Genomic DNA, 57671 nt, shown 5'->3' on the forward strand with positions numbered 1-57671 from the left:
GGCACTGGCGGAGCGCAGGAACGTTTCTCCTGATCAGGTGCGGGAGGAGGCGGTGGGGGCGCCGCGCAGCTCGGAGGGGGTGGCGATGCGGCGCACGCGCCCGGCGGTGGCGGTGTGGCGCTGGCAGATCGCCATGTCCGGTGCCCCTTCCGGCAGCCGCAGCGCGCACGCCTCTCGGGTGGGGCGGCGTCCGTCGGCGCGCGGGGCGCGGTGGTAGGCGCCGTGGAGTGCTTCGCAGGTCTGCCAGACGCGGATGCGAGCGGCGTGGAGGTGGTCTGCCTCGGCCGGTGCGCTGGGCCGGGTGGTGCCGGTGTGGGTGTCGAGCAGCGCGAACAGCGCGATGCAGTGGGCGTGCAGGGCGTCCAACTCGGCGCGGGAGACGGGCTCCTGCTCGGGCAGGGCGGTGTGGTGGTGGACGTCGAGGCCGGCGGTGGCGAACCGCAGCAGGCGGTGCTCGCCGGTCGGCGGGTGGTGCACGGCGGGGCCTTCCGTCAGGTGCGCGCGAGCGGCAGGGCGGCCTGGGTGAAGCCCTCGGCCTGCTGCCAGCGCAGGAGCCGCGGGTCCAGGCCGGTGCCGGCGGCGGCGGTTTCGATCGAGGCGCAGGCCCGGCGCAGCGCTTCGGGGGTGTCGGCGGAGACGACCACCAGGCCGGTCAGGTCGACATCGGCGTGGCCGGCGATCAGTTCGCGTTCGTGCTGCTTGGCGTCCGCGTACTCCATCGAGTCGGCCTCGGAGTCGACCTGGCCCTTGCGCACGCGCTCGGCGGCGTCCGCGATGATGCTGGCCTTGGTGCGCTGCACGGCCTTGAGCGCTGCTTCCAGGGCCTGGGGGCCGTAGGTCAGGGAGAGCGTGCGGCGCGCGCCACCTGCGAAAATGAGCGGGTGGAGGAAGCCGTGGGCGACCTCCGAGCGGGGCCACTGCTCGATCCAGTAGATCGCGTGGCAGGCCGTGTCGGTGGTCAGCCGGGCGGGCTCCTCGACGACCACGACCGGACCGGCGGCGGCCGGGTCGGCAGTGGGCTGGCCGGTCTCGGACCACTGCTCGAGGTGGGCGAGGGCCTTCGGGTCGTACGCGCTGCGGATCACGGCGGCGAACTCCCCGGTGGTCAGCCAACCGCCAGGGTTCAGACCGGCGTTGCGCAGCGACTGCTCGAAGCCTGGGACCAGCTGGGCGAGCACCGCGAAGGCGCCGACCAGGCCGCCGCCGGCCTCCCCGATCAGGCGGCGGGCCGCCTTGAGGTCGAGGCTCACCGCGATGTAGCACTCGTGAGGCGCTGCGGTCGGGCCGGAGGCGGCGAGCAGTTCCTCGTAGACGGGGCCGGCGACCTTCGCGTCGGGCCGGCCGTGCTCGACCCAGTAGCGCTGCAGGGCATCACCGCTGTCGGGGACGGTGCGCTCGATGACCTGCACGGTGGTGATGTAGCCGGTGCGGGCGAGCGAGGCCAGGCACCGGCCCCACGCGGAGACGTTGGCAGCCTGGGTCGGAGGGTCGAGCAGAGCGAACGCTCGGCTGGAGACACGGATGGCGGCGGTGAGGGTGTTCTTCTGCGGGTCGTGGACCGCGCCGAGCGTGCCGCCCGGGGCGGTGACGGCGCGAAGGCTCGCCGCGGCGCCGGGCAGGTGGAGGAGACCGTCGCGGCGGGGCCGGGTGGCGGGACGGGCGAGCCAGACGAGCTGGCCCTTGGCACGACGCAGGTAGTAACGGAGGACGATAGGGGACCAATCGGCGATGGAGCGGCTGTGGACACGGACGAGGACGAGGGCGGCGGCCAGAGCCCAGACAGGGGTGGCCAGGGCGGCGCCGGCCAGCCCGGTGGCGACCATCGTCGCCAGGAGCAGGGCGCCGGCCGTGCCGACGACGGTGAGCTGGGCGACACTGAGCCCGAGCAGCACGCCGCGGCGGGACCGGCTGGGGAACCGGACGGTCGGCAGGGGGAGGTCGGAGGCCGACAGGGGCGACTCTTTCGGTGAGGGCGGGAGGCCAGCCGGGGCTCGGGCGAGGGGTAGCCCCGGCCGGCGGCGGTCAGGAGGTGGGCGGGGCGGAGGAGCCGACGGCGGCGCCCGGTGCGGAGGCAGGCCCCGCTGCGGCAGAGGGAAACGTTTCTGCTGCCCCGGCCGAGGAGGGAGAGCCGGTGGAACGCGCGGCGCCGAGGACGACCTGCGGCGCACCGGACCCGCCCGCGGCGGTGGCGGCAGTAACTGCACTGCTCGCCTTGGTGGTTGATCCCTCGCCGGGTGCTCCGGGCTGCTGGTCGGAGGTCGGGGTCCGGGAGATCAGGGGCTGTCCCTGGTCGCCGCCGTTGCTGTTGCGGCTGCCGCGCCGGGTAATCAGGGCCTGGTCGATCGCGTCGCCGCCCCCTCCGGAGGAGGTGCCGGGGAACCGGAACGTGCTCGGCGTCGACGGGGCCGAGCCGGAGCCGGAGCCGGAGTCGGAGGTGTTACCGCCGGCCGGGCTGTCCTGGCCCGGAACCTGGGCCGGGCCCTGCGGGGCGCCTCCGCCCATCGCTGCGCCGCCGCCCATCGCCGCGCCGCCTGCGCTGCCGGTTGCTGCGGTGGCGGCCATCCGGCCGCCCTTCTTCGCGGCGGCGGCGCCGGCCTGAAGGCCGGCTGCGGTCGAGCGGTGCAGGTCGTGGGACTGTCCGCCGTCGCCGGCCCAGTGCACGAACTTGTAGATCGCCATCGGGCTGAGCAGCACCAGCATCATGACGACGAGGCCGGCGATGATGTCCGACAGTGCCTGCACGCCGTCCTTGGTGTTGCTCTCGCCGAGGGCGGAGACACCGACCAGCATGATCACCGTCATGATGAGCTTGCTGAAGACCACCGTCGCGGTGGCCTCGATCCACTTGCGCCGCCAGTCGCGTGTGGGTTCCCAGGAGCCGCCGGCCGCCGCGAACGGCGCGAGCACGACGAGCACGAGGATGGTCACCTTGCGCAGGACCATCGCGCCCCAGTAGAGGATCGCTCCGGCGGCGCAGCCGAGTGCGACCAGCGCGGGGATCGCCCAGCCGAGCGGTGACGTGGTACTGATCATCGACACCCGGACGATCCGCCTGACGGCGTCGTCCATGTTCGTGTTGGCGATCTGGAACAGCCCGCGGGAGAGAGTGTCCACGATGGCGACGGCGACGCCGGTGAAGGTGATCGCAGTCATCGCGAACAGCGTCGCTGAGACGGTGCCGGTGACGGCCTGGCCGAGTGCCTGGCCGTCGCGGCGATAGGCCGCCCTGATCAACTGGAAGATGAAGGTCATCACCAGCATGGTCAAAGCAATCGGCAAGATCGTGGCGTAGTTGGTGCGGAACCACTCGGCCGACAGGTCGATGCTGGTGGTCTTGTCGACGGCGCGCGAGGCGAGGTCGACGGCGCTCTTCGCCAAGTCGCCGGCGGACTTGGCGATCCACTTGCCGATGGAGTCGGTGACCGAGTCGCTGACGCCGCCGACGATGACATCGCAGAGCAGGCCGGAGCCGGGGAGATCACAAAAGCCGATGGGCGATCAGCTCCTCTGGTTGGGACCGATGGGTGAGGTCAGGGGTAGACGGTGGGGGCGATGGAGGCCAGCGCGCAGTCATGGCTCGGCCGGCACTGCACGGCCAGGGTGAGGGAGCGGTCCTCGGCGCCGGCGCCGCCGTCGCGCCAGCTGACGGTCTGCTTGCCGGTGACGGTGACCGCGTAGATATAGGCGATGGTCAGCTGCGTCGGATCCTTGCCGATGGCCTGCTGCCACGCGGTGGGAAGGTGCGCCTCGGCCACCTCGCCGACGGCGAACTGGCCGTTGTCGCGCATCCGGTCCCACAGGGTCGGGTCCGGGACCTGCGCGGCGAGAGTGTCCGGGTCGGCGTACTGGCTCTCATCGGTCAGCCACCCGCGCAGGCCGGCGAGCTGCTGGGGCTGGGTAGCGGTGCGGGTGTCGTAGCTCCACAGGGCCGCGGCGAACGCCTTCGCGAACGCGATCGGGTCGCTGGTGTGCGGCGGAGCGGCGACGACGGGGGCCGTGCCGATCGTCGGCCCGGCGGACGGGGTGTTGCTGGTGCGCGGTGATGGCGGAGAAGAAGGCGCCGAAACAGCAGGAGCAGAAGGGGAGTTGGCGGCGCTCGGGGTGCGGTGGTCGCCGCCCGCCAGCCGGGCGATGAGCCCGGCCAGCAGAGCGACGACCACGAGCACGCCCAGGCCGATCAGCAGTCGGCGCAGCAGCGCGGACTGCCCGGTGAACGGCGAGGACGAGGACTTGAGCATCAGTGGACGTTCGTCCCGACTGCGCTGAAGAAGCTGACGATGCCGTTGGCGGCGCCGAGCAGGAGGGCGCAGCCCGCGGCTACCAGGGCGCCTTGCTTGCCCTTCTGCTCGCTGCCGTGCGAACCCGTGTGGTGGCCCCAGGCCCAGACGATGCCGGACACGCACAGCGCGCCGACCACCGCGATGATCGCGAAGAGGTTGATCGAGCCGACCGTGGACTTGAGGACGTCCAGTCCGGGAAGGCCGCCCTGGCTGGGAGTGATGCCGGGGTCAAAGGCCAGCTGGACCTTGGTGGCGGAATCGGCGAGGTAGGTGAGCAATCACACTCCACGGCTAGAGGGGTGGGGGAGGGGGCGCGGTCCGGCCGCGCGAGGGAGGGGTAGAATGCGCGAAGTGCGCTGAGATCGACGGAAGTTGCCGTCAGGTGGCGACGCGGCGGGCGGCGACGATGCCCGCCTTCCAGGAGTCGAGCGTGGAGATCTTGACCACGTCGCCCGTCTTCGGCGCGTGCACCACGAGGCCCTGGCCGATGAACATGCCCACGTGCTCCGGGCCCTGCGGCCCGGGCTCGATGAACAGCAGGTCGCCGGGGCGCAAGGCGTCCACCGACACGGCGGTGCCCTCGCTGACCTGCGTGTAGGTCGTGCGCGTCAGCGTCACGCCGCCGGCCTTGTAAGACTGCTGCATCAACGAGCTGCAGTCACACCTGGCCATGGGGTCCGGGCCGTGCGCCGCAGTGCAGCTGCCGCCCCACTGGTACGGCGTCCCGAGCTGGCCGAGCGCGAACTTGATCGCGCTCTGCACGGCGGGCGGGGCGTCGGTGGGGATCTGGTAGCCGGCGGGCAGGACGCCGGGCGGGATCGTCCCCCAGTCCGTCCCCGTACCCGCACCGGTTCCGCACCCACCCGAAGCTGGCGACGGTGCGGGGGTCGCGGTCGGAGACGGGGAACCGCCCGAACTCGAACCCCCATTCAGGGACTGGGAGATGGCCTGCTGAAGAGCGGTCGCCAGGTTCTCCCATTTCGCGTACGCGTCCGGATAGCCAGACTTCTGGACCGCCTGCGCGGCCATGGTCAGAGGCAGCTGCTGCCAACCGGCCACGCCCAAAAGGGCCTTGTAGAAACTGGTGGAGGCGTACACGGGGTCCTGGATCTGCGCGGGCGTGCCCCAGCCCTGCGACGGGCGCTGCTGGAAGAGGCCGAGCGAATCGCGGTCCCCGGAGCTCAGGTTGCTAAGTCCGGACTCCTGCAGCGCAGTTGCCAGCGCGATGGTCTGGCCGCGAGCGGGGACTTGCATCGCGATGCCGGTGGCCACGATCGTCCTGGCGTTGGGGATCTGGACACTCGGGGAGTCCAGGCCGGTAACCGAAGCGAATGGTCCTGCAAGCCCGTTCAGAATCTGCTTGACCTGAGCGGCCACGGCGGCCGTGTCCACAGGCTGTGGGCCGGGCCCGGACGTGCACGTGTTGTTGCTGTTGGCCTTGGTGGCTTCGTCGTTGGCGGCCACGGCCAACGCGGGGAACGCTACGGCGAACGGCGTGAGCAGGAGCCCGGCCGCGCCGAGGCCGACCACCTTCTTCAGGCTCATCGCGTCTCCAGAGCGCCACCTCCCGCCGGAGCGGCGGCGGAGGCGTCCGGAGGCCGGGAGCTGGGAATCGGCGTCCGTACGGTGAGGGAGCGGATGATGAGGTCTCCTGTCGGATCATGCGACCGGGCGCGGGGTGAGGGGCCCGCCCTCCGGCGGACGGGCGGGCCGACGAGAGCGGCAGCAAGCCGCGCTCGTAATCTCGAAAAGGGCATGGCTGTCCCCTGGAACGGATAGATGGAATTCGCTTGAGATCGCCGAAGGTACCGAATCGAAGGCTCGCGACCTAAAAAGCGGCGAACGCTCCGCACGGGGATATCCCGGCGACCGGCCCGCAGGACGTTAGCCCCTCTTCGGCTCGCGACCTAAAAAGAACGATGGCCGCTGGGTCGAGCGAGGTGAGCGTCCCGATTGGGCGCCCCACAGTAGGCGAGGTGCGGCTCGCAACCTAAAACGAAGATCGGCGGACCGACGGTCTTTCCCTGGGGCACGGGAAACGATAGGCAGGACGCGGCTCGCAACCTAAAACGATCTTCGCCGGCGGCCAGAGTTGGCCTTTTTAGGTCGCGAGCCGCGCGTGAGCTAGGTTCCTCCTCGCCGCCGGATCCCGCAGTCCAAGGGTCCGCTCCACCCGCTCGACTGCGGCCGAAAAGCCCAGGTCGGATGCGATGCTCCGGCTGCGTTCCCCTTCCCCGACCAGGAGGACAGCCCGCCCCTTGCCCTACGAAATCCACCGAGGCGACGCCCTCACCCGGCTCGCCGCGATCCCCTCGAACTCCGTCGACTGCGTCATCACCGACCCGCCCTACAATTCGGGTGGGCGTACCACGCAGGAAAGGACCGGGCGGACGGCCCGCGCGAAGTACACCTCCGCTGACGCCGCCCACACCCTCGCCGATTTCCCCGGCGAGAACAAGGACCAGAGGAGTTACACGTACTGGCTGAGCCAGCTCCTCGCCGAGTCCTATCGGGCCACTAAGAACGGTGGCGTCGCGCTCGTTTTCACGGATTGGCGCCAACTGGCTGCCACTAGCGATGCCCTGCAGGCCGGCGGCTGGATCTGGCGCGGCGCGCTCGCCTGGTACAAGCCCGCTGCGCGACCGCAAAAGGGTAGGTTCACGCAGAATTGTGAATTCGTCCTGTGGGGCAGCAAGGGCCCGATCGACGGCGACGCCCACCCCGTCTACCTGCCCGGCCTGTACACCGCCTCGCAGCCCCGCAGTGGCCGAGTCCATATCACCCAGAAGCCGGTCTCGGTGATGCGGGAGCTCGTCAAGATCTGTCGCCCGGACGGCACCGTCCTGGACTTCTGCGCGGGCTCCGGTTCGACGGGCGTGGCGGCTCTGCTGGAGGGCCGGCGCTTCATCGGCGTAGAGGTGACTTCGCACTACGCCGAGATCGCCGAGCGCCGCCTCGCCGAAGCCGAGCAGCAGTTCGCTTCGGGCGCGCTCGACCCCGAGGCAGCGGCCTCGGATCCGGACGAAGCCTGATGGCCCGGGCCGGACCGCCGCCCCGCGGCCGGTCCGGCCCACGCGCAGGAGGAGCAACCCTGAGTACTCCTTCTGCCGAGACCGAACCCGAAGGTCGCACTGCAGCCAGAACCGCCGAGGCTCCGGGAAAGGCCGCCGTGCGGCCCCCGGAGCAGGCGCCCGGCCGCTCGCGGCGGCACAACCGCTTGCCGCCAAGGACGCCTTCGCCAGCCCACTGCCCCGGACGGCCGCACTGAGTCGTCCCCCGAAGCGAGAACGCCATCGACACCTACCCCTTGGACGACTTCGACCCGTTCGCCCTGGACGGCCTCGACCCGGCCACTCCGGAGGCGGCGCACGCCGTGTACACGCTCGACTTCCTGCTCGACAACCCGGCCCTGCGGCTGCAACACACCCCGGCGAGTGGCTCCCCGAGGCAGAGTTACTACCTGTTCCAGGACGGGGTCTGCATCGGCCCGGACCTGCCTGCCCCGCAGTTCGTCGCCGCCCACGTCCAGCGCGATCCGATCACCGCTACCTACACCACCGACTACGAGAGCCTGCCGATGATCGCGCTCGCGGAGCGCTGGCTCATCGAACGTGGCGCAGACCCGGACGCCGTCACCTACACCGGGGGCCTGTACGCCCGCCCCGCCAGCCCGGCCACCCGACAGGTCGAGGAACGACTGCGCACACCAGGACGCTACGAGGTCCTCGCCCACTTCACCTACGGCTGGGAACCCTCTCCCTCATGGGTGCTCGCACTGGACCATCACGACTCCGATCCGGACCTGCCTTATCGTGTCTTCCACCAGCACGTCGACGAGGCCATCACCCTTGCCATCGAAACGTTCTGGGCCCGCGGATCCGACGCCACCGACATCGCGCCCGGCCCCGCCTGGTACTCCCTGACCGAGCACGCCTTCGCCACCCTGAAGGAAGTCCAGGAATGGACCCGCACCATCGACGCAGCCTGGGTCGGCCGCGATCCCGGCTACGGCTACGAGGAATCGTTCACCTTCCGCCCCATCCCCACCCACGCCATCTTCGTGCCCAGCGTCGGCTCGCGCGCGCAGGCGGCAGCGACCCGTACACGGGCGGGCGCCACTGCGGACCGCACTGCCCCTGAGCGGACGTCAGCGCCGGCACCGCTGGGGCCTCACCGGGACACCGCTCCCCGACGCTGAACCAGACCCCGCGGACCACCGGGCCACTGCACTCGGCTCCCACCCCGCCCTACCCACTGCACGAGGCCCATGCGCGACGACACCCAGATCGACGTTGCCCCCCCCCGCTACCTGGCCGGCGCCGGAGGCGAACCCGGCGATGCCCTCAACCTGCTCATCAAGAAGCAGAACTGGCCTCACCACACCGACCCCGAGAACGCCAGCCTGTTTCATCTCCAGCCCCTGCCACCGCCTGCGCGTCGCCTTCATCGGCGACTACCTGGACCCGTGGCAACTCGTCGCCAGCAGCGAGCCGATGGGTGCCCCGGACTGGATGGCGCGGTTCGACGGCCGTACCCCGGTCGAGATCGTCGGCGCCTTCCTGGAAACCATCGCCGGAGACCTTGAGGAATACCCGGAGCAGGTGTTCAACCGCCGCAGCTACCTCGTCAAGGACGCCACCCGGCTGGTCGAACAGGCGGGATGGAAACGCGAGTTCACGGCCAACGTGATCCCTCTCACCGCTCCGGACGGCCTCGCCGGACTCGAGGTCCAGCGCGTACCGACGGGCCTGGCCAAGGAGTTCGAGCCCTGCGACGAGACCGTCATGCTCTGGGCCGGTCCGAAGGGCACCCCCGCGTACTGGGAAGCCCACTTCACCAGGGGCACCCCGCTCCACGTGATCGCCGCGGCAACCCGGCCCATGATCACACCCGCGCCGGTCCGGCGGCACCGCGCGGACCTCGCACCGGAAGTCCTGCCTCACTTCACCGGTGCCCGAGGCGAGCACCGGGCCAGTTCGCGCGCCCAAGCTGCGCGTACGGCCTCCCCGGCCGCCCAGGCGGCTGGCGGCGCCGTCGTCGCACCGGCCGCGGCGGTGACCCACGAGCCAGCTGTCTCCCGGCCCGTCCGGTGACCCGCTCCGGACCCGCCAGCCGTACGAGCCTCCCCGCACGGCCGGATGGACGGCAACCGCTCGGCCAGACCCAACGCCGCACCGCCACCAAGGAGACGACATCGTCGATCACGCCGCCATACTGACGACCCTGGCGCCGTTGCCGGACGGCATCACGACCGGTCGTCAACAGCTCGCGCCCCGCGCGGACGTCCTCATCACCGCTGCGCTGGAGCCAGGCGGCATCCGCAGCGACACGTACCGCGGGATTCGCGTCCAGGTGGTGCTGCGCAGCAGCGGAGTGCAACTGGGCTCCAACCTCTTCGACTTCGACGAGCATGCGACGGTGCCCCGGCTGGGATTCGTGCACACCGTGCGCGCTCTGGCCGACATCGACCGCGACGGCGAGCTGAACCCCGAACCGCTCAGGCACGCCGTCGCCCGGTACATCGAGGTGTTCACCGACTCCCCAGCGGCACCAGCTCCCGCCGAGAGCCGAACGGAATCGCGCGTACGCGGTGTTCAGCGCGGCGCTGCCCAGCCTCCGGCGGCGCCCACTGGCCCGTCGACCACCCCCGCGGCCCTGCGGGCAGCCGCAGCGCGCGGCCGGTAGAGGCTGCCGACGGCCGCAGAAAGCACCCCGTCACGTACCTACCTGGAGCACCGATCACCACCCAGCAGAACAACACGGAACCACCCGAGGCCGCGCTGCCCTGGCCGACCGACCGGAGCCGCCGTTGACCACCAACCCCTACTGGGTCAAGAAGGCCAACGACCAGCCGCGGTTGCAGCTGAGCATCACCCCGGCGCTGTACGCCGGCCCCGTCCTGGACAGCGAGCAGGCGATCCGCCCGCTCGTCGACGCCGGCGCCGTACGCCTCGACGACGGCCGCGGCAACCAGTTCATCGTTTCCCACGACGGTCGGATCCGGCTCGGCTTCGAGCCCCAGAACGGGACCGACGCAATGTGGAAGGTCGCCGTGCACGACACTCCGTTCGAGCCGCCGCAGTGGACCGTATGCCTCACCGACCACACGCCCATCGAGATCGTCGAGGCCATCACCACCGACCTAGCCTCCAAGCTGCGCGCCGGCGCCCGGTTGCACGGGTCGGCCGCCGACAGCGAGTGGCGCAGCCTCTTCCAGCCCCCGGAGTGGATCACCACCTGGGACGCCTGGGCGCAGCAGGAGACGGTGGTCTCGGTGCACGCTCCGCAGGACCGGATCGTCGTCGACCCCGGCGGCGGGGCGGGCGACTGGGAGGAAGCCGGCCAGGACGGGTTCTGGACCGTCACCATCGGCGACGAGTACGAGGGCTGGTGCGCGGCAGCCAGCACCTCCACCCCGGACCGGATCCTGCACGCCATCGCCGGTGCGATGCTCGGTTCAGCCACCCGTGACGTCGGTGAACTGAGCGACCTGACGATCGGTGCCGCGGTCATCGGTGCTGCCGAGATGGCCGAACTGCCCTCCAGTCCAACCCCGCTGGACATCCAGCGAGCCCGGGCAGCTCGCACCCGCAGCCCGCTGCCCATCTCACCCGGCGGTGGGAGCGCGCCACCGGCTGCTCCACGGGCAACACCACCTACCCCGAACCACGACGGTCACCGCCGCTGACAGCCTGAGGAGCACCATCGACCCCGACAACACGACCGTCCGAGTCCTTCCCCGACGCCTGGCAGGCCCTGGCGCGTCGAAGACCGTCTGGACGAACCTGACCAAGCGGGGCTGGTGTCCGGTGGACTGGCACCAGTCCGGCGCCGGCCTGGCCAGCCCGTCGTACGACATCCTCCTGGTCGCGGCCGAGCACGACGGCGACACCGCTTGGCAGATCAGCCATCATCCGCTCCTGACCGCACCGCCAACGTGGACGGCCACGTTCACCAGCGGCACACCGGCAGAAATCATCACCGACACCCTCGTCCACCTCACCACCCAGCTCCAGCGCGACCGGCTCGCCGCCGTCGCCGGCCCCACCGACCTGCGCAGCATCTTCGACGCCGTCGAACGCGCCGGCTGGGACACCGTCCTCCTCGGCGACCAGGTCCACGCCGAGAGCCCCGAGCCGGCCGTCGAGTGCATCGACCTGTGGCACCGCGTCGACGGCTCCTGGTACTCCACCCCGGACACCGAGCCCGGCGCGACGACCATTGTCGCCGGCCGAGCAGTCGGCCCGCTGGAGGCCCGCGGTTGGCAAGCGGACTTCTCCCGGCACACCCCCGCACACCTGATCACCGCAACACTCATGGCCGCCACCGCGCCGAAGCCGGCAACGCGGAGGGCCCACCAAATCCCGCGGCCGTACCGCGACGTCGTGTTCACCGTCCCCTCCGCCGGGGACGACAAGAGCACCCCGGCTCACGCCGACATCGACACCGAGGACCCCACCATCGCCGTCGAGCCGCTGCGGGACTGGCGCCACACCGAGGACGAACTCGGCAACATGACCCTGCACAGCCCCTGCGGCCGTGTCAGCGTCGCCCACACACCCGAGCACCGACCCGACCAGCGCTGGACCAGCCCCTGGACCATCACCGCGACCGGCGACGGGCCCCCATGGAGCAGCGGTAAAGAGGACCGCATCTCCTGGACCGCCCGCTTCACCACCCACACCCCGACGCCGGTCGTCGCCGCCGTCACCGCCGCGCTCGCTGGGGCCCTCGAGCGGCTTGACGTCGAAGAGGTCTGGGAAGACTTCGAATCCTCGCCCGAGCCGAGCTTCACCCCGCACCGCCGCTACCGGCCCGATCCGGTCCCCGGAAGCCGAGACCCCGCCCTCGCCCACGCCCAACTCCGCCTGTCGGGCTGGCACAAGAGCGACCTCCCCCATCGGGACAGGTCGAGCACCAGCCCCGCCGGCGTGAAGCTGTGGTCAGTCCTGCGGGGCGAGCCCAGCTCCCTGGACATCGTGCCGCTGGCTGAAGCCTGGACGCTCGACGGAGGCGACCCGCCCGCCCCGTGGAGCGCGACCTTCAGCCCCGACACCCCGACCTTCCTGATCACCGCAGCAGCCCGAGAAGCCGACCGCCTTGCCCAGTCGACACGGACCGGCACCGCACCCCAGCACCACCTGGCCGCCCGCCGCGCAGCCGCCCGATCCGCACCGGCCACCCCGCTGCCCGCCGCGCAGTCAGCCACCGCACCTGCGGCACCGCCCCCAGCCGGTCCCCGGCGGACCCGCTGACCAGCTGGGTCACCAGATCCACCGCTTCCCGGAGCCGACCATCCCCAGCACCAACAGCCGCCCTCGCACCCGGAACCAGCCCGCACCGGCCGACACGAAGCCGGCGAACGGAACCCCCCGTCCAAACGGAGCCGACCTGCACGACACCAGCGCCGACCTGCACACCATCGAGCGGATCGCCCGGGCCGCCGCCTACCCGCAGACCCAACAGATCATGATCCGCGGCCTCCTCGACCGCCCCAGCGGGTACAGCGCCCTCAGCATCGCCGTCGCCCGAGACGACCTCCGCGAAGCCGCCCTCGCCGCCGTCCGCACGCTCGTCGAGCGCGAGATCGACGCCGGCCGACCCTGGACCGGCGAAGCGGCCCGCTGGCTCAGCCGCGCCCACGCTAACTGGCAGACCAGCGCCGCCCTGGCCAGCCACCTCACGTGGTACGCCCGCAGCCGACGCAACAGCGCCCTTGCCCACCTCACTGGCACCAACCATCTCACCCAGCCCGGCACCGACCGCACCCACGCCCAGGCGCTCCGGCACATCCACCTCGCCGGCCTGCGCTTCGACTTCCGGTGCCGCAGCATCCAGCAGCTGCTCAACCAGGCATCGGGAAGCGAGCGAGCGCACTGGGATCCATATACCCGCGCCCTTGCCGCCTTCGCCCTCCTCGGAAGCTCCGCGCGCGATGCTCTCGACGCCATGGACCGCAGCCTCGCCGAAGCCGGTGACAACCCCCAGGTCTGCCACGCCCTGCTCCACGGCCTCTGGCTCGGTGACGGGCTACCCGACCAGGCCGAGCGGATCCTGGAGCTGGCCGCGTGGCCCACCTTCGACGACGGCGACCCGATCATGCTTTTCCGTACCGCCACTGCCTGGCGGATGCTCGGGTGCCGAGCCGAAGCTCTCACGGCGATCGACAGCGCCCTCGAAGCCCTCGGCCCGAACCAGCCCGAGGTGCACGCCGACTTCGTCCGTGAACGCGCCCTGATCACCGCGCTGGCCCGAGAGTCGCAGCACGACCAAGAACACTGACCCCGCTCGACTCGGGCCTGCGCCTGGAGTCCCTACCTCTTGATGCGGAGGACCACTATCGAACAGCCGAACCCCCAGGACCGCCAGCCCACCGCACCGGACCCGCGCGTTGCCAGAGGCGAGGAAGTCCGGACCTACCAGCGCGACCTGAGTCGCTGGGCTGCCCGCCGGGCCCACATCCAGCAGGCCCTCAATCCGCCCCCCGCTGGGCAGGCGAGCGAGCCGCCCGTCACCGCACCACCCTCATCATCCCGCCCGCGCTGGCGCTGACCGCCGCCCTGGTACGCCCGGCACACCACTGAACACCAGGGCCAGCCCCGCGGACCCAGCCCTCCGGGGAGCGGGCCGAACAATGGCGATGGGCCGTACCCCGCAAAGGGGTACGGCCCATCGCCATTGACGGACTACGCCGCAGCGGCGTAGCTCGTCCGAAGCAGTGCCATTGACCGGTCGAGATCCTCCATCGAGCCGATCCGGACCTCCAGTTCGCCCGTGCCGAGGTGCCCGATTCTCCGGACGTCCCTGGTCCAGCCCGGGACCAGCTGGACCGTCGTCGGGTCGACGCGCAGGAAGACGACCAGAACCTGGGCCTGCGCCAGCACCCGGACGCAGGCGCTGTTCCGCCGGCGGCGGTAGGCGACGTAGTGCTGCAGCTCCACCGAGTGCCCCTCGCCCAGGTCGAGCAGACGGGCGTCCAACTCGTCGTACAGCTCCCGTACCTCACCGCCCACCTGCGACAGCACGTCGCTGACCGTCCGGCGCACGGGCGAAGCCATCCGTGTCCGCTCTGACCGGCCAACCGCCAGGGAGCCGCAGCCGCCGGCGATCGACACCGCCAGCTCCAGCGTCACCAGGTCGTCCCCGTAGCGCCGGTAGACCACCATGTCGATCCGATGATGGGACATGCCCGCCGCCACCAGGTCGTAGCGGGTGTACTCCGCCGCGATGCAGACCACCCGCGGGCGGCTCCAGTCAACCCGCTCGGCGGCTTCCGCTCCCAGCCGCCGCTCGACGAGCGCCTCGAACTCTGATCGGTTCTCCACCAGCCACGAGAGGTAGAACAACCCCTGGGCGAGGACCGACTCACTGCTCGTGCGCTTGTACTCGATCAGGACTGGGCTTCCGTCTTCGTCCAGACCGAGGCTGTCGATCCGGCCCCGGTGCACGGGACCGGTGGAGTACTCGGTCGCCAGGAAACGGACACCACCCAGCATCTCCTCCATGTTCGCCTCCACGAGCCGCTGGAGATCACGCTCGAACTCCACGGCCGCACCCTCGACACGGCGAACATCCTCGCCAGCGACTCGAAACACCTGCAGTCCCGCCACGAACCCCCCAGCACACCACCCGCCGGCCCGCCCGGCGATGGACGGGACACCATACATGCCAGAAGTCGGGCAATCTAGACATCATTGCGTTTGTCACATTTTGCCCAGGCGGGAATAGACTGGATCTGGCGTTCCGGCCAGTGGTGCAATCTGATGGGTCCCCGGATATCGTCACGCTGTGTCACTGACGCCTTGTGGGGGGATGGTCTTTCCGTAAGGAGGTGCTTCCCGCTGGGGAGATTGAAGCGGGGCCTCGAAGGGCTGGTTGCTGCGTGTGACCAGAGCTCTGGGACCACTTTGGGACCACATGCCTTGAGCGCTAGTGGACGGCGGTGTTCGGATTTGGACATTCCTGCACATAGTAACCATTGAGCCACTGTCAGCTGGTCCACTCGTGCATGGAGGCGGGTGCGGTGCAATTCGGCGAGTGGTAAGCTGATTTGAGAGCTTGAAGCTGGCGCGCTGGCTTCGCTCGAAGCAGGCAGAGGAAGGGCGCACTTGACTGGGGGTCAAGGGGTCGCAGGTTCAAATCCTGTCGTCCCGACAGTGATGTCGGAAGGCCGTTGGCCGGGAGAAATCCCAGGCCAGCGGCCTTTTGCGTTGGCAGGTTGTTGGTGCCCGCGCTCTCTGCGTCGGGCCTCAGGGGAACTTGCCAGGGACCAGCGAGGGACCACGATGTCGCACGGGTGCTGGCTGGTGTCACGCTGAGGAAGATGAATTGGGTAGAGCTCCGTCGGGGAACGGGGTAGCGCGAGGGGTGGACTGAAGATGATGATCGATTACAACGTCAGCGATCATTGGTCCGCTGACGATCCGGACTGGCTGAAGTCTCTTGTCTCGTCGCTCGACCGTGGCCACGGCGTCAGTACCGTTCTGCCGCTCACCGTGATCGTAGAGGAGATCTTGGAGTGGCTTGAGCTTGCCAGCGGTGTCGATGCTTGGAAGAAAGCCGCCAATCGAACGTCGCTGCGCCGGGACCTCGACGAGTCCGTTGATGCGCTCGGCGCTTCCCTCCGGGCACACATCGTCGCATCGCTCGCACAATTCCAAGCGGCCTTCTTGCAGCTTGACCGTAGCCCCGCGGCGGTTTTGACGCAGCCACCGGGGACCCGCACCGACACCGTATGGACCGACGTTGCCAAGGCTTCGAAGGATCTCCTCGGAGCGCTTGACGCGGACGAAGCAGTTCGCGCCAGCTGGGATGACCTCGTGGCTACGGCGCAAGACCGCACCCTGGTAGGCCGGGAGTACCGTCCGATCGCTGAACTGCTCTTTGACCAGTTGGGCAGGCGCGGCGTCAATGCAAAGATGGCTTTCCGAGACCTTGTCTCGATGGTCGCGTTTGGCCGTGAGCCCCACGACTTCCCCGTCGGTTCGACGAACGTGCCGCTGGAGAAGCGGATCGCGAACGCCCGTACCTATGTTGGCACTCCTGCGGAAGCCCAGTCGATCGTGGTGTGGCTCGGCTACCAGGGCCGGGCTTTCCCGCGTCTCTCCGCTGGGGGCGTGTCCTTCATGGATGCCCATTGGGCGGTGCCCAACGCCGAGCCCGAGGGGCAAGACTTCGAGCACAAGGCAGAGCTGTGGGAACTAGTACGGGGTGGGGGCCGCTTTAAGGTCGCAAAGCTGGTCGACGAGAAGTCTGATGTGGACTTCCTGGTTCGCGTTGACCTTGGCAGGACCACGGCGGCCGGCGCGTTGGACCGTGCTGTTCGCACCGTGAACACCATCCTCAACGTCTCGATCCACAACTCTGGCGGGATCCGCCCACACCTCGTCCAGCACGGGCTCCTGCGCTCCGGTCGGGTCAGCTCATTTGGCTTCCAGGCATCGTCGCGCGAGATGAGCATCCCTGACGATCACTACGGTGCGGACATCACCAGGAGAGCGGTCGAGAAACACGGCCCGCGCATCGCCTTGGCTATGGCTCGTGAAGAGCTTCCCCGATTTCTCGCGGCCGCACTCGAAGTGCAGACCGCAGCCGACCATCCGTTCAGCCGCGACATGATGATGCGCGAGCCTTCCGAGGCAGACATCAGCAGCGTGACCCCTCTCTCGGACCGTGTGGTGCAACACGTGGCAGCGCACGCGGCACTCGCCCCCAACGAGTTGTTCGATCTCCTCGGCGAGCGCTGGCCGCACGCTCGGTGGCTTTCCGACGTGCAGCGAGCCGTTCGTATGTGTCTGCTTGGCGGTGGAGAGCAGGATGAACTGTGCCACGAGCTGACCTGCGAGTTGTTCGCGAGCAATTCATCGAGTCCATGGCTGCTGTTCGTCGCCGACCGTTCTAGTGATCTATTCTCGCTCTGCCGCATCGAGTCCGAGCGTGCCTGGATCAGGCGGATGTTTGAGAGCGTGAGCGACCACGCAGAGTACGTTGCCCTGATTGAGTACTACACCGCCGAAGGCTCCGTGTTGGAGGCCAGGCGTCGCCGTCTCCGGAACGCTTTGGTGCACGGCAATCCCGTGAGCTTCCCGATTGTTGAGTCCGTGCGCGAGTACGCCGAGTTCCTGAGTGGTAGCGCACTCGGCCTCGGCCTCGAGTCCTACGTCGAGGGCACGGAGCCTGCCGCCGCGCTCGCGAAGCGGACTGATGAGTTCAGCGGGATGCAGGCGGGTCAGGACGCTGCCAGCTACTGGCGCGCTCGAATCGTTGCCAACGCTGCACCGAGCGTGTCCTCGCCGTAGGCGCGGGCTTCGGCACAGCGACGCTACCTGGCTGGCTGCCCAGCCGAAGGCGACGGATGGCTGTTGCATCGGCCTGGCCTAGGAGAGGTCCGCGTTCGACTTCACACGAGGTCGGCGGCCTGCCAGCCCGGGGGGACTTTGGGCAGTCCGATCAGGGCGTCGATGTTCAGGTGCTCGGCGAGCAGGGCCTTGAGGTTGCGGCCGTCGATGAGGCGGAGGCGGCCGTTGCGGTGGGCGAAGTCGTAGCTGTCTTTGCCGAACCACGAGGTGGTGACGACGATGCCGTAGCCGGCGTCCTTGTCCTGGATGACCCCGGACATGGCGCGGACGGTGTTCACCGGGACGATGTTCTTGGAGCGTTTGGCCTGGATGGCGAAGATGGTGGATCCGGTCGGGTCGGTCAACGTCGCGACAGCGTCCACGCCGTCGTCGCGGGAGCCCTGGGTGCGCCAGGTCTCGTAGCCCATGGCTTCGAAGAGTTCACGTACCAGGCGTTCGAAGTCGTAGGGGTTCATCTGGAGCAGGTCGGGGCGGCTGTCCAGGGTGGCGACCACGGCGGTGTCGGTGGTGATGCGGTAGCGGGACAGGTCTGCCTCGACGATGGGCGTGACCGGTTCCAGGTCGTGGGGGTGCTTGGAGACGGTGGCGCCGAGCCGGTGGAGGCACTGCTGCGGGTCGCCCCGGGGCTCGTCCAGGACCAGTTCGGCGAAGTCCTTGCGCTCGGCGACAACACTGACGACGCAGGCCCGGATCGCCTGGCCGGTCGCCGTATCGGTGGCGTTGACACGGCCGTTGAGGATGACGGTCTCCACGAACGCGGCCGGTGTTGCGGAGAATGCCTCGTCCAGCGCGCGCAGGGCCAGGCGGGCCACCAGCCGGGCGTAGGCCTCGTTGAGCTCGGCCGACTTGGCGGGTTGGGGGACGACCTCGGCCCGTTGCGCGACGTAGCGGTAGGAGGCCACTGCGGGGACGATCTCGTGGTTGGGCAGCTCGACGTCGACCAGGAGCTGCTGGGCCTCGGGGATGTAGACCGCCTGGGCCGCGGTCCGGCAGTCTGGGGGGACGGGGGAGCGTTGCAGCAGGTCCTTGATCAGCTCCGCGACGCCCTGAGGGCCATCGTGGGCGAACGCTTCTTCGATGTGCGGGTGCCACGCCTCCAGGCCCTCGGGGCGCAGCCGTAGGACTGCTTCCAGTTCCTCGCGGCGCCGGTTGCATTCGGCGGTGCCCTCTTCGGCTTGGGCCTTGAGCTGGGCCGTCTCGGCTTGCCGGGCTTGCCGTTGGGCTTCTTTCTCGGCCTGGGCGTCCGCGCGCTTCTTCGCCTCCTCCTCCCGGCGCCGAGCCGTCTGGCGCTTGGCCAGCTCGGCTTCCACTCGGGCGGCTTCCTTGGCGCGGGCGGCCTCCTCTCGTTGGAGGTGTTTCTCGCCGGCGGCCAGGAGCCGGGCGTGCTCGACGGCGGGGTCTACCTTCCGTTTCCTGGGGCGGGGTTGAGCCGGCGGGGCGGCAGCTTGGCCGATCTTCTGTTGGGCCTCGCCCTGCGCCTGCGCGGCTCGCGCCTGCTGCTTCAAGCGGTACGCCTCGGCGAGGATCTCCGCCACCGTCTTTCGGCGTGCCACCCGGTCCACCCCCTGGTCCACGACAGCGCGGCCCCACACGGGGCCGCGCCGCCTGCGCGATATGCCAGCAGCACTACCCGGTTGGGGCCGCCAGGAATCCGCTGGGCCGCGCCGAGTAGGGGATGAGAAACCGGTACGGGGGCACAACGTGCCGCCGCGGCTGGGGAGATGAAGTGCTCACTCACGCGGGAGCGGAGAAGGGCCTCCGTCGTACATCTCGACCGGGCGGTTGCACAGGTCGCGTACGTCTTCCAGCGGCGCGGCGATTCCAGATGCCTGGAGGCTGCCGTGGATGTTGCGCGCGGTCTGCTCGCGGAGCAGCAACCGGACCCAGGGCGGCGCATCTTCTTCATCGTCTGTCACAGGCCACTTCTACAGCACGGTGGTTGACGATGACGGGCCCGCCATTGCGGGCAACGTGCCAGTGGGGTTCTCCGGCGGATGCCCGTTGGGGCTGCTACTGGACGAGGCGCAGATGGCGCACTGTCGCCTCGGCTGGTGCCGCCGTCGGCGAGGTGTGCCGGTCGGCCGACAGGTGCCTGCTGAGGGTCTGGCCGGCCTTCTCTATGGAGCTCTTGTCCGGGTGGAGGTATCGCTGGGTGGTGGTGATGTGGCCGTGCCCGGCGATCTTTTGGAGGACGTGGATGGGGACGCCGGCGTCGGCGAGCCAGGTGAGGCCGGTGTGCCGGAGGTCGTGTCGGCGCAAGTACTCGTAGCCGAGGCTGACGACGACTTCGTCCCAGTGGGTGGCGTCGCGCAGGATGGCGGTGGTGATGCGGCCGCCGCGTGGTCCGGTGAAGAGGCGGGCCATGGGGTCGTTGCCGACGACGTTCATGCGCCAGTTCACGAGGTCGCGGATCTCTTCGATGATGGGGACGGTGCGGCGCCGCTTGCCCTTGGTGCCTTTGTCGATGAGGCCGCCGGGGCCGGTGGTGGTCTGGCGGCACAGGTCCCAGGTCCAGTCGAAGCGGTTGATGTCCTTGACGCGGACGCCGGAGACTTCGCCGATGCGGGCGGCGGTGCAGGCGGCGAAGCGGACGATGTCGCCCCAGCCGCGGTAGTGGTTGTGGGAGCGTTCGACCAGGGCGTTGGCGAGTTCGTCGAGGGCGTCCCAGTCGGCGAGGGCGAGGGAGCGGGGGTCGTCGAGTTCGTCTTCGGCTTTCTTGTAGAGGCGTTGCCAGCCGCTCATGCGGGAGGGGTTGAAGTCGATGAGGCCGTCGCGGACGGCTTGCTCCATGATGCGCACGAGCGGGGCGAGGCTGTTCTTGACGGAGGAGATGCTGAGTCCGTCGGCGATCCAGGAGTGGAGGGCCCGGTCGGTGATGCCGTTGGTGATGCTGGTGACGGGTATGTGGCCGAGGACTGGGGTGACGCGCAGCTTCCAGCCGGCGGTGTAGGGGTCGAGGGTGGTGGTCTCCAGGCCGCGCATCGCCAGGTCCCAGTTCTCGTCGCCGTATTCGGCGAGGGTCATGGTGAGGGTCTTGGGGGTGATGCCGCGTGCTGCTGCCCGTTGCATGCGGGCGATCCAGGCCTCGGCTTCGGTCTCTGTGGGGACGGAGGAGGAAGCCGACTTGCGGCCGCCGCCGTTGGGGTCCGTCCAGCGCACGCGGGCGCGGTAGCGGAACTGCGGGGTGCGGTCGGGTCGGTGCTCGATGTCGGTGGTGAGGTCGACACCCATGGGGATGAGCGGGGTGTGGTCGGGCATTCAGGGCGCCTCGGATGGGTCGGTGCGCTTCTGGGCGAGCCACAGCTGGGTGTCGGGGATGCTGTAGAGGTAGAGCCGAGGCGCGATCTGGACGAAGGGCGGGCCCTGCGGGGGAGCGGCGGAGCGCCAGCGCCGCAAAGTCGAGGGGTCGACCTTCAGCAGCGCGGCGAGTTCCTCGGTCGAGTACCAGCCGCTGTGCAGGAGGTCGAACTCCGCTGCCGGATCGGCCTTGTACGCGGGGGCTGCGGCGACGGCCGGGGTCGGAACCGAAAGCCGGCTTGCGGCGGGAACGTGGGGTCGGACGTGCATGGTCTCCCTCTGGCGGGGTGGTAGAGCCGCTCGGGCTCGGCCGGGCACGCCCACAGTCACCTGTCTACCTGGACGGGCGGAACAGGGTTTGGCGTGCTGAACGGGGCAGACCGTACGCACGTGTCGTTCTTCGAAGCGCGTCGAGACCCGGCGGGCACGCCGGGCGGAAGGCGACCTGACGTCTGCGACCGCCGAGGAGGGACAGCTACCGCCGGGAGTCTGTGCAGGTCACCCCAGGCTGAGGGGGTGCTTCTCGGCACCGGCCGCCGATGCACGCCGCAAATGGCGTTCTTGCCTGGTGGGTCGCGGCCGGAGCGCCACGCGATGGCCCGGAGTACTCTGAAAGTGACGGCAGACGTGGGACGGCAGCTACGGTCTGTGACGAACGTAAGGAGCCCAGGGCTATCGGCCCCCTACGTCGCGCCGACGCTAACTCAAGAGCTGCGGACTTTTAATCCGTAGGTTCAGGGTTCGAGCCCCTGGTGGCCCACCGAAGAAAGAGCCAGGCCAGACATCAACTGACCTGGCTCTTTCTGCATTTGACGCTTCCTCGCGGTCTGCGCGGGTGCCTTGCTAAGCCTTCATTTTGTCCCCTTTGTCCACGAGCGGGGATGGAGCGGGGATAGAGCCCCCGAAGTGCCCCCTCCGGGCCCCTTCCCACCCACGTCCGTGGGGGTCCAGCAGCCTCCAAGCTCGGACCGAATCCTCACCCTTCGTGCGCGCCCCCGGTGCCGGCGCCCCGGCCTTCCCGCCGGATCACTGCCCTGAGCGATTGCCCCGCCGCACCGCCAGCCAGGCCGTGGTGGCCGCTGCCGCCACGGCGATCGCTCGGTGGAGCGCCTGGTCGAGTTCGTGCCAGGCCGTCCCGGGTCCGTACAGTGAGGTCGTGACCACGCCGTTCTCGTCCAGCCGGACGGCCGCGCACCCTTCGATGTAGCTGCTCTTGCCGAAGCGCCGGGCGAGAGCGGCCAGGACCGGCCCGCGATCGATCAAGGCGTGGGTGAGGCCGTTGACCGCGGTTCCGACCAGCAAGGGGCCGGCCGTCAGTCGGTAACCGCATGCCCGGGTGACGGCGATCGTTCCGGCGGCCTGTACGGCGCTGTAGGCCAGGACGTGCCGGGCAGCGCAGCGCCGCCCATGGGCGGAGGCGTGCAGAGTGCGTTCCCCGGGGAGGGCTGGGTTGTCCGGGGTGCACGGTGTGCCGTCCCGGTGCACGGGGTGGCTGCCGTGGAGGCGTTTGCCGTAGGCATCTCGGCCGGCCTGCGCCCACTGGTCGGCGAGTGGATGAAGCTCGCCGTAGACGGCGAGAAGTGCGCCGAGGAGTGCGAGGCGCCGGATGGTGGTGTCGCTGTTCATGGTGTCCTTTCGGGTTAGTCCTGACAGCTAGTCAGATCGGCGGTTCGGTGTTGCGCGGAAGCGGCTCGGGCTGCTCGCCGACGGCGAGCAGCCCGAGTGGAAATTGGTGAACGGTAATATGAGCGTGGCTAGTTGTGGAATGCTTCTGGGATGGCACCGTTGTCCGAGTCGCAGTACGCCGCCCGGCTCGTGGAGTACGAGATCGATCCCGAGGTGTTGTCGGGTCACCCCTTTGAGGGGCAGGCCCGTAGGGTGCTGTTGGAGAAGCTCCGCGCCGATGGAACGGACCGCGAGTCCGAAGAAGTAGTCGATCTGGTGCGCATGGTGGAGTGGCTGGCCTTGTGGCGGCTGGGCTCCGCTGCTGAACGGCCCCGGATTCCGGGCAGGGAGCAGCTCTACGTGTTGTCGTTCGTCGGCGCGACGAGTTCCTTTGTGAAGGTCGGGCGAACTAATGACTTCGCGGCTCGGCTGTGTCGGCACCGCATCAAGGCGGAGCGCGACGGGGAAGTCCTGCTCGACGCCTGGACGTCCGAGCCAGTTGCCGACGCGCTCCCCTGGGAGCAAGGGGTGCTCAGAGAACTTCGTCGTCGGCACCCGGGCGAGAGCAGGGGTGAGTACTTCTACGGCCTTGACTACGGCGAAGCGCGCAGCGTCGCGGATCAGCAGCGGATTCTGCTCGCACCTCGCTCGGTCGGGCTCCCGGCTGGGGAACGCCTGGGCGGTCGTGTTCGGAGCGTGTCGTAGTTCGGGCGCCCGTGGTCAACTTCGGTCATCGCCCCGGGCATCCCGTCCACAGTCCCTACGATCGCCGAATGACGATCTGGAACGGCGACCCGACGGACCTGCGGCACTTCGAGCTCCCCCAGGACGTCGACCTCATCGTCTGTTGTCCTGGTCCGGTTGACTACCAGCACTTCACCATCTGGGCCCCGCGTGACGATGGTTACGACCGGCCAGTGACGATCCCCCGGAACAACCGGCTCACCCCTGGCGCCGACAACCTCCTCGCCGCCCCCGGCCTGAGCTACTGGAAGCCGCGGTGCCTGTTCTCCTTCGCCCGCTGCGCGGGGCCGCAGGACGGCCCCGGCCCGGCATGGACACATCGAGGCACCGAGCCGATCCGCACCACCCCCGGGCGCAACCTCTTCGTGGAGACCCCCACCCACGGCCCGATCATCGAGTTCCCCGCGCCCGACCCCGGCACCTGGATGTGCGGCCTGTGGACCGCCCAGACGACAGAGCCGGACGGCGCAGAGATCGACCTCTACGACGTCCGGCTCTGGCCGGCGTGACCGGGCTAGTCGGCGATGTCCACGAAGAACGGGTCCTTGTCGAGGATTCGCTCATTCGCGTACCAGGCCGACAGTGTCCCGCCGGCGCTGAGGTTGTCCGTCTTGTTCACCGGCATGATCGAGTAGTTGGTGTCATCCTTGGCCGCGCCTTCCCACGTCGACGCGAATGGGTACTCGTCACACTGGAGGTCGTCCGCGAGCTGCCCGAAGTACTGCGTGCACATCGCTGCCACGACCGACCGGTTCTGGTTGTACCGGTCCTGCTGCGCTGTCCCGGCGCCTGGGGCGAGGCGGGTCAGCGGGATCGCTGAGTGGATGCTGCCCGGGATCACCTTGTCGCCGTCGGTTTTCTGCGGCCGTGTCCATACCCAGTTCTCCTGGGCCCACAGGATGTGCCGGGCCACGGTGCCGGCGCTGCCAGAGATCGCGTACCGGTCCATCACGTTGACGTGGTCCGTGAACACGGAGCCCGCGTTCCTGTTCAGGTACGGCGCCTGATCCAGTCGGACATTCACGTTGGTGATCGCCCCCCACGCCGGGATGTCCGAGTGTGCCTGCACCTGGAGATTGCAGCGCGACGTCTTCTCTACGTCCGTCAGCACGTCCGCGTTGTCGTAGGCCGTGACACTCATCGTCTGGCCGTCCTGCCACTGCTGGCTGGAGGTCGGGCTGATCCCGTTCTCCTGGATCAGGCACGCCGGATTGCCGTTCCCGGTGCTGGTCCATCCGACGACAAGGGCCGACGGCGCCGTGACGCCCTCGAACGAGAAGTTGTCGAACCCGACCTGTGCGGTCACCGTACGGCTGCCCGACCGCTTCGCCTGCCCGGCTACCGTGCACCGGTACTTCGTCAACCCGGCCACCGCACCGTCGACGATCGTGTAGAACCCGCACGTCGCGACGAAGCACCAGCCGAATCGGGTCGTGGTGGCGTTGGCCGGGCCGGTCGGGAACAGGGAGCGACAGTCGGCCAGAGTCGGTGCGTCGATCGCGGCCGCCAAGGCCGCAGAGGGCGTGGCCGTCGGCGAGGCGGCAGCCGTGCTCGGCTGCGCCGCGGCTGCCACCGCGCTGGCGGCCTCCTCCCGCGTGCCCACGTGGGTACCGATCGGCATCGGGTGGGCGGTGTCCGCCATCTGGATGGTGTAGGTGTCCTTGACTGGTGTGGCCTGGACGGCCTGTGCGCTGGTCATGAGCAGCGCGGCCGAGGCGATAACGCTGGTGAGGAGTCGAAGCGTTCCGGATCTGGACAGGAGAATGCGCATGCGGGCGCCTCCGAGAGCGGTTGCGGAACATCCGACGAAGCGTCGGGGGCAACCGACGTTATCGAACGGTCCAACGAATTGTTGGCGTTCGCAGAAGCTAGCCCAGCGCGGCCCTTGTGTCCGGGTGACCAGGTTGAGGCTGTCGCCCAGGCTTGGCAGTAGTACGGCGGGTCCAGCCTGCTGCGGCCCTGATGGGGCGTACTGGATGGTTCCGGCCATGCGCGGGGCAGCACCGCCGCCGTGTGGTTGGCGTGGTGGGGGCGCAGCAGGCAGCGGGGGCCGGAGCAGAACGCTCCGGCCCCACAGGTCTGCCCAAGGGCCGTTATGCCGTGACGATCCCGCCCGGGGGACCGTCATCGTCGGCCTCGGGGTAGTTGGCGCTGTAGAGCTGCGTGGCCTCCTCCAGGGCTTGTACGAACGCGCCCTTCACCGCTGCCTCGTCTGTGCCACGGGCTACGACCTCGACGGGTCCGCGCAGGCCGTGTCGGAGTTCCACGGTGGTGACGGCGGCTTGGTCGGTGAAGAGGTCGTGTTCGAACTCGAAGCACGGTTGGCCGGTGAGCGGCAGCTGGTAGATGCGCTTACCGGAACGACGGTCGAGGCTCGCCACGGTGGAGTACACCTGCTCGTGGCGGGGCTGCCTTTCCCATAGCCGGCCTCGGCCGGACCAGCGGGTGCGCTTGCTCGGCATCACGACGGGGAGGTCGTTCACTCTGGCATAGCCGTGCGCCAGGAGGTCGTTCCACAGGTCCACGATGGCCTGGGCGTCCTCGGCGTTGTGAGGTGACCCCTGTGATGTGGACACTCTGATGGCGGATCTTGATGGTCCGGGAAGATGGTTCATATGGCAGGGCGGAAGTACACGCCGGAGTTCCGGGCGGACGCGGTGGCGTTGTGGCGGGCCTCGGCGGGGCGGCGGACGATGAAGGACGTCGCGGCTGACCTGGGGGTCACCCGGGAGACGCTGCGGTTGTGGGTTCGTGCGGCCGACGGCGGCGGGCAAGCTCCAGCCAGTGGGTCGGGACCGGAGGGCCACCAGGAGGAGCTGGCCCGCTTGCGAGCGGAGAACGCCCGACTGTTGAAGGCGGAGAAGGAGTGGCAGCTGGAGCGGGAGATCCTCCGCCGGGCGGCCCAGTATTTTGCCAAGGAGATGAAGTGACGTCCCGCCGCTGGGACTTCATCTCCGAGTATGCCGGCGAGTTCGGCGTCCAGCGGCTGTGCCGGGTGCTGCAGGTCTCCCGCTCGGGCTACTACCGGTGGTTGGCCGGTGCGGACGCCCGTGCCAGTCGGCAGGCAGCCGATCAGGCCCTGGCGGCGGAGATCCGCGAGATCCACGCCGTCTCGGGCGAGACCTACGGAGTCCTGCGCGTTCATGCCGACCTGCAAGGATCCGGACACCACGTGAACCGCAAGCGGGTGGCACGGCTGATGCGCGAGCACGGCATCATCGGCCGCCACCTTCGCCGCCGGAAGCGGACCACCCTCCCCGATCCGGTGGCGCCGCCGGTGCCGGACCTGGTGCAGCGGGACTTCACCGCCTCCCGGCTCGACCAGCGCTGGTGCGGCGACATCACCTACATCCAGGTCGGCGGCCGGTGGCTGTTCCTGGCCTGCGTGATCGACATCTGCTCACGCCGGGTCCTGGGCTGGTCGATGGCCCCGCACATGCGGGCCGAACTGGTCGTCAACGCCCTTGAGATGGCAGTGGCAGCCCGGGGCGGCGAGGTAGCCGGGGTGGTGTTCCACTCCGATCGCGGGTCGCAATACGCCTCAGCCGCGTTCGCGGACGTCTGCGACCGGTACGGGATCCGACGCAGCATGGGTCGGGTCGGCTCCAGTTACGACAACGCCCTGGCCGAGAGCCTGTGGCAGAGCCTCAAACGAGAAGCTCTGTTCAGGACGCTGTTCTCCACGATGGAGCAGGCCCGAATGGTGATCCTGCGATGGCTCACGTACTACAACGCAAGGCGACGCCACAGCGCACTGGCCTACCTCTCCCCGATGGAGTTCGAACAACAGCAACGCACGACGGCTAAACTCTCACTCGCGGCGTAAACCCCTGTGTCCACAATCCGGGGGTCACCTCATTGGTCATGGCGACCTCGATGCCGTCGAGGACCAGCAGGTGCACGAGTGGGGCGCTGGTGCTCTTGCGGGACTTCATCGGGACGAGAGCGGCGGCTTTCTCGGCGTTCTCGCGGTCGAGGGAGGGCAGGACGGAGGTGTAGGTGTCGGCGGTCAGCACGTACGTGGCGTGGCCGAGTACCTCCTGCACGACCTTGAGGTCCGCGCCCGCGCCGAGCAGCAGGGTGGCCGCGAGGTGCCGCAGGTCGTGCAGGCGCACGGGCGGCAGGCCCAGCTTCTTGCACAGCAGCTCGAACCGGTCGGTGAGGTAGTCCGGGTTGATTTCGCTGCCGTCCTCGCGGACGAACACCTTGTCGGTCACCGGCCACGGCCGTCCGGCTTCGGTCGCGTCGCGACGGGCCTCGGCCATCCGGTCACGGTGGTCCCGCAGTTCCTGGAGGGTGTGGCTGTCGAGGGCGAGCGTGCGCTCGCTGTCCTGCTTCGGGGCCTTCCCGAGCGGTTTGCCCTTCACCGTGACCACCTGCCAGTCCACGGTGATGACGGCCGTCTCGAGGTTGGCCTTGGGCCAGGCGAAGCCGGCGCCCTCGCCCCGGCGCAGCCCCCGGAAAATGGCCAGGTGCCAGAATGCGCGCAGCCAGTCCCCCTCGATGCCGTCGAGGAACTGACCGGCCTGCTCCGGGGTCCACACCATGACCTTCGACGGCTTCTCGCCGGTGCGCTCCCACGCCTCCACCCGCTCCGGCGTCCACAGCAGCGCCTTCGGGCGCTTGCCGGAGGGCAGGTCGATCAGGCTCGCCCAGTTCCGGCTGACCTGACCTTTCTTGACCGCCGCCGTGAGGGCGGAGCGCAGGGTGGCGCGGATGCGCTGCATGGTCGCCGGGGAGACGATGCGCATCTGGGCGTGGGGCTCGCGCTTGGGTATCTCCGGCGCGGGCACCGGCGGAGGCGAGGCGTTCCTCTTCGGCCGGCCCGGCTTGCGCCCGTACAGGGCCTTCCACTCGGCGTACTCGGCGCGGGCCTTGGCGATCATCGCGAGCTCGTAGGCGATGATGATGTTGCGGGCCTGGATCGCGTCGAACATGTCGGTGATCGGCTCGGCGGTCAGGTCCTCCAGCTTGATGTGGCCGAGCGCGGGGATCAGGTAGATCCGGATGTGGCTCTCGTAGGAGCTGACGGTCGTCGGCTCCAGGGTCTTGCGCTGCTCCAGCCACTTGATCAGGTACTGGGCGACGGTGGTGCGGTGGTCGATCACCTCGCGGCGGTCGACCTTCGCGATGGCCTTCTTCAGGGCGGCTACGGCGGCGTCCTTGTCCGGGTAGCCGCCCTTGCGGTCCCGCTTGGGCTTGCCGTCGGCGCCGGGCTTGAGCTTGAGGTAGTACCACCACGTGCCGTGGGCCTTCTTGCCTTTCAGCTTCGGGCAGCGGGCGCCGAGTTCGCGCATCTTCGGCTTTCCGCCGGCGTCCAGCACGGGCTGCCTATTGTCGTCCAGGACGGGTTCGCGGCAGGCGCAGCGGCGGTACACCGACCCCGGGGTGTCGTTCTTCGGATCGCGCTCGCTCATCTCTCTCAATCGTCCCTCGGGCCCCGTTGGTTGGGGCGACGGTTACGGCACGCCCACAGTCACCAAAGCCGTGCTGGTCAGGGCACAGGCCGGTGCGGCGGTGGGGAGTTGGCCGCGACCGTACGGCCGGCGGGGGCGTTGGGTCGCGCCGAGGCTGGACAGGGGCAGCAGCGCTGCCGCCGACATGGACGGGCATGGACCGGGGTAGACGAGAAAGAGGCCGGAACGCCCCCGCCGTACGGTCGTCGCCCTGGTACCGCGTGGTCGAAGACGCCCGGCCCGGGCGGCATGCAATCCCCCGGTAAGACCGCCATTCTCGGCTTGCATGGGTTCTGACCTGCACAGATGTGGCCTTCGGTGTATCGGTGCGGCCGGTGCGGCACACACGGGAACTGCCCGAACCGGCCGTGGACGGCGGGACGGTAGGGCCCGGCGCGGGCCACAGTGCGGGCATGACGACGAGCCCCGTTCCCGCGCTTCCCGACCCGCAGGTCCAGCCGACGATGACCGTGCCCGAGGCCGGCCGCATTCTCGGCCTTGAGCGCGCTGCCAGCTACAACGCCGCCCGGCGCGGCGACATCCCGACGATCGCGGTCGGCCGCCGCCTCCTCGTGCCGACCGCGAAGCTGCGCGTCCTGCTGGGCCTCGACCACACCGCCGACACCGCTGCCTGAGCGCTGCCGTCGCCCCTCAACCGCCGTGCCGGCTTGCGGACCCGGCACCTCACTCTGGTAGGAGATCACCGGCATGCCCTGGTTCGCCGTCGGCGACAGTACGGACGACCACCCCAAGATCCTCGCCGCGGGCAACGCGGCCGTCGGACTGTGGGTGCGCTGCGGCGCCTACGCGAGCGCACACCTGACCGACGGGGTGATCCCCGCTGCGGTCGCGGCGAGGAGCGGCACCGCCACGCAGATCGCCAAGCTGCTCGCCTCCGGGCTGTGGCACGAGGCCGGACACGCATGCTCGCGCTGCCCGCAACCGCGGCGCGGCGACTACGTGATGCATGGCTACCTGGACGCCAACCCGAGCCGCCGCCAGGTCCAGGAGAGGCGCCGGCGCGCGGCCGAGAAGAAGCGCCAGCAGCGCAACCCGCCGCCGAACGGCGACGATTCCGACGACGGTCCGGGACCAAACTGTGCCCCATCTGACGAGGACTGTGCAGGCCAGCCGCCCGCATCCCGGGGGGACGTCCCGCGTCCTCGTGCGCGCCCGGCCCCTCCCCGCCCCTCCCGTAGGGAGGGGGCTGGTGTGGGTGGGGAAGGTGCAGGTGGGTGGGGGCCGGCGGCGCGCCGGCACCCCCTGCCCGACGGCTTCTGGCCGGACGCTGCGGCGCTGGCGTGGGCGGCGGGCGACGGTCACCTGGACCGCCTTGGCGGCCCGGCCGGACTGTCGGCCGTGACGGCGGCGTTCACGGACTGGCACCGGGGCCGCGCCACCCTCGGCGCCGACTGGCAGGCCATGTGGCGCAAATGGGTGCGCGAGCAGCGGCAGCAGCCTGGACTAGCGGCGTCCGGCCGTCTTGCCGGGCGCGGCCGCCGTGCTGCGGCACGCCGAGGAGCGGCCTACGCGGCGCAGGTGAGCGTGGCGGACCGGCTGGCCTCGATTGAGAACGAGATCGCCCGCGACCAGGAATCCGGGCCCACTGACAGGTCGTTGACGCTGCTCCCCGAACCGCCGGGTGGCGGGGGCCGGCCCGCAGGCGCGGCACCGATGCCGGGACAGCGGCCGCTGATGGCCGCGCTTCCCGGAGGCCGCGCGGCCGCCCCCGACCCGCTGGAGGTGCTGGAGGCGATCGCCGACCACGGCCAGGCCCACGCCGTCGCCCTGTTCGGCTGGCGGCAGGTGGCGGCACTGCTCGTCGGCTCCGACCCGCACGCCGGAGAAGCATGAGCGTGCTGCCGCAGCGAGGTCTCGCCCGGTGCCGCTGGTGCGGTACGGCGGTGCACTGGACCATCACTGTCGCTGGCGCGCGGCTGGCCGTGGACGTGAACCCCTGCACGCTCGGCAACACCGCGGTCTACCGGGACGGCACCGGCACCATCCGCTCGCGCCGGCCTACCGCAGAGCTGCCGCTGCTGTCGTACGAGCGGCTGCACCTTCCGCACGCGGCCACGTGCATCGCGCGGAATTCGGAGTACAACTCTTCGCTTCCTCGCGAGTCTTGAGGGTGGGGGGCTGAACCAGCCAATAGCGGCAGCCAAGTTGAGATCAGAGCGATGGAGGAACGGGCGCGTGGCGCAGGAGTACGAAACGGTGCTGGCAGCGCTGCGCCGATGGGGGAACGTCCGGCCGACCGAGGGCGGCTGGCTGGCGCGGTGCCCGGCTCACGACGACCGGCAGGGCTCCCTGCTGGTGCTCGCCGCCGGGGACGGCCGTGTGGAACTGGACTGCCTGGCCGACGGATGCGAGACGCAGGACATCTCGGCGGCGCTGCGGCTGGGCCCGGAGTACGTGGTGGCCGCGCCGCCGGCGTTCGAGGACGGCCCGGGTTGGATCTGGCCCGGGTACGTGCCGTCGGCGGGCGTGAGCCTGATCGACGGGGAGGACGGCGTGAGCACCATGGCGGTGGCCTTGGACGTCGCGGTGCGGGCGGCGACGGCGGCGGTCCTGCCGGACGGGCAGCAGCCCCAGGCGGCGCGCACCGTGCTGGTGCTCGCATCACCGCAGACGGTCGGGCAGGCGGCGGAACTGCTGGAGGCCTGCGGACCGGGCAGCGAGCGGGTCGAGGTGGCTGCCATCTTGGGCGGGCGCGGTGGGCAGCAAGGGCTGCGCCTGCCCGGCGACGCCGACCAGGTGGAGCGGTTCCTACGCGAGCGTCGCCCCGAACTGGTGGTACTGGACCTCATGACGATCTGCCCGTACCGGGTACCCGTCGAGAGGGCGTTGCAGGTGCTCGCGGAACTCGCGCAGCGCGTCGGCACGGCGGTCCTGGCGGTGCGGGACGCATCTAAGCGCGCGGGTTGGTCGTCTTCGCGCCGGGCGCAGGAGGCGTCGCGGTCCTCGTTCACGGCCGCGGTGCACATGGCTGTTCACGGTGCGGACGGGGCGATGGCCCTGGTGCCGGTGTCCACCGGAGCGTGGACGGTGATGGGCGGCTTGCAGTTCCACCAGGCGGGCCGCACGCGGCCGGTGGTGTGGAGCAGCCGCTTCGCGCGCGGGCGCAACGAGGCGATGGCTGGCGCGGATCTGCGGCGTCGGCGGCCGGCGAGCACCAGCGCCTACGCCTTCTTGAGCAGCATGTTGGCGGGCGGCCCGGCGTCGGCTCGGGAGGTGCTGGCTGCGGCGGCCGCCGTCGGGCTCGCTCCTCGGACGGTGCAGCGTGCCCGCCGACAGCTCGGGGTGGTGGCGACGAAGACGAGCCGGGGCTGGGTGCTGTCCCTGCCGGGCCGGGGCTCCTCTGGCCGAGGAGCCCCGGGGTCAGGTCAGTGAGTCGGCTGGGGGCTGCGGGGAACGGTCGGGGTCGGGGAAGGGGCCAGCGTCGGGAGCAGGGTGGCGGTCGGGGACGGTGTCGGGGCCGTGACGGTCGGGGCGGTCACGACCTGGGTGGTGGTGACGGTCACGGTGACGGTCGGGGCGGGCTCCGTGGCCGTGACCGTGACGGCCGGGGCGGTGACGGTGGCCGTGCCGGGTACCTCGGGCAAGGTGACGGCCGCCGGGCTCGGAGCCTCGGTAGGGGCGGGGCGGGGCACGTGGCCGCCGGGGAGAAGCGGGTGTCCGGGGCGGTCGGGGCAGTAGGGACGGTCAGGACGGGAGCAGTCAGGGGCTGCGCAGGGGCGGGGCTGAGCATCACGGTCGCCGGGTTGGCAGGGGCCGAGGTCGGTTGGGTGCTGATGGCCATGCCGGTGGTGAAGGCTGTGGTGATGGCGAAGGCGACTGCTGCGTGCCGGGCGGTGACTCGGGTGGTCAGGGCCATGGTGGGTCTCCTTGAGGTCGGGGCCGGGGGCTCGCGGTCCCCGGCTGGCGGTACCAGCCTCGCAGGAAAGTTGACCTAAGTCTATAAAGAAGATGCAGGTAAGTTATGGCGGGTTTTCTCGGCGCGACACCCCGCCGCTGTTCAGGCACCGTTGCCGCCGACCGGCAGCCCGCCCAAGGGGGTAGCGTGACCAAGCCACTGCTTGCGGTGCCCGCGCGCCGCCCCGGCAGGCTGGGGCGCCGCCTCTATGCCGACCTGTCTGCCTCGGCCCCCGCCATCCGCCGACGCTTCTACGCCACCCTCGACGCCGCCGACTGGGCGCAGGTCCTCGCAGCGGCCAGCGCGGAGGCTGGCACCCCCTACGCCTTGTGGGCCGACGACCCCGTGGCTTTCGTCGAGGACGTCCTCGGCGAGTCCCAGTGGACCCGCCAGCGCGACATCCTCGACGCCTTGGTCAACCACCGCCGCGTCGCCGTCCCCAGTTGCTTCGGATCCGGCAAGACCCACATCGCCGCCCGGGCGGCCGTCTGGTCCTCAGTCGTCCACCCCCCGGGCACCGCCCTGACCGTCACCACCGCCACCCGGGCCCGCCAGGTCCAGCGGCAGATGTGGCCCCACATTCGTCAGATCGTCGCCCGCGCGGGACTGCCCGGCGAGGTCGGCGTCACTCAGTGGAAGATGCCCGACCACCACGGCACCGACGTGGTGGTCGCCTATGGCTTCAGCGCCCCCGACCACGACGAGTCCGCCGTCCAGGGCATCCACGCACCCCGCCTGATGTTCATCGTGGACGAGGCCGGCGGCATCGGCCGGGTCATCGGCGCCGCCATGCGCGGTGCCCTCACCGGCGAACACACCCGCGCGCTGCTGATCGGCAACCCGCCCAGCGACGACGAGGGCTCGTGGTTCGAGCAGACCTGCGCCGACCCTGGGGTGCACGTCCTGCCCATCAGCGTCTACGACACCCCGCTGCTGTCCGGCGAGCGGACCCGGCGCTGCCGCGCCTGCCCGCCCCAGACCCCCGCCCACCTGCTCGCCTCCCACCTCGTGGACCCGCAGTGGGTCGAGGACACCATCCGCGACCACGGTGAGGACGCGCCGTTCGTCGCGGCGAAGGTCCACGCCCGCTTCCCCCGGGGCGGCCAGGCCCGAGCCATCCCCTCCTCCTGGGTAGAGCGCGCCAGCGACGCCCCGGAACGGGACGGCCCGGACTTCACGCCCCTCAACGCCCTCGGCCTCGACGGCGAGACCAGCCGCCACCGGGTCAAGCACGGCGCGTGGGTGCGACTCGGAGTGGACGTGGCGGCGGGCGGCGGCGACGAGTTCGCGATCGCCCGATCCGTCGGCGACCTCATAGAGCTGCGCCACGCCGCCGCCGGCCAGGACAACGCCGACCCGGTGGTCGTCGCCGGGGTCGTCCTGCGCGAGATCGAAGCCGCCCAACGGCTCGCCGACGCAATCGGCAGCACCACGCCGGTGCGCGTCAAGATCGACGGCGTCGGCGTCGGCTGGGGCGTCGCCGGCCTGCTGGAGGCCTGGCGGCGCGAAGGCCTCCACCGCGGGGAGATCGTCACAGTGATCGCCAGCGAAGGCACCGGCCGCGAAGACGAGGCCGCGACGCTGCGCCCCTCCAGCAAACGGGACGAGATGTGGCTGGCGATGAGGGCGCTGCTGTCTCCCCACGGCCAGGGATCGATACGGCTGCGCATCGACCGCCGCGCCCAGGCCCAGCTGTCCGCGCCCAAGATGTCGACCGACTCCAGCGGACACACCGTCATCGAATCCAAGCGCTCGATGCAGCGGCGCGGGGTCCGCTCGCCGGACCGAGCCGAGGCCGTCCTCCTCGCCCCCTACGAGCCGCAGACCGGCCGCCGCCGCGTCCGCATGATCGTCTGATGGAAGGTCAGATAATCCCTTGCTTGCGTGAATGTGCAAGGCAATATGCCTGCAATGCATATCTCAAGTATTCATGTTGACAGGGGAGATGGGCGAGGGTTTGGATGGCGTATCCACCGGGGCGAATCAGCCATGCCAAGCAGGGGGGTCCTGATTCCTTGGCATGAGCGCGATCCGTGTCGCCATGCTGAGGGGGACGAATGCCAGCGCTGGAGCATCTCACCGGGATGCGTGAATTCGGACTCAGGGAATTCCCAGGTACGGCCCCGGGCGCCCTGGCCCGCGTGATCAAATCCGTCTCGCCCCTCCATCCCGGCGACCGCGTCCGGCCTGGCAGCCTGACCGAAACCCTCGCCGTGGCGAACCTAGACGACTGGGCTGACAGCGACCTGCCCTTCGAACAGCTCGCCACCCGCGCAGCCCGCGCCGGCATCGCGGCCCTCGCCGTCGTCTCCGCCACCGGCTACATCCCACCCGAGCTGGCGCACTCCATGGAGCGCCTGCGCGTCCCGCTCCTCACCCTGCCCAGCCGCACATCCTGGACCGACATCGCCGAGGCTGTGACGCGCGAGCGGCTGCACGACCTGCGCCGGGCGATCACCTGGCGCGACCAGCTGCTCGGACACCTCCGGCCCTCCCCGGACGCCCTTCACCTGGCCAGGATCGTGCGCTGGCTCGCCACCGAGCACGCAGCCCGCGTCGCACTCGTCGGCTCTGACGGAGCACTGGTCGCCACCGCGCCGCAGCGCTCCGCCCACAAGCTCACCACCGTCGCCGACAAGATCGAGGAGGTCGCGGCCGGCGCTCTTGAGTCGGCCGTGCTCGAGAACGGCGGCGACGAGATCCGCCTCGTCGCCGTCGGCACCACCAAGCCGCGAGCCGTCCTCGCCGTCGCCCGGGAATCGCCCTTCGACCGCACTCTCACCCAGGTGATTAGCCGCGCCGCCGACCTGCTCGCGCTCCACCTCAGCGTGGCCGATGCCGAGTCGGCCATCCACGGCCAGGAGGTCACCGCGTCCGCGCTGCACGTCGCCGTCCTCCAGCTCCTGATGACCGGCGAGGTCTTCAAAGCCCGGCGCACCGCCGCCAGCCTCTACCCCGGCCTCCTCGACCAGGACCATGCGCGCGTCTACCTTCTGGAGAGCCGCCCGCAGGAACGTGACCACCTTCGCGAGGAGTGCTGGCGAGACGCCAACGGTGCCGCGCTCGTCGTCAGGTGCCCGGTCTACGACTCGCACCTGATCCTCGTCGTCCCACAGCCCAGCACCGGCGGCGATACCTGGGACGACGTAGGCGAAAGGCTGCGCGCCCTGGTCGCCCGCCACCCCCAGTGCTACCTCGGGGGCAGCCCGGTCCGTCATATCGCCGAGACCGCCCAGTCTTACCGGCACGCCCTGCGGGCGCTCGCCAACGCCCGGCTCGGCGACAGGACGGCGCTCTACACCGAGCAGGCGCACCTGCCGGAACTGCTCAACCAGCTCTACCCGGGCTGGGCCACCGTCGTACTGCACCCTCTCCTTGGGCAGCGCGCGACGGCGGACAGGGATGTGCTCATCCAGGCTCTCACCCTCACCCTGCAGTCCTCCGTGCGGGCGGCAGCCGAACTCACCGGAGCCCACCGCAACACCATCACGAACAGGGTGCGCTCCGCGGCCGGCATTCTCGGTGTCGATCTCGACAGCATCCGCGACCGCGCTGTGACCGCGCTCGCGCTGGAGGCCGTGCTCATGGACGAGAGCTGCGGTGAAGCGTCGCACGCCGGACCCGCCGACCTCCAGACCTACCTGGCCAGCCCAGAGGTCGGGGTCTGGGTGCGGGAGTTCCTGTACCCGCTGTCGGAAGAACTGCGACGCACCCTCAGGGAGTGGGTGCTCTCCAACGGCGACACCGCTGGCGCGGCCCAAGCTCTCGGCGTCCACGCGCAGACTGTCCGCAAGCGCCTGCGCACGGCCACGAGTCTGCTCCAGCGGGACCTCCTCGCCCAGTCCGCCGACGCACACGACGTCGTCCTGGCGATCGCTGTGCAGTTCGGCATCCGGCTGCCGCTACCCGTCCGTTAGGCCCGAGGGATGCTCGTGCCGCAGGGCGTGTCCGCCCGACACGGACAGCCATCGTGCCAGTGCTCACTGTGCCCGATGTGCAACGGTGATACCTGGCTTGTGCATTGAGCAGATTCCCAACAGAGCGCACACCATCTATGGTCGATCAAGGGGGGAATCCCCAATCTGCAACTCGCAAAATGGAGGGGACACTTGCGAACTCTTGCCGTGCTGGGGTCGAACTCCCGCGCAAATCAGACCGCCGACAGGCTTGTCGCCGCGAACTACTCGGTCCGCGCCTGGGGCACCACAGACACCGACACCGCCTGCCGCCGACCCACCACCCACCCGACGCCCCGAGAAGCCGCTACCGGAGCCCAAGCGCTCCTCACCCTGATCGAGGACATCGACGAACTTCGCGAGGTACTCGCCCACCCGGCGGCCGGTGCACTCGACGCCCTGGAGCCCGGAGCCTGGTGGCTCAACCTCGCGCCAGCACCGCCCAGCGCCAGCCGTGAACTTGGCGACCTTGCCCGCAGGCACGCCGTGGCCTACCAGCACACCCCGCTCCTCGGCGCGGACGGACACCTGGTCGTCATCGGCCCCGCAGCCGGCGACCGCTGCGCCCGCGCCGCCTGCGACGCCATCCTGGGAGCCATCGGAGCGGTGATCCACACCGGCACCGAGGCCGCCCACCTCGCCGTCACCGCGCTGCCGCGAGTCGCGAACGCCGAGCCGGCACTCGCCGTCCTCGGCATGCAGGGCTGGGACATCGAGGCCTCCATGCTGGAAGACGCCAGATCCGCCTACCAGCACTGACCACAGCGCCCCTTCGGGCATCGCCCGAAGGCCACACGCGCGGCCACCGCGCCGCGCCTGACGAACGAGACGGGACCACCAGCACCACGGGCCCGTGCAGAACAGGACGACGAACAACCGCTGCTGCCACCGGGCCCCCACCCACAGGGCGTCCGCTGGCGAGGGGAGTGCAGCCTTGACCACCGACAGCACGACGACCGACGACGCCAACCCCGACATCCACGAGTGGGTGATCGCCGCGTACGTCCCCGTGGACACGCAAGGCGCCGCCTACGCGCGCCGGCGCGGCATCTACCGCGTCCCGGCCACAACGAAGATCCAAAGCGCCGACGTGATCTGCACCCGCTGCCGCCGGCCCTACGACGAGGTCTGCGAAGAGCCCTGCGCGGCGTCCGACCCGATGCTCCACGGCGGACCCATCGGCACCCGCAAGCGCCGTCCCGCGCCCGAGCACCGCCACCAGGTTGCCGCAGCGGAAAACTTCCGCAAGCCGGACCCCGGAGACGCGGGTACCCGGATGCGGGAGTAGCCGCCGGGACGCTAGGCGACGAAGTGCCTAGCCTGCCTGCCGTGACCATACCAAGCAGGCACCAGCCCCATCTGACGGACGACGTCGCGCACCTGACTGCGCGCCGGGTGCGTGACGTCGTCGCCGTCATCCTGCTCGTACTCGGAACCATCGGCCTCAACGCGGCCGCCTACGCCACCGACCCGCGCTTCGGCCTCGCCTGCACCAGCCTTTCCGCGTTCGCGGCCGCCGCCGTCCTCGGCCACCACGACGAGCAGTAGGAGAGGTCCATGTCCCGCCGCTGGTTCCCCAGCCTGCGCCGCCCGGCGCCGGCCACCAAGTCCGCACCGGAGTACGCCCTCAACTGGGCACCCGCCGGCGTTCACCGGGCCCGGCCATGGTCCGTCGAACGAGCGGTGCGCGACGGCATGGAACGCGCGGTGTGGATCTACAAGGCGGTCGACACGATCTCCAACCACGCCGCCGACCGGCCACTGCGGGTCCGCCCGCGCAGCGGCACCTCCGACGAGCCCCTGCCGCCCCACGACGCCCACCCGCTCTACCGCGCGATGAACGTCAGGGCCAACCCCGCCGAGGGCGCGTGGACGTTCAAGAAACGGGTCAGCATGCAACTGCTGCTCTCCAAGCGCGGGGTGTTCCTCGAACCGACCTTCTCGCGCGGCGGCGACCTGCTGCGCATCGACCTGCTGCCACCCGGCCGGACCCGACCCGTGCCCTCCACCGGCAGCGACCTGATCTCCCACTTCGAGACCGTCACGATCACCGGCGAACTGCGCAACCTCGACGTTGAGCAGGTGCGGTGGATCCGCACGCCCCACCCACTCGACCCGTACAGCGGCATCACCCCGCTGGAGGCCGCCGGCCTGTCCGCCGACCTTGACTTCTTCACCCGCCACTACAACCTGTCGTTCGTCAACAACGACGCCAGGCCCGGCGGCGTGATCGGCATCGACGGCGACATGGACGACGACGAACTGCGCCTGCTGCGTTCCAAGTTCGCCACGGGACCGTCCGCGGCAGGCGCATGGACGGTGCTGAGCGGTGGCAACGTCACCGTCACCGACACCTCCGTCACGCCCCGGGACATGGCGTACGAGACCGTCGCCGCCATCTCCAAGGTCGAACTGCTCGCCGCGTTCGGTGTCCCGGAGTCCCAGCTCGGCAACGCCTCGGGCAGGACGTTCGACAACGCCCGCGCCGAGAAGACGACGTTCTGGGAGATCACCATGCCGCCGCACCTGCGGTTGATGGCCGACGCCTTCCAGGACGACGCCGGGGATGACAACGAGGTCTACTTCGACACCTCCGACGTGGACGTGCTGCGCGAGCCCCGCACCAAGCGCCTGTCCGAAGCCCGGGAGGAAGTCGCCGCAGGCGTCCGCTCCGTCCGCTCCTACGCCGAACTCGCCGGGTACGCCGACGAGATCGACGATACGCCAGCGACCCGGGCCCTGTGGCTGGCCTCCGGCCGTACCGCCCTGCCCGCCCGCGCCGCCGACGCCCCGGCCCTCGACGCCACGACACCGCCCCCGGCGCCGGCCGCAGGCAAGGCCCTGACGCCCACCTCCGACCTCGTCCTGGACGACACCGCGGCCGACTCCCTCCGCGACCGCCTGGACGACGCCCTCCAGACGCTCGCAACCCGCTGGACGGAACGCACCGTCGCCCGACTCAACTCCCCCCGGCACCGCAAGGGCACCCGGCACTGGGACAACCGCGGCGACACCGCCGCCCGCACCGGCGTCAAGGACCTGCCCGTCGACCAGGTGATCGACGTCCCGACCTGGCAGCAGGAGGCCGCCCAGACCCTCCAGCCCCTCATCGAACAGGCCGCCACCACGGCCGCGACCGAGCTGCACGCCGCCCTCGGTTCGACCAGCACCGCCACCGTCGCCGTCTGGCCCACGATCGCCCCGCTTCTCACCACATGGCTCGCCAAGCAGGCCCACGCCCTCGCCGACGACGTGGCCGGCGCCGACCTGGAGGGCAAGAGCCTGGCGGGCATCGCCGAGGCCACCCGCGACTGGGGCCGCTCTCTCGCGAGCTGGGCGAGCGTCAAGGCGAACCACCTCGCCACCGCCACCGTCGAGAGCGCCCGCGACCAGGCCGCCGCCAGCGCCCACACCGGCCTGGTCCGTCGCTGGGTCGCCCACGACGATGGCCGCACCAGGCCCGACCACGACGCGGCTGACGGCCAGACCCAGCCCTACGGCCAGCCCTTCACCATCGGCGGCGCCCTGCTGCGCCACCCCGGTGACACCACCGCCCCGCCCGGTCAGTCCGTCAACTGTCGCTGCCGCCTGGCCTGGCGACTCGAACACTGACTACCCGGTCCAACCGCAGGACCGCGAGCACCGCGCCCGTACCCCCGTGTGAGGATGAAGCATGACCACCGGAACGCCCCCCAGCGACCGCCAGCAGCTCAACGAGGACTGGCTGCGCAGCCGGCGCTGGGACATCCGCTACGCGAACGGCGAGCCCGTCACGACGCTCGACGGACTCGCCCAGGTGCTCCGCGTCTCCCGGGAGGAAGCGGCCCGGCGCGTCCTGACCCAGCCGTTCGGCAAGGCCGCGTCGGACAGCCTGCGGCGAGAGGCGGAGTCGCTGTCTGATGCCGGAGACCGTCAGTAGCCGGTTGGCCGCACTCGTCACTTCACCCAGAGGACGGCCAGGTAGGCGGCACCGAGGGCGAGCGTGGCGCCAGCGGCGGCAGCGCCTCGCTCTACGGCTTCGGGGAAGGAACGGGTTCGCCAGTAGCGGAGCAGGCCGCTGGCGAGAGCGACGACGAGGCTCGCCAGAGCGATGGTCACGAACACGAGAGCCCGCATGGCTGCCCTTCCTGGAGAATTGGGAGAGTGTGAAACGCGCCAGCGTTCAGCGCGTGTTCAATCCGCCGGATTGAACACACTGTACACCTGTAAGTCGAGGAGTGAGCCCCATGGGTGACCAGAGTGGTCGGCAGCAACTGAGTGATGCCCTCGCCGACTTGCTCGCCCGGTCACAGAAGACCAAAGCGCAGGTGGCCAGCGAGGGAAGCCTGTCGAGAACGACGGTCTCGGCGGCGTTCAGCCCTGACGGCCCGCCTCCGTCCGACCGAACCATCGAGGTGCTCGCGGGAACCTTGAACGCCGACCCAGTCCCGCTGCGGAACCTTCTCGCGATCGCCCGCAACGAGGAAGCAGCACGACCGCGATCCGTGGTTGCCGAGACTCGCCGGAGCCGCGACCAGGAGTACCGGATCCGGGAGCTGCCGGACCCGCGCCTGCGTGAGTACAGCTTCGACCCGCTGCGGCCCGAGAGCCTGGTACACAGCGTCGTCGAGCGGTTCCGCTCGGTCGAGGCCGCCAGTCTTGTGAAGGCCGCTTCATGGGCGCGGAACTCGGGGATCTATGCGATCTACTACATCGGTGCTAACGAGCTCTACGCCCCGGTTTCCGGAACGTCGATTCCGCTGTACGTGGGCGGTGTTCAGAAGGGGCCGGGGTCGGTGCCGATGGACGCATATCTCAAGCCCCCCGCGGTGAGCGTGCGACTCGAGGAGCACTGCCGAACCCTCGACCAGAGCCGGAACCTCGACCCGATGGACTTCTGTGTCCGAGTGCTGTTCATTGACGACCTCTTCATTGCGCCAGCCGTGGCTGAGCTGAACTCGGAGTTCAAGCCGCTGTGGAACACGACCCTTGAGGGTTTCAGCATCCGTCATCCGGGGCGGACCAGGATCCAGCACGCTCCCCGACCGAAGTGGCATGAACTGCACGCTGGTCCTGACTCCTGGGCAGCCGAGATGCGATCGAAGCGGACCCCTGACGAACTAGAGAACGAGGTCCGCCAGCACTTCACAGCCTGGCTTCGTTGACACAGGCGTCCCCAACCGTGAGTAGACCACGACGGTAGGCAGTTCTCCTGAGATCGTACCGGTTCGACTTGCGCACAATCACCAGGAGTTCGAGTGGCTCTCCCCGTAGCTCGTGAAGTGCGCCTTCGCCTGCGCTGGAAGACCGAGCCGTTCCGCGAAGACCTGCACCCGCGAGACGGCCGAGGGCGGTTCGCGCACGGCCCCGGCGCGGGGCTCAACCCGCTCCTGGAACGCATCCGGGCGGCCGCGAGCCGGCCATCCAGGGCGCCGCGTTCCGAACCCCGCTTCGACGAGGAGCAGCACGGCCTGGTGTTCCGCGACGGTCACAGCGAGCGCGTCGCCCGGGCGTACAAGGCGAACGTGGTGGAGGGGATCACCCGCGACCTGCGGGACATGCCGGACGAGACGCTGCTGCTGGAGCCCGACCGGACCTGGCTCGACAAGGTGCGCTCGGGGGAGGTGCACGCGTACGAGGACCCCGCGACCGGGATCGCCAACACCGCCTGGCCGGGCGACTCCCCGGCGGACGCATCCTGGATTCACGTTGATGCCGACCGGGCACGCGAGCTCTTGCGGCTCGACGCCGTCAACCAGGTGGTCGCCACCTGGGCGATGACCTCCAACGACGAGGACGCTCGGGCCCTCGCCCTTCAGGAGACCGCACGAGACGCCTTCGGGCTGCACCCGGCCGCCGACTGGCCCAGCACCGACCAGATCGCGCGGGAGACCGCCGACCAGCGGGCCGCCTTCGGTACCGGCCACGCGGCGATGCTCGCGGCGATGTGGGACCGCACCCAGAACCACCTGGCCGAGGCGGACCGTGGCTCCCTGACAGTGTGGCGTGGCCTGGCCACCCCCGACGGGCGGCCACCCGCCGGTTGGACAGCCGACGGCAGCACCCTCTCCGACCCGCTGCTGCGCCCCCTCTCCGCCTTCTCCCTCGACCCGGACGTCGCCCACAGCTTCGCCACGGACGAGGGACCCGGCTTCGTGATGAGCGCGATCGTGCCCGCAGAGAGGGTGATCGCGACACCGGTCACAGGGCTTGGCTGCCTGGACGAGTCGGAGGTCATCATCCTGGCCGGCCCCGGCACCTGGCACTGGCAGACCGCGGAGTAGCCCCGTACCGCTCGGCGCGACACCGCCCCGGGCCCGGTGCCACGCTGCCGGCGTCCTGATCCCCGGCAGAAGGCGGTGCGGTGCACGACTTCCCCGCTGTCACCCTTCGGCTGCGCCGCAAGAGCTGGCTCTGGGACGAGGCCCGGCACGCGCGCGACCTCCAAGGCCGCTTCGCCCACCACCCGGGTGCCGGCCGAGTCGGCCTTCCGGGCACCCTCGCGGACGACCACGCCGTGAGCCAGGACGACCTGCTCGGGAAGCGGGGTAGGTCCCCCGCGAAGCTCAAGGCCGCCATGTGCGACTCGCTTGCCCGGCGGATGGACGGCGTTCCCGACGAGCAGCTGCTGAACGACCGCCAACGCGACCGCCTCGCCCGGGTCCGTGCCGGACACCTCGCCGCGTACCGCCCGGAGTCCGGGGCCACCGGCTACGCCGACTACGTAGAGCAAGCCGACCTCGACAGCGGCGCCCGCCGCGAGCCCTGGGGCTATGTGAGGATGAACGCCGAGGAGTACCGGGACTTCGCGCGCGCCGAGGCCGTCTCCCACCACGTCGCCGGGTGGGCGGCGACCTCCAACGACCACGACGCGAACGCCCTCGCCCTCCAGGAGAGCGCCCGCCAGGCCTTCAACCTCGCCGACACCATGGCCTGGGAACACGGGGACCCCCACCTCGACGCCGAAACCGCCCAGGCTCTCGCCGAAGACGGGCCCGTGCTGCGCGCCTTCCTCACCGCCATGTGGCAGAACACCCAAGACCACTTCGCCGGCCTCGGCGTCACCCACATCACCGTCCACCGCGGCTTCACCGGCGGCTACGACGACACCCACGTCAGCCAGATCGACGGCCAGGGCACAGTCACGGACCTGCCCCTGCGCCCGCTGTCGTCCTTCACCACCGAAGAACACGTCGCCACCGACTTCGCCACGCACGGCGGCGAGGTCCCCGTCGGCTACACGATCAGCGGCGACGTGCCGGTCACCCGCATCCTGGCCGTGCCCGGGACCGGCATCGGCTGCCTGGACGAGTCCGAGATCGTCATCCTCGCAGGCCCCGGCGACTGGCACGTCCAGCAGGTCCGCGCCGAGACCGACGACGACAACTGGTACGACGAGTAGAACGAGACCCAAGCCAGCCCTCCGCCTACCGTGACCGCCACCAACCCAGCGAACCGGGAGCGACACGGTGGCACCGACCCCCAGCAGCACGCTGGACCACAAGCAGGCGGCCCTCGGCATCCTGGAGACCGACGACCAGGAGGGCACCTTCACCACGCTCGTGTCGATCACCGGACTACGCGACCACGACGGTGACGTGATCGAGCCCGGCGCCTACGCCCGCACCCTCACGGAGATCACGCCGAAGGGAGTGTGGTCGCACGACTGGAACGTGTGGACGGCCCGCACCGAGCGCACCGAGGAACTGCTGCCCGGCGACCCGCGGTTGCCCGCCGCTCTGCCCAAGGGGCAGCCCTGGCCCGCCGAGGCCGGCGCGCTGCTCGTCAAGGGCCGCTGCAACCTGGCCACCCAGGCCGGGAAGGACATGTACGCCAACCTGCTGTTCTTCGGTGACCAGGTGCAGTGGTCGATCGGCTACCAGGTCAGAACAGCCAAGCGGATCAAGGGCGTTCGCTGCATCACCGACCTGGACCTGTACGAGTACAGTCCGGTGCTGTTCGGCGCGAATGAGCACACGTCCACGCTCGATCTCAAGCAGCACCCCGGCAAGGCCCGCGGGGTCCTGGGCGAGGCCCAGGTGGAACTGGCGCCTCTGGCCGGCACGCTGGAGGAGCGGATCGACGCCATCGCCTCCGCCGTGGAGCAGCGCCTGCGTCCCACCGAGGACGACCGCCTCGAGTCCGGCACGGTGGAGATCATCGGCACCTACCCGGACCGGGTCATCGCCACCGTCTGGAGGTACACCGAAGGCGGCTTCGGCTCGACCAGCTGGGAAGTCCCGTACACGCTCTCCGGCGACGGAGTGCCGACCGTCGGCCAGCCCAGCCCCGTGCGCCTGGTCCTCGACGTCGAGGGAACCGGCCCCGACGCGGCGCTGGCCGCCCTCGCGCCCGACATCGAACGGGTCGCCTCCCAGATGAAGACCCTCGCGGACCTCCAGCACAAGGCAGGGCAGGTCCTCTCCGGGGAGAACGCCGACCGCCTGGCCTCCGCCGTGCAGCACCTGGTCGCGGTGCTCACCGCTGCCGGCATCGACTGGCAGCCGCCCGAGCCTCCCGCTGACGAGAGCAAGACCCTGGCCACGGTGGTGATCCAGCCAGGCGAGATCGGTGCGGCCCTCGCCCTGTTCGCGGACGCGCGGACCACCGGGTGATCGGTCAGTTCAGAACGTTCGGGATTTCGCGGGCGAACGATTGCATCCGTTGGCACCGAAGATGCTTCACTTGCAGCAGTTGGTCACCGCTTCACCGCGACGGCGGCGTAGGCACTCACCTGGGCTTCAGTGATCCCCTGCTCGGCGCCGTCCGGCCGCCACCTGTGGGTAGGGCAGACCCCGGGGTCGAGGAGGTCCCAGCCATCGAAGAACCGCTCGATGTGTTCACGGGTACGCATGCGGACCGTGGTGCCGGCGGCGGCGTAGACCTGGGTGATCCGTTCGGCCTCGGCCGGTCCGAAGTCGGGGGTGCCGTGGCTTATCACCAGAGCGCTGCCCGGGGCGAGGGCGTTCTTGAGCTGTTCCACGATCCGGTAGGCGTCCTGGTCGTCGGGGATGAAGTGGAGCAGGGCGTTGAGGCTGAGGGCGACCGGCGCGGTGACATCGATGGTCTGCGCGAGTTCCTCCGAGAAGAGGATCGCGGCGGGATCGGTGACGTCGGCTTGGAGGTAGGCGGTCATGCCCTCTGCGCTGCTCAGTAGCAGAGCTTGTGCGTGGGCGAAGACGATCGGGTCGTTGTCGGTGTAGAGCACCCGGGCCTGCGGGTTGATCCCCTGCGCGACTTCGTGCAGGTTCGGCGAGGTGGGGATCCCGGTACCGATGTCGAGGAACTGGGCGACTCCCTGGCCAGCGAGCAGGCGTGTGGAGCGGTGCACGAAGGCCCGGTTGGCCCGCGCCGCGACCCGGGCGGCCGGGAAGACGGCGATCGCCTGGCCGGCGGCCTCGCGGTCGGCGGCGAAGTTCGTGGTCCCGCCGAGGTAGTAGTCGTACATCCGGGCGGAGTGGGCCCGATGGAGCTGGAGGTCGATCTCGTCCTCGTCGTTGTACGTGCCCACCGTGGCCCCCCGGCCGTCTCGTCCTGCACTGCTGTCCGCGCTGCGCCATGCGGAGCGCGCCACGGCGCGCCACCGGCGGATGCTCCTGCGGTACCTGCCCGGGGCCGTTGCATGTCAACCCCGACGCCGCCCGGACGGGCGAACCCGCCCGCTCCGGCCGGCGCGGGAGCGCGATGACCAACCTAAGACACGACGACCTGACAATCGATCAGGTAATGCAGTAGTCATACTATTACCGTCAGTCATTTTCTTTGCGCCTCCTTTGCACCCAGGGGCCCTGACTGCGCTTGCATGTGCCTCGGGGGGAGACGAGTTCCCCCGAAGCGCACCAGCACCGGCCACACGCCGGTACGGGGAGGGGAACCGTCATGCTGATCAACCGGGACGAGCCGCCCAACGTCGGCGGCCGCAGGGGAGGCCGGGCCTTGACCGACACCAACGGGACGACTCCGGGCGGAGCACGCCTGACGCTCACTTTCGACGCGTTCTGCGCCACCCACGAACGTGCCTGGCTGGGCTTCGTCCGTACCCAGGTCGGCTATCGCGACGGCGGTCCCGAGTTGGTCGTGGCGGCGACCAAGCAGCACCTGCGCCGCAACTGGTCCTTCGCCCTGCGCCAGGAGATCCCCGCAGCCTATGCCTGGAGGCTCCTCAAGGAACACCTCGCGGCCTGGCGCGCTGCGCAGAGCGAGCCGGTCGCCGTGCAGGCGGCGGCGCTGGACGCCGTCATCGACCACTTCCGCCGTCAGGCCCGCATCAGCCTGGAGACGCTGCCCGAGCGCATCGGCCTGATGACCGCGATCCTCGAACTGCCCGAGCGCCAGCACGACAGCGTGGTACTCCGGTACTGCCTCGACCTGGACGAGCAGGGGGTCGCCGATTTCCTCGGCACCCCCCTGTCGACCCTGCGCTCCAACCTCCGCCACGCCCGCCGCCGCCTCGCCAACGCCATCGGAAGGCCCGAACTCGCCGAACGGCCAAAGGAGGACCAGTGAGCCGACCCGCCGCCGACCAACACCCCAGCCTCCTCACCTGGCACGCCGACCCGCACCTCGACCTGGGCCCGGACACGGACACCGCCGAGGCCAGGATCTTCACCTGCACCAGCACCGCGCCGCCCGCCGCAGCCGCCCACATCACGGCGGCTCCGGCCCCCTTCCCCTCCGATCACGAGCAAGCCTTCCACGAACTCGACCTGGCGGTCGCCCTCGTCCTCAACGCGCCCCAGGCCGGCCGGTCCCTCGACCGCCTCGTCAACTCCGACCAGGTCCACCCCGAAGGAGCGCTCGTCTTCGGCAGCCTGCTGTTCGTCACCAACCGCGCGGACGCCGCCCAGTTCTGGTGGCAGTTCGCGGCTGGCTCCGGAAGCGCCACAGCCGCCTACCTGCTGCACCTGCACCACCTCACCCTCGGCGAGACCCGTGACGCGGCCCACTGGCGAGGCCAGGCCGAGAGCGTTTCGGCCACACCGCGCACCCGCCGTACCTTCCAGGCACTGACTCCGCTGCTGCCCGAGGACGTCCGGCGTGACATACTCGCCCGCTGCCATGAAGGGCTCCACCCACGACTCCCCGCAGCCCTTGAGAGCGTCATCAACCGGCTGACCATCCTGTGCGACGACGAGGACTTCGGGGAGGTGCCGCAGCCGTCGCCCACCCTCGCCGGACAACTCGCGCGCTGATCCCATCGGCGCCGACCGTGCAGCAACCAGGTTTGTGACCACCGGTTCGTGCCGTACAGTCGGTCTCACCGACGCGGGGTGGAGCAGCTCGGTAGCTCGCTGGGCTCATAACCCAGAGGTCGCAGGTTCAAATCCTGTCCCCGCTACTCAGTAGCCGAAGGGGCGGACACACGGTATCCGCCCCTTCGGCATCCCGGACCCCGGTCAGGCCGTCCGCACGGCGTCCAGACGTCGTCGCACCTCGTTCTCTCCGAGCGTCGCCGCCACCAGGTGCAGGGGGTACCCGGAACCCCGCCGTGCTCACTGCCTGGCGAGAGCGCTACCGCCTCGCCAGCACGCCAACTGCCTTGCTGATCGCGGGATTCCAGCCGCGCCTGGCTGCAGCGGCAGAGATCGCCGCGTGCGAGACGCCGAGCTGCTCGGCCAGGTCGATCGGCGAGTAGTTGCCGCGCCCAAGCTCGTGGTTCCGGTAGGCGTCCCGCGTAATCGCCCCCAGGTCGGCTGTGGCCCACGTCGCCAACGCCCGGTAGCCCTCCCGCACCCAGAAGGGCCATCCGACCGAATACGCCGGTCAATCCGACAGTTTGTCGGGTTGACCGGCGTATTGTTGTCTTGACTTTTGGATCGCCGCTCACGGGTTCGTGAGGGGCGTTTCGTGTCTCCGCTGATCGGGTAGGGCGTGTGGGGCGTCGTCGGGCCGGGCTGCGGCCAGCAGATCGGCCTTCTGGGCAGGCAAGGCCGTGGCCGCGAGGGCGTCGAGCACCTCTCCGGCCGCCTCGACCGCCCCGGCCGCATCCTCGGGCCCTCTATTGAGGAGGTCGATGGCGTCCAGGGTCCTGTCCGCTATCCGGAAGCGGGCAGCGGCTGCCGGAGATCGGCGACCAGTCGGTGTTCGGCTGCCACCGTCCTCTTCCGCGGCATCCACGGCCTTTCGCCCGCTCGGGGAACATCCGGGGGTCTTTCCGGATATCAGGTCCAACGTCTGACTGTTGAAGCGAGTGCCGCCGAGCTGGGCATAAGGAGAACTCTCGGTGGAGTACTGGCTGCCGTCATGAATTAACTTCCCCATTGCTGGTCTCGAATGGAGCCTGCCCGGTGGCGGGCGGCCAGCGATAGCCGGCTTCATGTAGCTTTTCCAAAGCCGTGAGGTCATTGGTCACCATCACCTGAGCCAGCCGAGCCGCTGTGGCGACTACGGCAGGCCAGTCCGGCGAGTCCAGGTAGACCTCGTCAGGGGCATCAGCGCCGACCGCATCCTGAACGGCCGTGTAGGCAGCGCCAAGACGCGCCATCAGCTCGACTTCCTCGTCTGTGCGAAGGCTGTACCCCAACGAGCGCGACGGATCGTCCGCATCGCAGAAGTCATCGAATAGAACGTGTGCGATGTGGTTGAGGTCCTGCAGTTCGCTCGGGTCAAGCCACACCTCCCGCTGCAATGATGGGCTGGCTAGCGCCACAACCGCAGGCACGACATGAAGGCGGTGATAAGGGAGGGCAATGCCATGATCAATCACGGTCCAAGGGTACTCGCCTCGCGATCGTTCGAACAGGCCCCTGATGGCACCTCGTAGGTCGGCACCAGATCCGGGTAGGCGCGGTGTTTCAGTTGTTCGCTGCCAGTGTGGCGGGTCAGGCGGCATAGCGCGGAGGGAAATGCTTACCGAGAGCCAGGTGGCCGAGGCGGCGCACCGTGGCTAGTGCGGATTGGGCGATTGACACCAAGGACCCCTATCAAACATGAGTTTGATAGGGGTTCGAGGAGAGAGTGGGCACGACTGGAAGAATTCGACCAGATGCTCACATGGATGCTCGGGGTGGATATAGCTTGAAGGGCTATGTCAACGCTAGAGCCTGTGAGGCGTCTTTGTCTTCAGTGGTCATCCCTTCATTGGCATGGGGAAGTTGAATTTCACTCACCCAGAGGGGGAGTACCAATTATTCCACTTGAGCCAATTTTCCAGTGGAATGTGGGCCATGTATGCGTTGTGCTGGTCCTTATTGATGGGGCCTTCAATCGGTTTCCCGTCTCGACCAATGATCTTCCCACCGTAGTTGACTACGACATGATCGACCTGCTGGTACTCTTGGGAGTTGTTTGAATTTCCTTGGTCGATGCGGACGCCGTTCCCCTTGCCGTCATTCCAGCGCCATCCGACGCCCTTCTTGGTGCCCTTGCCAGCTCCCCAGGCGTCGGGGAGTTTAGCGTTTGCATCTTCGGGAATCCAGGACGAATCCGCCTCCGAGAAGAGCTTCCCGAGGTCATCGCCTAGGCCCCTGGCGCCGTCCGCAGCCAGTGACATTCCGGGAGCTACAAGTGCGGCTCCGCCGGCCATGGAAGGAGCACCCGCTGGGCATAGAACTCCCGAACCGCATTCGGCTGCGCCAGACGCAAGAAGTGTTCCGCCAAGCGCCGTGACAGTGGATCCTGCGACCATCTCGGTGCCATGAGCGACACTCGAAAGGAAATTATTAAGATTCTGGGCCCGATCTGCACCGTCCTGTTTCCACTCTGCAAGAGTTTTACAGCCTCGCCGGTCAAGGCAGACCTTCTCGTGAGTGTAATTCCAATACTTCTGAAGTTCACGCTTCATGACCAGCCAGTCCCAGTAGCTGGGCGCGGCTTTGGCGGTTCCGCAATCGCCCGGCTTGCATCCGCCGCCATTGTTGGGAGTCAGTCCGTGCTGAGCGCCCCACTCTGCGTTGTCGGAGCCTCCGCACGTCCCACCTTTACAACCGTTGTCGGGCGTGTAGCCGTAGCAGGCGCCTTCCGTTCCGCATCCCAGCGGGATCAAGCCTGACGGGTCGGACTTGGCGACCGGGTTGTTGGCGGCGTAGGTGTACCCGCCCATCTGGTTGGAGTCGCCGGATTCGAAGACCGGGTCGACAGTGAGGAACCGGCCCAGGGCCGGGTCGTAGTTGCGGGCCCCCAACAGGTCGAGCCCGCTGCTGCTGTCGGTGGGTTTGCCGAGGTAGCCCAGGTTGTCGGCCCAGGTGGCCGGGGCGGTGCCGCGGGGGCTGCCGTACGGGTCGAAGGCGCGCCGGGCGACGGCCTTGGTGGCGGCGTCGACCTGGAGGGTGGAACTGTGCTGGGGGTTGGTCAGTTCGTAGGTGACGGCTCCGCTGTTGGTCCGGATGACGGTGGTGCCGTCTGGATGCTGGTAGTAGCGCTTGCCCGAGACGGTCGTGCCGTCTGTGGAGAGGGTGAGCTGCTCGGCTCCGTCGAACAGGTAGAGGAGGGTGCCGTCAGGGCCCCGCTGTATGAGCAGGCTTCCGTTGGCGTCGTAGAGGTACTGGGAGGTGCTGGTACCCGCCCCGTTCGGGGTGGTGACGCTTTCGGTGCGGCCCTCGCTGTTGTAGTTGAAGGCCTGGGTCGCGCCGGCGGTGGGCTGGGTTCCGTTCGGACCCCACTTCTGGTTCGGGCCCCGGTTGCAGGTCCACAACACGACGCGGGTGCCACGGTTGGGGTTGCCCCCTGGATTGTCCAGACACAGGCCGGAGGTCTTGTGGACGAGGGACCCGTCGGTTCCGGTGCGCCACTGCTGGCTGCCGTCATTCGGGTCGCAGGCCCAGAGTTCGATCTGGGCGTTGGAACCCCCGGTCCCGCCGACGGGGCGGGCGCAGGCGCCGAGGACCCGCAGGGTGCCGTCGGTGTCTATGGTCCAGTCCTGTGCCGCGCTGCGATTACAGGTCCAGGTCTGGACTGCCGTGCCGTTGGCATTCTGGGCACCGGACGCGTCCAGGCACAGCGCGGTGGTACCCGTCGGAACGGCAGACGGCAGGGTGGTAGTGCCAGTGCTTGCTCGGGCGGTGGTGCTGCCGACCGCGTCGTACTGCGGAGTCAATGTCGCCGTGTATGCAGGACCGCTCGGTGCGTTGACAGCGGCCGGCCAGTTCTGGTTGGCGTTGCCGGTGCAATACCAGAGACCGATCGGGGTGCCGGGGTTCTGGTTCCATCCTGGGATGTCCAGGCACAGCGTGGAGGCGGCATGGACGAGAGCGCCGTTGGCGCCGTCCTGCCACTTCTGATTGTTGCTGCCGTCACAGGTGGCCAGCATGATGCCGACGCCTGCACCGCCGCTGCCGTTGCTCGGAACGGCGCATTTGCTGAGCGCCCGCAGGGTCCCGTCACCTGGTCGGCTCCACTTCTGGGCGCCGCTGCCGTTGCAGGTCCAGGTATCCACCGCTGTGCCGTCGGCGGTTCGTGCGCTGGTGATGTCGAGGCAGAGCTGGGTGTTGCCGGTGCCCGCCATAGCTGACGGAAGGGTGCTGGTCGGGGTGCCGGTGCGGGAGGTGACGGTGGTGAGTGTGTTGGGTTTGGCGGCGGGAGTCCGATCGTTGCCGGGGTAGGTGCTGGTCTGGGTGATGTCGCGGGAGGTGTCTCCCGTGAGGTCGTGCCTGACCTGCTGGGTGCGGTCGCCGAGCAGGTTGTACTGGAAGCTCTGCCAGTACGGAGCCGGTCCGCCCAGCGAGTTGAGTCCGACGCTGCTGTTGTTGCAGCGGGAGGTCTGGCCCGCGCCGGATGCGCTCACGCCCCAGGTGTCAGTCCATGCTTCCGCCAGACGGTCCATGCCGTCGTAGCGGAAGCACTGGGTGTCGGTCACCTGGTCGGTGCCGCCCGAGGACTGGAGCTCGGAGGTGCTGGTGGGGTTTCCGGCCTGGTCGTAGCCGTAGCTGGTGAACGAGATCGGGTTGGCGTCGGACTGCTGCAGCTTGACGCTGCTCGTGGTCAGGCGGCCGGTGGTGTCGTCGTACGTGCGGGCTGTACGCAGCAGTTCGCCGCGGTTTCCGTATTGGGATAGCAGGAGCTGGCCGAGCGCGTTGTAGTTGGCCAGGTCTAGCAGTTTGGTGCTGTCGGTGCCGGTGTTGACGACCTCGCCCATCAGGTCGCGGCCGAAGCCGAGCTTCTCGGCGGGCAGGCCGCCGTCCCCGCTATAGCCGTAGCCGGCGAGCAGGCCGATGTTGTCGGTGTAGAAAGCGGTCTGGGTGTAGTCGCCGGCGAGCTTGCCCTCAGTGGCGGGGATGGTGCTGGTTGTGGAGGTCGGCTGGTACCTGGTGGTGTAGCCGTTGATCTTCTGTACGTACGCACTGCCTGCGGCGCCGCCGACGAAGCGCGTGTTCGAGGTCGGGTAGCCCTTCGCGAGGGTGTCGTAGGTGAAGGTTGCGAGCAGTTTCGACTGGTCGCCGGTGTCGGTGCCTTCATAGCGGCCGGTGCTGCGGCCGAGCAGGTCGTAGGTGTACGAGAGGCTCTTTCCCTGGCCGTCGGTGGTGCTTACCACCCGGCCGAGGTCGTCGTACGCCGTGGTGCTGGTACCGGTGTCCGGGTCGTTCTGCGAGATCCTGTTGCCGCGGACGTCGTAGCTGTAGGTCCAGGCGTTGCCGGCGTTGTCCGCAGTGCTGGTGAGTTTGCCGCGCGCGTCGTAGGCGTAGTGGGTCGTCACGTCGCCGATGCCCGGCCCGCCGTGCTGCACGGAGGCCGTGGTCCGGCCGAGGGCGTCGGTGTACACCGTCGTCGGAACGCCGCCAGCGGGCGGAGTGGTGTCGGTCCGTTCTGCGCCGGGATAGGCGGTGGCGGTCTGCCACAGCTCAGTGGCCTTGGCGAAGAGCTTACTGGCGATCACCCGACCGGCGCCGTCGTAGACGGTCCGGGTCTGAGAGGGGACGGTGTTGTCATCCTCCTCGAACAGGGCGGTGCCAGGGCTGGTGGTCGGGTCGGACCAAGCGGCAGTGGTCTTGGTGACCTTGCCGTGACTGTCGTACCGCGTGGAGGTCACCACGCGGCCGCCAGCGCTGTTGGCGGGAGTGGACTGGACCTGGCGGGGCTGAACGAAACCGTCGTAGATGGTGGCGTCGGTCCGGTAGGTGCCGTTCTCCAACTGTGTTTGCGTGGTGACGCTAGGCGGGTTCGCGTGACTCGACGGGGTTGGATCGACGCCGTGGAGTTCGTAGCTGAAGGTCCGGTCCGCCGTCTTGCCCGCGTCTTTGCTGTTGCCGGGCAGCCACACGGCGGTGCGACGGCCGAGCGCGTCGTAGGTCGCATCGGTGACGCGACCGTTTGCGTCGATCGCCCTGGTGACCAGGCCACGGGCTGGGGAGAGGACGCTCTTGGCGTTCCAGCCGAGCGGGTTGGTCGTGGAGATCTCGGTCGGAAGCGTTCCTGTCGCCGGGTTGTAGGCTGTCAGGTTGACCGCGCCTGCGCCGTCGATGCTGCGCGTGATGCGTCCGTAGGCGTCGAAGGCCTGCGCGGTGAGGGTCTGGTAGGTGGCCTGGCCCTGGGCGTCGTACGACTTTAGCGACTGGGTCGCCGTGGTGTAGCCGAGCGTGGTGCCGTTCTGTCCGAGCACGTTGACCGTGCCGGGGTTGGCCGGATCGGCGCTGCCGTCGTAGATCAGCCGTCGGTCACTGATGGTTGTGGTGGCGGACGGTGCGGTGTTGCAGTCTCCGCCGACAGTGAGGATGTCGCTCGGGTAGTTGAGCATCATCGGGTTGCCGGACGGTGCGGCCGCGTAGGTTGTGGTGGCGCAGGTTCGGCCGTCACCGGTGGTGAGGTCGGGCTGGTTGTCGGCCGTGATGGGCCGTCCGAGGTCGTCGTAAGTGGTGACGGTGCGGCCGGTGCGCCAGGACTTCTGGTCGGACAGCAACGCGCTGGAGCGGCTGGTAGTCGACTTGACGCGGTGTGCCTCCAGCGGTGGCAGTGTTGAGACCGTAGCTCCTGTCTTGGAGGTCCAGGCCGTCCTGGTCCTGCTGGCAGTCGGGCCGGGAGCGAGCACCGTGGCGTCGTTGAACTGCTTGGTGATGGGAGTGCCGCCGGCCTGGGTGTAGGTGGCGGTCTCCTGTGGTGTGCCGGCGCGCCAGTTGCTGTCGACGGCTTCCTCTCCGAGGGAGTTCTTCGGCTTGCTGACTCGCCGGGTGGTCCGGTCGGCGAGGTAGTCGCCGTTCATTCCCTGTAGGTAGGAGACGGTGGTCTGGCTGACCGGGTCGGGTGCGGTGCCCGTGGTGGTGGTGACGGTGCGGTAGCCGCGGAAGTCGTTCCAGGTGCGGTACTGGTCGTCGGTCAGGTCCGAGTCGTCGCGGTGCCACGCGGCACTGCTGTAGCTGTAGGAGGTCTCGCGGGAAGGGGAGTTGGCCTTGGTGGTGTCCGAAGCGGTGACCTTGGCGACCAGGGTCTTGTTGAACCAGTCCGCGATCGGCGCGGCCGCGCCCGTCGGGGTCCAGTACACCGGGTAGCAGGCCATCGTGTTGCTGTCCGCCGAGGTGGGTATGGTGCCCTTGGTCCGCGAGCACTCCGGGTCGCGGTAGGTGACCACGATCGACGTGCCGGATTCGGTGTTGACGCCGATGATCCGTGGCCGGTAGAGGGGCGGGGCGCCGGTGTCGGAGCCGTCGACGCGGTTGTCAATCTCGGTCCCGGCGAAGGTGGTCGGGTCGAGCTTGACCTCGCTGCCACCGGTGGAAGGGTCCTGCGCGGTGTGCTGGATCTTGGACAGCCACATCACGGACTGCAGGCTCCCGACGTTCTGCTTGTCCGGGGTCTTGCCGGTGACTGGGTCCATGATGCCGCCGGCGTCCGAGAAGACCTGCGTCAGCTCGTACTTGTCCACGGCCTGCCAGCCGCTCTGGGTCCGCAGCTCGGTGCGGATGGCAGTGAGCCGCTTGGTGGACCAGAACGTCGGCGACGCCGACCGGCAGACGTTGGAGCCGGTACCGCTGGTGGTCCAGCCGTCCTGGCAGGCCAGGTCGTACGGGACGTCGGGCCAGTTCGTGGCGGTGGAGGAGTTGAGGTTCTCCGGCTTGCAGGTGTCCGCAGAGGTCACGCACCGCTCGGCGGTGTCGAAGGTGATCCGGGCGGAGGGCTCTCGGCCGGCGAGCACGTCGGTGAGCTGGTAGCCGTAGGAGACGCGGGTGAGGTAGCCGCCGCGGGTGTATGTGGTGAGGGTGCCATTGCCGCCGGATGCGCCGGCCTGGCCTGCGCCCATGGCGTAGCGGTTGGACTCGGTGGCCCAGTCGTAGCGTTGCACGATGCCGTGCGGGTCTACGACGAAGTCCAGGTTGAAGCGCCAGCCGGGCTGCTGGTCGCACTGGGAGTCCTTGCCCTTGGCGGCGTTGTAGCAGGGGTCGCCGCTGTTCGGGTGGTAGACCGGGACGCCCCAGGCGCTGTTGGTGGCGCCGTCGGCTGTCGTAGCGGGGGCGTGGTTGAGGCCGAAGTAGTAGGAGGTACCGTCGGTGGTGGTGACCTTGAAGTACTCGCCCTGCCACAGGCCGTTGACCGCGCCGGTCAGCCGCTCGATGCGAGTTCCGTCGTCGTTCTGCAGGTGGTATAGGCCCTTGTCATCACGCACTAGCTCACCCGTGCGGGAGCCGAGCGAGATGGTGGCGGTCCAGCCGGCCCAGCACTGGTCGCCGGAGTTGTCGATGCCCGCGTTCTTGCACGCCTTGTAGGAGCGCTCGATGAAGCCGGGACCGTACGACCAACCGTCGCCGATCCAGGACGCCTGAGAGTTGCGAGCCGACGTCTCGCCGTCAACGGCCTGGGAATTGTACGAAAGGGCCACCCCGGGCGCTGTACCGGTCACCGACGGTGGCGTGGTGATGGGATAGCTGTAGGTGAAGGCGCCGGATGCGTTCTGCGACCATGAGCCGGTGGTCGACAGGTCGGTCGCGGTGTATGAGCCCTGGGAACCGCCGGGCGCGGATTCCGCCGCCACGGCCATTCCGCTGTTCGCGGAGGTGGCGGCAGATGCGGATGCGGACAGCGAGTCGAGCTTCATGGCGGATACCCCGCTGGGCGAGGCTTCCGCGCCCAGCGGGGTGCCGCCCGGCACCGCGACGGTTCCGCTGATCGTCTTGGTCACCGGGTCGACGACGGAGTCGAGCGGCTGCCGGGTCCGGCACTCGGCCAGCTCGGGGGTGGTCAGCGCGCACGAGGGCATGGCGACCAGGTGGAGCCGGGAGGCCCATCCGCCGCCGTAAGCGTCGGCTATCGCACCGTAGTCAAGGGATATGTTGAGGCTAGCGGCTTGACGGCCGCCGTCGGTGCGCTTCAGCCCGACGAGGAGGCCGTCGACGTTGACCTTGTTGCTCTGGCTGCGGTCGGCGACCTTGACCTCGACCGAGGAAGGCTTGCCGATCTGGGAGGCGTCTCCAGCCGCTGCCTTGGCCTTGTCACTGACGTGGTCGGGCGACGCAGCGCTGAGCCGGACCGGGGTCAGGCCGACCTGAACGCCAGCACTGTCACCACCCTTGGCAGTGCTCCCTTTGCCCGGACTCGCAGGTTCAGCCTTCAGATCGACCGAGGCCGTGGCCTGACTGGGCCACTGCACCTGGGTGGGGGCGTGCGTCGTGAGGTCGCGGGCCCCGGTTGGGCGCGGCAGGTCCTTACGGTTCGCCTTGCCGTCGGCGTTGTGTCCGCTGACGCGCGGCAGTTCGGGAAGCCGGTCATTGCCGTGATCGGCGGCGCGGGCGACGAAGACTGTACTAGAGCTGGCGAGCGGAACCACCAACGACATCACGGCCGTCAAGGCCGCTGCGGTCAAGACGCTTCGTCGGCCGCCCCCTCCTGGTGGCCGACCGACTGGCCATGTCCTTCTGAGTTTCATGCGTACCCTTATCGTTCCTTTATCCGTATTGATCTGAACTGTGTTGATGTGTGGTCAGATCAAGTCCATGAAGGACGGCGGGCACCGTATTGCCAGCAGGCCAAGGGACGCAATAGCGTTCGGCTACGCGTGACCTATTCACATGACTCATCGTCAGTGAACGATGTGTTGGATATGGCGCCAGAAATGGACAAAGACCACACCTCACTCCGGTCAATGTGACGCATCGCACAAC

The 57671-nt window shown here is 69.4% G+C and carries 48 protein-coding genes and 2 tRNA genes; 30 read left to right on the top strand and 20 right to left on the bottom strand.

Going from position 1 to position 57671, the window contains the following annotated elements; translation table 11 throughout:
• Nucleotides 1-33: 33 nt before the first annotated feature.
• The 6 genes from ACIOGZ_RS03370 to ACIOGZ_RS03395 all read right to left on the bottom strand — a co-directional run bounded on the left by ACIOGZ_RS03370 (nucleotide 34) and on the right by ACIOGZ_RS03395 (nucleotide 5825).
• Complete coding sequence (locus ACIOGZ_RS03370) at nucleotides 34-477, bottom strand: DUF6238 family protein (protein WP_400473551.1); 444 nt, start codon at nucleotides 475-477, stop codon at nucleotides 34-36.
• A 14-nt stretch (nucleotides 478-491) separates the two neighbouring features.
• A complete protein-coding gene (locus ACIOGZ_RS03375; protein WP_400984867.1) occupies nucleotides 492-1952 on the bottom strand; it encodes an SCO6880 family protein in 1461 nt (486 codons plus the stop codon).
• Between the two features lie 70 nt (nucleotides 1953-2022).
• Complete coding sequence (locus ACIOGZ_RS03380) at nucleotides 2023-3378, bottom strand: conjugal transfer protein TrbL family protein (protein WP_400473552.1); 1356 nt, start codon at nucleotides 3376-3378, stop codon at nucleotides 2023-2025.
• A gap of 152 nt (nucleotides 3379-3530) precedes the next feature.
• Nucleotides 3531-4238 carry a hypothetical protein gene (locus ACIOGZ_RS03385; RefSeq protein ID WP_400984641.1) on the bottom strand — a complete coding sequence of 236 codons (708 nt, stop codon included), beginning with the start codon at nucleotides 4236-4238 and terminating at the stop codon, nucleotides 3531-3533.
• Nucleotides 4238-4558 carry a DUF6112 family protein gene (locus tag ACIOGZ_RS03390; protein ID WP_188302076.1) on the bottom strand — a complete coding sequence of 107 codons (321 nt, stop codon included), beginning with the start codon at nucleotides 4556-4558 and terminating at the stop codon, nucleotides 4238-4240. Before ACIOGZ_RS03390 ends, ACIOGZ_RS03385 begins: the two co-directional genes overlap by 1 nt.
• 100 nt (nucleotides 4559-4658) lie before the next feature.
• Nucleotides 4659-5825 (bottom strand): C40 family peptidase, encoded by a 1167-nt coding sequence (locus tag ACIOGZ_RS03395; protein ID WP_400473554.1) that lies wholly within the window; start codon nucleotides 5823-5825, stop codon nucleotides 4659-4661.
• 713 nt (nucleotides 5826-6538) lie between these two features.
• On the opposite strand from ACIOGZ_RS03395, the gene ACIOGZ_RS03400 reads away from it, so the two are divergent.
• The 7 genes from ACIOGZ_RS03400 (at nucleotide 6539) to ACIOGZ_RS03430 (ending at nucleotide 13562) form a co-directional block, all read left to right on the top strand.
• A complete protein-coding gene (locus ACIOGZ_RS03400; protein ID WP_400473555.1) occupies nucleotides 6539-7312 on the top strand; it encodes a DNA-methyltransferase in 774 nt (257 codons plus the stop codon).
• A gap of 275 nt (nucleotides 7313-7587) precedes the next feature.
• Complete coding sequence (locus ACIOGZ_RS03405) at nucleotides 7588-8478, top strand: hypothetical protein (protein ID WP_400473556.1); 891 nt, start codon at nucleotides 7588-7590, stop codon at nucleotides 8476-8478.
• A gap of 139 nt (nucleotides 8479-8617) precedes the next feature.
• Complete coding sequence (locus ACIOGZ_RS03410; protein WP_400984646.1) at nucleotides 8618-9373, top strand: DUF317 domain-containing protein; 756 nt, start codon at nucleotides 8618-8620, stop codon at nucleotides 9371-9373.
• A gap of 139 nt (nucleotides 9374-9512) precedes the next feature.
• Nucleotides 9513-9965 (top strand): hypothetical protein, encoded by a 453-nt coding sequence (locus tag ACIOGZ_RS03415; RefSeq protein ID WP_400473558.1) that lies wholly within the window; start codon nucleotides 9513-9515, stop codon nucleotides 9963-9965.
• 124 nt (nucleotides 9966-10089) lie between these two features.
• Nucleotides 10090-10968 (top strand): DUF317 domain-containing protein, encoded by an 879-nt coding sequence (locus ACIOGZ_RS03420; RefSeq protein ID WP_400473559.1) that lies wholly within the window; start codon nucleotides 10090-10092, stop codon nucleotides 10966-10968.
• 121 nt (nucleotides 10969-11089) lie between these two features.
• Complete coding sequence (locus tag ACIOGZ_RS03425; RefSeq protein ID WP_400473560.1) at nucleotides 11090-12535, top strand: DUF317 domain-containing protein; 1446 nt, start codon at nucleotides 11090-11092, stop codon at nucleotides 12533-12535.
• Between the two features lie 214 nt (nucleotides 12536-12749).
• Nucleotides 12750-13562, top strand: coding sequence for a hypothetical protein (locus ACIOGZ_RS03430; protein ID WP_400473561.1), 813 nt, complete (start codon nucleotides 12750-12752; stop codon nucleotides 13560-13562).
• A gap of 404 nt (nucleotides 13563-13966) precedes the next feature.
• Here ACIOGZ_RS03430 and ACIOGZ_RS03435 read toward each other — a convergent pair whose 3' ends face one another.
• Nucleotides 13967-14827 (bottom strand): transporter, encoded by an 861-nt coding sequence (locus tag ACIOGZ_RS03435; RefSeq protein WP_400984650.1) that lies wholly within the window; start codon nucleotides 14825-14827, stop codon nucleotides 13967-13969.
• An 831-nt stretch (nucleotides 14828-15658) separates the two neighbouring features.
• Here ACIOGZ_RS03435 and ACIOGZ_RS03440 point away from each other — a divergent pair.
• Nucleotides 15659-17578 (top strand): hypothetical protein, encoded by a 1920-nt coding sequence (locus tag ACIOGZ_RS03440; RefSeq protein WP_363629133.1) that lies wholly within the window; start codon nucleotides 15659-15661, stop codon nucleotides 17576-17578.
• A 101-nt stretch (nucleotides 17579-17679) separates the two neighbouring features.
• Here ACIOGZ_RS03440 and ACIOGZ_RS03445 read toward each other — a convergent pair whose 3' ends face one another.
• The 4 genes from ACIOGZ_RS03445 to ACIOGZ_RS03460 all read right to left on the bottom strand — a co-directional run bounded on the left by ACIOGZ_RS03445 (nucleotide 17680) and on the right by ACIOGZ_RS03460 (nucleotide 21205).
• The gene (locus ACIOGZ_RS03445; protein WP_400984653.1) at nucleotides 17680-19191 is read right to left on the bottom strand and encodes a restriction endonuclease; all 1512 of its coding nucleotides are present in this window, start codon (nucleotides 19189-19191) and stop codon (nucleotides 17680-17682) included.
• A gap of 177 nt (nucleotides 19192-19368) precedes the next feature.
• Complete coding sequence (locus ACIOGZ_RS03450) at nucleotides 19369-19554, bottom strand: hypothetical protein (protein WP_363629129.1); 186 nt, start codon at nucleotides 19552-19554, stop codon at nucleotides 19369-19371.
• Nucleotides 19555-19648: 94 nt separating this feature from the next.
• Nucleotides 19649-20896 carry a site-specific integrase gene (locus ACIOGZ_RS03455; RefSeq protein ID WP_363629127.1) on the bottom strand — a complete coding sequence of 416 codons (1248 nt, stop codon included), beginning with the start codon at nucleotides 20894-20896 and terminating at the stop codon, nucleotides 19649-19651.
• Nucleotides 20897-21205: a helix-turn-helix domain-containing protein gene (locus ACIOGZ_RS03460; protein WP_363629125.1), complete on the bottom strand. Its 309-nt coding sequence runs from the start codon at nucleotides 21203-21205 to the stop codon at nucleotides 20897-20899.
• 399 nt (nucleotides 21206-21604) lie between these two features.
• On the opposite strand from ACIOGZ_RS03460, the gene ACIOGZ_RS03465 reads away from it, so the two are divergent.
• Nucleotides 21605-21695, top strand: a tRNA-Lys gene (locus ACIOGZ_RS03465).
• 266 nt (nucleotides 21696-21961) lie between these two features.
• Here the strand turns inward: ACIOGZ_RS03465 and ACIOGZ_RS03470 are convergent.
• Nucleotides 21962-22561: a hypothetical protein gene (locus ACIOGZ_RS03470; RefSeq protein WP_363629123.1), complete on the bottom strand. Its 600-nt coding sequence runs from the start codon at nucleotides 22559-22561 to the stop codon at nucleotides 21962-21964.
• Nucleotides 22562-22711: 150 nt separating this feature from the next.
• On the opposite strand from ACIOGZ_RS03470, the gene ACIOGZ_RS03475 reads away from it, so the two are divergent.
• Both ACIOGZ_RS03475 and ACIOGZ_RS03480 read left to right on the top strand, forming a co-directional pair.
• Nucleotides 22712-23305 carry a hypothetical protein gene (locus ACIOGZ_RS03475; RefSeq protein WP_363629122.1) on the top strand — a complete coding sequence of 198 codons (594 nt, stop codon included), beginning with the start codon at nucleotides 22712-22714 and terminating at the stop codon, nucleotides 23303-23305.
• 68 nt (nucleotides 23306-23373) lie between these two features.
• Nucleotides 23374-23853 carry a hypothetical protein gene (locus ACIOGZ_RS03480; protein ID WP_363629120.1) on the top strand — a complete coding sequence of 160 codons (480 nt, stop codon included), beginning with the start codon at nucleotides 23374-23376 and terminating at the stop codon, nucleotides 23851-23853.
• Nucleotides 23854-23858: 5 nt separating this feature from the next.
• Here ACIOGZ_RS03480 and ACIOGZ_RS03485 read toward each other — a convergent pair whose 3' ends face one another.
• Nucleotides 23859-25115, bottom strand: a complete 1257-nt coding sequence (locus tag ACIOGZ_RS03485; protein WP_363629118.1) for a NucA/NucB deoxyribonuclease domain-containing protein — start codon at nucleotides 25113-25115, stop codon at nucleotides 23859-23861.
• Between the two features lie 322 nt (nucleotides 25116-25437).
• Nucleotides 25438-25920: a hypothetical protein gene (locus ACIOGZ_RS03490; RefSeq protein WP_363629116.1), complete on the bottom strand. Its 483-nt coding sequence runs from the start codon at nucleotides 25918-25920 to the stop codon at nucleotides 25438-25440.
• 39 nt (nucleotides 25921-25959) lie between these two features.
• On the opposite strand from ACIOGZ_RS03490, the gene ACIOGZ_RS03495 reads away from it, so the two are divergent.
• A protein-coding gene (locus ACIOGZ_RS03495; RefSeq protein ID WP_400984660.1) for an IS3 family transposase occupies nucleotides 25960-27170 on the top strand; the annotation gives its coding sequence in 2 pieces (ribosomal slippage) (nucleotides 25960-26206 and nucleotides 26206-27170; 1212 coding nt in all).
• On the opposite strand, the gene xerC is transcribed toward ACIOGZ_RS03495, so the two are convergent.
• Nucleotides 27148-28761 carry a tyrosine-type recombinase/integrase gene (gene xerC / locus ACIOGZ_RS03500; RefSeq protein ID WP_363629113.1) on the bottom strand — a complete coding sequence of 538 codons (1614 nt, stop codon included), beginning with the start codon at nucleotides 28759-28761 and terminating at the stop codon, nucleotides 27148-27150. The two genes, ACIOGZ_RS03495 and xerC, sit on opposite strands and share 23 nt — an antisense overlap.
• Nucleotides 28762-29213: 452 nt before the next feature.
• Here xerC and ACIOGZ_RS03505 point away from each other — a divergent pair, with 452 nt between their 5' ends.
• From ACIOGZ_RS03505 to ACIOGZ_RS03520, 4 genes are all read left to right on the top strand, one after another.
• Nucleotides 29214-29435 carry a helix-turn-helix domain-containing protein gene (locus ACIOGZ_RS03505; protein WP_363629111.1) on the top strand — a complete coding sequence of 74 codons (222 nt, stop codon included), beginning with the start codon at nucleotides 29214-29216 and terminating at the stop codon, nucleotides 29433-29435.
• A 73-nt stretch (nucleotides 29436-29508) separates the two neighbouring features.
• A complete protein-coding gene (locus ACIOGZ_RS03510; RefSeq protein WP_363629110.1) occupies nucleotides 29509-30654 on the top strand; it encodes a hypothetical protein in 1146 nt (381 codons plus the stop codon).
• Nucleotides 30651-30929: a hypothetical protein gene (locus tag ACIOGZ_RS03515; protein WP_363629108.1), complete on the top strand. Its 279-nt coding sequence runs from the start codon at nucleotides 30651-30653 to the stop codon at nucleotides 30927-30929. Before ACIOGZ_RS03510 ends, ACIOGZ_RS03515 begins: the two co-directional genes overlap by 4 nt.
• A 67-nt stretch (nucleotides 30930-30996) precedes the next feature.
• Nucleotides 30997-32193 (top strand): hypothetical protein, encoded by a 1197-nt coding sequence (locus ACIOGZ_RS03520; RefSeq protein WP_363629106.1) that lies wholly within the window; start codon nucleotides 30997-30999, stop codon nucleotides 32191-32193.
• Here ACIOGZ_RS03520 and ACIOGZ_RS03525 read toward each other — a convergent pair.
• The gene (locus ACIOGZ_RS03525) at nucleotides 32187-32405 is read right to left on the bottom strand and encodes a hypothetical protein (RefSeq protein ID WP_363629105.1); all 219 of its coding nucleotides are present in this window, start codon (nucleotides 32403-32405) and stop codon (nucleotides 32187-32189) included. The two genes, ACIOGZ_RS03520 and ACIOGZ_RS03525, sit on opposite strands and share 7 nt — an antisense overlap.
• A gap of 458 nt (nucleotides 32406-32863) precedes the next feature.
• On the opposite strand from ACIOGZ_RS03525, the gene ACIOGZ_RS03530 reads away from it, so the two are divergent.
• From ACIOGZ_RS03530 to ACIOGZ_RS03560, 7 genes are all read left to right on the top strand, one after another.
• Nucleotides 32864-34573 (top strand): DEAD/DEAH box helicase family protein, encoded by a 1710-nt coding sequence (locus ACIOGZ_RS03530; RefSeq protein WP_400984666.1) that lies wholly within the window; start codon nucleotides 32864-32866, stop codon nucleotides 34571-34573.
• A 356-nt stretch (nucleotides 34574-34929) separates the two neighbouring features.
• Nucleotides 34930-36633, top strand: coding sequence for a helix-turn-helix domain-containing protein (locus ACIOGZ_RS03535; protein WP_363629102.1), 1704 nt, complete (start codon nucleotides 34930-34932; stop codon nucleotides 36631-36633).
• Between the two features lie 192 nt (nucleotides 36634-36825).
• Nucleotides 36826-37431 carry an NAD(P)-binding domain-containing protein gene (locus ACIOGZ_RS03540; protein ID WP_363629100.1) on the top strand — a complete coding sequence of 202 codons (606 nt, stop codon included), beginning with the start codon at nucleotides 36826-36828 and terminating at the stop codon, nucleotides 37429-37431.
• Between the two features lie 175 nt (nucleotides 37432-37606).
• The gene (locus ACIOGZ_RS03545) at nucleotides 37607-37960 is read left to right on the top strand and encodes a hypothetical protein (RefSeq protein ID WP_363629099.1); all 354 of its coding nucleotides are present in this window, start codon (nucleotides 37607-37609) and stop codon (nucleotides 37958-37960) included.
• A gap of 41 nt (nucleotides 37961-38001) precedes the next feature.
• Complete coding sequence (locus ACIOGZ_RS03550; RefSeq protein WP_363629097.1) at nucleotides 38002-38220, top strand: hypothetical protein; 219 nt, start codon at nucleotides 38002-38004, stop codon at nucleotides 38218-38220.
• Between the two features lie 9 nt (nucleotides 38221-38229).
• On the top strand, nucleotides 38230-40284 hold the full coding sequence (locus ACIOGZ_RS03555) for a phage portal protein (protein ID WP_363629096.1): 2055 nt from the start codon (nucleotides 38230-38232) through the stop codon (nucleotides 40282-40284).
• A gap of 61 nt (nucleotides 40285-40345) precedes the next feature.
• On the top strand, nucleotides 40346-40591 hold the full coding sequence (locus ACIOGZ_RS03560) for a hypothetical protein (RefSeq protein ID WP_363629094.1): 246 nt from the start codon (nucleotides 40346-40348) through the stop codon (nucleotides 40589-40591).
• A 17-nt stretch (nucleotides 40592-40608) separates the two neighbouring features.
• Here ACIOGZ_RS03560 and ACIOGZ_RS03565 read toward each other — a convergent pair whose 3' ends face one another.
• Nucleotides 40609-40788, bottom strand: a complete 180-nt coding sequence (locus ACIOGZ_RS03565; RefSeq protein ID WP_363629093.1) for a hypothetical protein — start codon at nucleotides 40786-40788, stop codon at nucleotides 40609-40611.
• A gap of 110 nt (nucleotides 40789-40898) precedes the next feature.
• Between ACIOGZ_RS03565 and ACIOGZ_RS03570 the strand changes: the two genes are divergently transcribed.
• From ACIOGZ_RS03570 to ACIOGZ_RS03585, 4 genes are all read left to right on the top strand, one after another.
• Complete coding sequence (locus ACIOGZ_RS03570) at nucleotides 40899-41816, top strand: Eco29kI family restriction endonuclease (protein WP_363629091.1); 918 nt, start codon at nucleotides 40899-40901, stop codon at nucleotides 41814-41816.
• A 93-nt stretch (nucleotides 41817-41909) separates the two neighbouring features.
• Nucleotides 41910-42935, top strand: coding sequence for a hypothetical protein (locus ACIOGZ_RS03575; protein WP_363629090.1), 1026 nt, complete (start codon nucleotides 41910-41912; stop codon nucleotides 42933-42935).
• A gap of 80 nt (nucleotides 42936-43015) precedes the next feature.
• The gene (locus ACIOGZ_RS03580; RefSeq protein ID WP_363629088.1) at nucleotides 43016-44053 is read left to right on the top strand and encodes a hypothetical protein; all 1038 of its coding nucleotides are present in this window, start codon (nucleotides 43016-43018) and stop codon (nucleotides 44051-44053) included.
• A 67-nt stretch (nucleotides 44054-44120) separates the two neighbouring features.
• A complete protein-coding gene (locus tag ACIOGZ_RS03585) occupies nucleotides 44121-45266 on the top strand; it encodes an HK97 family phage prohead protease (protein WP_363629086.1) in 1146 nt (381 codons plus the stop codon).
• A gap of 83 nt (nucleotides 45267-45349) precedes the next feature.
• Here the strand turns inward: ACIOGZ_RS03585 and ACIOGZ_RS03590 are convergent, their stop codons facing one another.
• Nucleotides 45350-46162 carry an SAM-dependent methyltransferase gene (locus tag ACIOGZ_RS03590; protein WP_363629084.1) on the bottom strand — a complete coding sequence of 271 codons (813 nt, stop codon included), beginning with the start codon at nucleotides 46160-46162 and terminating at the stop codon, nucleotides 45350-45352.
• Nucleotides 46163-46530: 368 nt separating this feature from the next.
• Here ACIOGZ_RS03590 and ACIOGZ_RS03595 point away from each other — a divergent pair, with 368 nt between their 5' ends.
• From ACIOGZ_RS03595 to ACIOGZ_RS03605, 3 genes are all read left to right on the top strand, one after another.
• The gene (locus ACIOGZ_RS03595) at nucleotides 46531-47157 is read left to right on the top strand and encodes a sigma factor-like helix-turn-helix DNA-binding protein (protein WP_363629082.1); all 627 of its coding nucleotides are present in this window, start codon (nucleotides 46531-46533) and stop codon (nucleotides 47155-47157) included.
• Entirely contained in the window at nucleotides 47154-47843 is a 690-nt protein-coding gene (locus ACIOGZ_RS03600) for a hypothetical protein (protein WP_363629080.1), read from the top strand. The genes ACIOGZ_RS03595 and ACIOGZ_RS03600 overlap by 4 nt, the downstream gene beginning before the upstream one ends.
• 72 nt (nucleotides 47844-47915) lie before the next feature.
• Nucleotides 47916-47989 (top strand) — tRNA-Met (locus ACIOGZ_RS03605).
• A 903-nt stretch (nucleotides 47990-48892) separates the two neighbouring features.
• On the opposite strand, the gene ACIOGZ_RS03610 is transcribed toward ACIOGZ_RS03605, so the two are convergent.
• Complete coding sequence (locus ACIOGZ_RS03610; RefSeq protein ID WP_363629078.1) at nucleotides 48893-49357, bottom strand: hypothetical protein; 465 nt, start codon at nucleotides 49355-49357, stop codon at nucleotides 48893-48895.
• A 399-nt stretch (nucleotides 49358-49756) separates the two neighbouring features.
• Nucleotides 49757-57373 carry a ricin-type beta-trefoil lectin domain protein gene (locus tag ACIOGZ_RS03615; RefSeq protein ID WP_363629076.1) on the bottom strand — a complete coding sequence of 2539 codons (7617 nt, stop codon included), beginning with the start codon at nucleotides 57371-57373 and terminating at the stop codon, nucleotides 49757-49759.
• Nucleotides 57374-57671: the final 298 nt, after the last annotated feature.

It is taken from the genome of Kitasatospora sp. NPDC088160 (assembly GCF_044741445.1).
Classification (GTDB): Bacteria; Actinomycetota; Actinomycetes; order Streptomycetales; family Streptomycetaceae; genus Kitasatospora.

What these genes read in the sequence shown, in the direction of transcription:
- ACIOGZ_RS03385 (WP_400984641.1), bottom strand. Translation starts at nt 4,238, where the DNA reads ATGCTCAAGTCCTCGTCCTCGCCGTTCACCGGGCAGTCCGCGCTGCTG.
- ACIOGZ_RS03395 (WP_400473554.1), bottom strand. Translation starts at nt 5,825, where the DNA reads ATGAGCCTGAAGAAGGTGGTCGGCCTCGGCGCGGCCGGGCTCCTGCTC.
- ACIOGZ_RS03410 (WP_400984646.1), top strand. Translation starts at nt 8,618, where the DNA reads ATGCCCTCAACCTGCTCATCAAGAAGCAGAACTGGCCTCACCACACCG.
- ACIOGZ_RS03430 (WP_400473561.1), top strand. Translation starts at nt 12,750, where the DNA reads ATGATCCGCGGCCTCCTCGACCGCCCCAGCGGGTACAGCGCCCTCAGC.
- ACIOGZ_RS03440 (WP_363629133.1), top strand. Translation starts at nt 15,659, where the DNA reads ATGATGATCGATTACAACGTCAGCGATCATTGGTCCGCTGACGATCCG.
- ACIOGZ_RS03455 (WP_363629127.1), bottom strand. Translation starts at nt 20,896, where the DNA reads ATGCCCGACCACACCCCGCTCATCCCCATGGGTGTCGACCTCACCACC.
- ACIOGZ_RS03460 (WP_363629125.1), bottom strand. Translation starts at nt 21,205, where the DNA reads ATGCACGTCCGACCCCACGTTCCCGCCGCAAGCCGGCTTTCGGTTCCG.
- ACIOGZ_RS03470 (WP_363629123.1), bottom strand. Translation starts at nt 22,561, where the DNA reads ATGAACAGCGACACCACCATCCGGCGCCTCGCACTCCTCGGCGCACTT.
- ACIOGZ_RS03475 (WP_363629122.1), top strand. Translation starts at nt 22,712, where the DNA reads ATGGCACCGTTGTCCGAGTCGCAGTACGCCGCCCGGCTCGTGGAGTAC.
- ACIOGZ_RS03480 (WP_363629120.1), top strand. Translation starts at nt 23,374, where the DNA reads ATGACGATCTGGAACGGCGACCCGACGGACCTGCGGCACTTCGAGCTC.
- ACIOGZ_RS03485 (WP_363629118.1), bottom strand. Translation starts at nt 25,115, where the DNA reads ATGCGCATTCTCCTGTCCAGATCCGGAACGCTTCGACTCCTCACCAGC.
- xerC (WP_363629113.1), bottom strand. Translation starts at nt 28,761, where the DNA reads ATGAGCGAGCGCGATCCGAAGAACGACACCCCGGGGTCGGTGTACCGC.
- ACIOGZ_RS03505 (WP_363629111.1), top strand. Translation starts at nt 29,214, where the DNA reads ATGACGACGAGCCCCGTTCCCGCGCTTCCCGACCCGCAGGTCCAGCCG.
- ACIOGZ_RS03510 (WP_363629110.1), top strand. Translation starts at nt 29,509, where the DNA reads ATGCCCTGGTTCGCCGTCGGCGACAGTACGGACGACCACCCCAAGATC.
- ACIOGZ_RS03515 (WP_363629108.1), top strand. Translation starts at nt 30,651, where the DNA reads ATGAGCGTGCTGCCGCAGCGAGGTCTCGCCCGGTGCCGCTGGTGCGGT.
- ACIOGZ_RS03555 (WP_363629096.1), top strand. Translation starts at nt 38,230, where the DNA reads ATGTCCCGCCGCTGGTTCCCCAGCCTGCGCCGCCCGGCGCCGGCCACC.
- ACIOGZ_RS03560 (WP_363629094.1), top strand. Translation starts at nt 40,346, where the DNA reads ATGACCACCGGAACGCCCCCCAGCGACCGCCAGCAGCTCAACGAGGAC.
- ACIOGZ_RS03565 (WP_363629093.1), bottom strand. Translation starts at nt 40,788, where the DNA reads ATGCGGGCTCTCGTGTTCGTGACCATCGCTCTGGCGAGCCTCGTCGTC.
- ACIOGZ_RS03570 (WP_363629091.1), top strand. Translation starts at nt 40,899, where the DNA reads ATGGGTGACCAGAGTGGTCGGCAGCAACTGAGTGATGCCCTCGCCGAC.
- ACIOGZ_RS03595 (WP_363629082.1), top strand. Translation starts at nt 46,531, where the DNA reads ATGCTGATCAACCGGGACGAGCCGCCCAACGTCGGCGGCCGCAGGGGA.